This is a genomic window from Bifidobacterium pluvialisilvae (assembly GCF_019331695.1).
Classification (GTDB): Bacteria; Actinomycetota; Actinomycetes; order Actinomycetales; family Bifidobacteriaceae; genus Galliscardovia; species Galliscardovia pluvialisilvae.
The window spans coordinates 1-57,671 of sequence record NZ_JAHBBI010000013.1 but is presented as its reverse complement, the minus strand read 5'-3'; the positions used below and the strand labels follow the sequence as shown (position 1 = coordinate 57,671).

The window sequence follows — 57,671 nt, the reverse complement described above, 5'->3', positions numbered from 1 at the left end:
TCAACATCATCGAGGACGTCAAGCCCGACATCGTCGTGATCGTCGGCGCCGACCACGTGTATCGCATGGACTTCCAGCAGATGGTGCAGTCCCACATCGACTCCGGCGCCGAATTCACCGTGGCCGGCATCCGCCAGCCGATCAGCCAGTCCAACCAGTTCGGCGTCATCAACACCGACCCGAACCACCCCGGCGTCATCACGCACTTCGAGGAGAAGCCCGCCACCACCACCGGCCTGCCCGACGACCCGTCGATGATGCTCGCCTCGATGGGCAACTACGTGGCCAACACGGACGCCCTGTTCGACGCCCTGCGCAAGGACGAGAAGGCCAAGGACACGAAGCACGACATGGGCGGCGACATCGCCCCGTACTTCGCCTCTCGCGGCGAGGCCGGCGTATACGACTTCACCACCAACGACGTCCCCGGCTCCACGGAGAAGGACCACGCCTACTGGCGCGATGTGGGTACGATCAAGCAGTTCTACGACGCCCACATGGATCTCATCGCGTATGTGCCGGAATTCAACCTGTACAACACCGAATGGCCGATCTACACGTATTCGGGTTCGCTGCCGCCGGCCAAGTTCGTGCACGCCGGCCGTGACCGTCTCGGCCACGCCACCGACTCCATCGTCTCCCCCGGCGTCATCGTCTCCGGCGGCGAGGTGCACCATTCGGTCATCTCCCCGAACGTGCGCATCCACTCGTGGTCGCAGATCGTGGATTCGATCCTGTTCAACAACGTCGTCATCAACCGTCGTGCGCGCGTGTACAAGGCGATTCTCGACAAGAACGTCGTGCTCACCGAGAACGCGACCGTCGGCATCGACACCGAGCGCGATCTCGAACGCGGCTTCACGGTGACGGCGGACGGCATCACCGTCGTGCCGAAGGGCACCATCGTCACGGACTGACGCTCCGACGATACCGTTCCCGACGATACCGGCGAACAGAACCTATGACGAGAGAAGCTCCCTCCCCTATCGGGGATGGGAGCTTCTTTTGGTTTTCTATACGTTGATACGCGTTGTTACACCGTAATCGGCTTATGCGCCGTAGGTGGGCAGGTTATCGAAGTTGAAGCCGAGCGCGGCGAGCTGCGCCTGGCCTTCCGGCGTGATCTTCTCGATGCTCCACGGCGGGGTCCACGTCCAGTCGATGCGGAACTCCTCGACCAGACCGGCGAGCACGCTGGCGGTCTCATCCTCGATGAGGTCGGTGAGCGGGCACGCGGGCGTGGTGAGCGTCATCGTGATGATGGCACGGCCGAGTTCGTCGATTTCGATGCCGTAGACCAGACCGAGATCGACGACGTCGATGCCGAGTTCGGGGTCGATGACCTGATGCAGCGCCTCCTGCACGTCGCGCGCGGTCGCACGGCCGATGTCGTCGATGGCCTTGAGCGGGATATCCGGCTCGTCGCCGTCATCGGAGCAGCCGCAGGAGCCATGGTCGTTGCCGCAGCCGCAGGTATCCGTGGCGGTCTTGTCGTCGTTTTTGCCGATGGAACCGGCGAGATTCGGGTTCATCATGACCTTCTTGGCGTCCTCCTCATTGCCGAGGGCACGCTGTACGGACTGGTAGACCGAATCCTGCGGCTCGGGTACGAGATTGTCGTCTGCCAATTACGCCTCCTTTGTAGGTGTCTGTAAAAGTGCGGGTAAATGTCTTACGCCTGCTTGCCGGCGGCGTCGCCGGACATGTGGGCCAGTGCCTGCGCCATGGAGTCCTTCAGGCCCTCCCATCCCAGTAAAGCACACTTGATGCGCATCGGGTATCGTGAAACGCCTTGGAACACCACGGCGTCGCCGAGCGATTCCTCCAGCTGTTCGTCGTTCAGCCCGTTGCCGCGTGATTCCATGAGCTTGTGGAACGTATGGAACAGTTCCATGGCTTCGTCCACGGTCTTGCCGTCGACGAGATCGACCATGATGGACAGGCTCGCCTGGGAAATGGAACAGCCCTGGCCGTCCCAGACCAGCCGTTCGATGTGCTGCGGCTTGCCGTCGGACCCGTCGGAGACTTCGACGCGCACGGTGACCTCGTCGCCGCAGGTGGGGTTGAACTGGTGGGATTGGGCCGGCACGCAGTATTCGTGGCTGGCCTGCAGGGTGCTTTGCCCGGCGCTGAGACTGTCGACGCCTATCGTGTTCGACCCGTCGCCGGCGGCGAAATGGACCTTGCCATGGGGGTTCTTTGAAGCCTCCAGGATGACTTCCTGGTACATCTGCTCAAGTTCTTCGGAACTCATTCCGTAATCTGCCATGCCCTCTAACCTAGCGATGTGCTATGACGTCGGTGGCCCGTCATGCCGTAGGCGTACTGGCATGGCGGGCCACCATCGGTGTCGTCTGTCGTTCAGCGGTGCGATGCGACGGCACGGAGAATCGACGTTTATCCGGTCTATTCGGCGCGGAAGAAGGCACGGACCTTGCCGGCGGCCTCGACGAGCGCCCTGGCGTCGTCCACGGTGTTGTAGATGCCGCTGGAAGCACGGTTCGAAGCGAACAGGCCGAAGTGACGGTGCACCGGCTGGGCGCAGTGGTGGCCGACGCGGATGGCGATGCCCTGGGCGTCGATGAACTGGCCGACGTCGTGCGGGTGCACACCTTTGACATCAAAGGCCACGGTGCCGATGCGGTCCACGTTCTCGCGCGGTCCGAGGATGCGGATGCCGTCGATGTCGCCGAGCTTGAGCAGTTCGGCGGCGATGGTCTTCTCATGGGCCTCGAGGTTCTCCATGCCGATGTTCATGAGCCATTCGGCGGCGACACCGGCCGCGACGACCTGGGCGACGGGCTGGGTGCCGGCCTCGAAGCGGGCGGGCGGCTCCATGTACTGGGCGGGCTTGTCCATCCACGCGAGCTCGACCATGGATCCGCCGAAGCTGGCGGGCGGCAGGGCCTCGAGCAGCTCGCGCCGTCCGTACAGGAAGCCCACGCCGGTGGGACCGTACATCTTGTGGGCGCTCCATGCGGCGAAGTCCACGTCGAGGGCGTGGAAGTCCACCTTGAGGTGGGGCACGGACTGGCATGCGTCGAGGATGAAGATGGCGCCGACCTCGTGCGCACGCCTGATGATCGGCGCGATGTTCGTGATGGCGCCGGTGGTGTTGCCCACATGGGTGACGGCGACGACCTTGGTGCGTTCGGTGATGACCTCGTCAAGGTTGTCGGTGCGTACGCGGCCATCCTCGGTGAGTCCCAGCCACTTGAACGTGGCGCCGGTGCGGGCGGCGAGCTCCTGGAACGGCAGCAGCACGGAATGGTGCTCCGCCTCGGAGACCACGATCTCGTCGCCGGGCTTGATGGCGAAGCGTTTGGCCGCCTCTCCCCCGCGGCCGAGCGACGCGTTGCCGATGGCGGTGGCGAGCATGTTGAGCCCGGCGGTGGCGCCGCCGGTGACGACGATCTCCTCCTCGCCTTCGGCCGAGTCGGCGCCGACGAGACGGGCCACCTTGGCACGGGCCTGCTCGAATGCCTCGGTGCTCAATGCGGCGAGCTCGTGGGCGCCACGATGCACGCCGGCGTTGATGGTCCGGTAGAACTCGGACTCCGCGTCGATGACGCACTGCGGCTTCTGCGACGTGGCCGCCGAATCCAGATACACGAGCGGATGCCCGTGAATCTTCTGGTCGAGAATCGGGAACTGCGCCCGTATGGCCTCAAAATCCACCATGGCTTCTCCCCCGTCTCAGGCCAACGCCGATTCGGAGTCGGCGCCTTCGGGCAGGTACTGGTCGTAGCCGTTCTCCTCGAGCTCGTCGGCCAGCTCGGGGCCGCCGGTCTTCACGAAGTGGCCGTCGGCGAACACGTGCACGATGTCGGGCTTGATGTACTTGAGGATGCGCGTGTAGTGCGTGACCATGAGGATGCCGAAGTCGTTGGCGTCCTTGGCGCGGTTCACGCCCTCGGAGACGATGCGCAGGGCGTCGACGTCGAGGCCGGAGTCGGTCTCGTCGAGAATGGCGAACTTGGGCTTGAGCAGTTCGAGCTGGAGCACTTCGGCACGCTTCTTCTCGCCGCCGGAGAAGCCCTCGTTCACGGAGCGGGAGGCGAACTTCGGGTCCATGCGCAGACGCTTCATGGCCTCGCCGAGCTCCTTGGCCCACGTGCGGATGGCCGGGGCCTTGCCGTCGACCTCGGTCTTGGCGGTGCGCAGGAAGTTGGTCATGGAGACGCCGGGGACCTCGACCGGGTACTGCATGGCGAGGAACAAACCGGCCTTGGCGCGCTCGTCCGGGGTCATCTTGAGGATGTCCTCGCCGTCGAGCAGCACTTCGCCGGAATCGACCTCGTACTTGGGGTGGCCGGCCAGCGTGTAGGCGAGGGTGGACTTGCCGGAGCCGTTGGGGCCCATGATGGCGTGGGTCTCGCCGGAGTTGACGGTGAGGTTGACGCCCTTGAGGATCTGCTTGCGTCCGTCCTTGGTCTCCACGGAGGCGTAGAGGTCCTTGATTTCCAATGTTGACATTGTTGTTCTCCTAAAAATCTGTCGTTGGTGTCGTTACTTTTCCTCAAGGACCTCGGCCATGGCCGCGCTTTCGCCGCGGGCGAGACGACGGTCGATGACGCTCATGAGGTGTTCGGAGATGGATGGGATGCCGATCTCCTCGATCAGTTCGGCGAAGAAGCCGCGGACCACGAGCTTGCGGGCCTCGGTCTCCGGAATGCCACGGGACTGCAGGTAGAACAGCTCCTCGTCATCGAAGCGGCCGACGGAGCTGGCGTGGCCGGCGCCGATGATGTTGCCGTTCTCGATTTCGAGGTTCGGTTCGGAGTCGGCGATGGCGCCCGGGGTGAGCACGAGGTTGCGGTTGAGCTCGTAGGAGTCGGTGCCGGGCGCGGTCGGCTGGATGAGCGCGTTGCCCACCCATGTGGAGTGCGCGCCCTTGCCGTCGAGCGCGCCCTTGTAGACCACGCGGGACTTGCATTCGGGGTGGTTGTGCACCACCATCGTGCGGTTCTCGATGTGCTGGCCGGGGTCGACGAAGTAGATGCCGAGCATGTTGAGCTCGCTCTGGGCGCCGCCGAAGTCCTGGTCCATGCGCAGACGCACCACGTCGCCGCCGAGCGTGACGACGGAGTGGCGCAGGGACGCGCCCTCGCCCACGTGGATGCGGTGATTGCCCACGTGCTTGGATTCCGGATCCCATTCCTGAACGAACGTGGTGGAGACGTGGGAGTCCTTGCCGGTGACGATCTCCACGCCTTCGGCGAGACGGGCCTTGCCCTCGTGTTCCACGATCACGTCGCCGTGGGCCCTGTCGTCGGCCTTGATGACCAGATGGAGGGCGTCGAGGTCGAGTCCCGCGCCCTTCACCTTCACGAGCACCGGGGACTTGAGTTCGCCGGTGAGCTCCACGACGGTGGCGGTGGTGCCGGACTTCCATTCGACGGCGGCGGCGCGGTCGGTCGGCTTGGACACGGTGCCGGAGGGCTCCTCGTCGATGCGCGTCTGGTAGAGACGCACGTTGTCGGCGTCGAGTTCCGTCCCGTCGACGGCGCTGACCTCGACGGTGGTCTCGCCGCTGGGCTTGAACACGTCGAAGAACTCCTCGATGCGGTCGATCGGCGTGTAGCGCCAGTCGTCCTGCTTGCGCGTGGGGGCGGCGAAGTCGTCCGGGTCGAAGGAGCGCGGCGCCTTGTCGGCGCTGGACGGCATGAGGGCCGGCACGGCGTACGGGTCATTGAGGTCGGCCACGGGGATGTCGAGTTCCGCGGCCACCTGCGCGGCGGTCTGCTCGTTCGTGGTTTCGCTGTTCGTTGCGTCGGTCATATCAGCCCACCGATCCTTCCATCTGCAGTTCAACGAGTCGGTTCAGTTCGAGCGCGTATTCCATCGGCAGCTCGCGGCTGATCGGCTCCACGAATCCTCGTACGATCATGCCCATGGCCTCCTCTTCGGAGAGACCGCGGCTCATGAGATAGAAGAGCTGGTCTTCGGAGACCTTCGACACGGTGGCCTCGTGGGCCATGGAGACGTCGTCCTCGCGCACGTCCACATGCGGGTAGGTGTCGGAACGGCTGTAGTCGTCCACGAGCAGCGCGTCGCATACGGTGGAGTTGGAGGAGCCTTCGGCGCCCTTGACGATCTTGACGAGACCGCGGTAGGCGGATCGTCCGCCGCCTCGGGAGATGGACTTGGCCACGATGGTCGAGCTGGTGTGCGGGGCGAGATGAATCATCTTGGCGCCCGTGTCCTGGTACTGGCCCTTGCCGGCGAAGCCGAGCGACATGGTGCTGGCCTTGGCGTACGGTTCGGCGAGGATGCATGCCGGGTACTTCATGGTGGCCTTGGATCCGATGTTGCCGTCGACCCATTCCATGGTGCCGCCCTCACGCACATAGGCGCGCTGGGTGACGAGGTTGTACACGTTGTTCGACCAGTTCTGCACGGTGGTGTAGCGCACGCGGGCGTGCTTCTCCACGATGATCTCGACGATGGCGGCGTGCAGCGAGTCCTCGGACCAGATCGGGGCCGTGCAGCCTTCGACATAGTGCACGTAGGAGCCTTCGTCGGCGATGATGAGCGTACGTTCGAACTGGCCCATGGCCGGCGTGTTGATGCGGAAGTACGCCTGCAGCGGGATCTCCACGTGCACGCCCTTCGGCACGTAGACGAATGATCCGCCGGACCATGCGGCGGTGTTCAGGGCGCCGAACTTGTTGTCCTCCGGGGAGACGACGGTGCCGAAGTACTTGCGCACCAGGTCGGGGTATTCGCGTACGGCGGTGTCGGTGTCGACGAAGATCACGCCCTGCTTCCTGAGGTCCTCCTGGATGGAGTTGTAGATGACCTCGGACTCGTACTGGGCGGCGACGCCGGAGACCAGTCGGTTCTTCTCGGCCTCGGGGATGCCGAGTCGGTCGTAGGTGTTGCGGATGTCGTCGGGCAGTTCGTCCCAGGTCTTGGCCTGCTTGTCGATGGGCTTCACATAGTACTTGAAGTCGTCGGCGTTGAATCCGGAGAGGTCCACGCCCCAGTCGGGCATGGGCTTGTCGAGGAACGCCTTGAATCCGCGCAGACGCATGTCGAGCATCCATTCGGGCTCGTTCTTGTCGGCGGAGATGGCACGTACCACGCTTTCGTCGATGCCGCGTTTGGCGGCCTCGCCGGCGGCGTCGGAATCATGCCAACCATAGCTGTATTCGCCGAACTGCGAGATGATCTCGTCGTCCTTTTTGATTTTATCCTCGTTGACGCGGGAACGGTCGGCCACGTACTGGCTCATCTCCACGTCGGCCGCCGCGGCCCCCTTGTTCGGGGCCTCCTGCGGCGTCTTCTCATCCGTCACCTTGAGCTGCCTCCATTCGTCCGGCCAAAAGCGGCCGGACTCTTGACGAAAGTGCTGTTATCCGTAGCAAAGCTAACAGAATGCCGAGAACAACGCTAGTCGACATTCCGAATATTATCCATGAATGAACGTGAGAAAGATTACACCGCATCATGGTGATGGAACCGCATGTTGACTGGAACGTGCGACGGGCGTTCGCCTCCCGATATGCGAGAACCCGCCGAATGTCGTATTCGGCGGGTTCTCGCGTGACGGTCGGCTGGCCGGCTGGGGCCGGCTCAGCCGTCGTGCCGATCGTTGCGTCGGTCGGTTCAGCGGGCGGTCTGATGGTCGAGCGCGGCCTTGACCAGTCCGGCGAACAGCGGGTGCGGCTTGGTCGGGCGGCTCTTGAACTCCGGGTGGGCCTGCGTGGCCACGTAGAACGGGTGCACGTCCTGCGGCAGCTCGACGAACTCGGTGAGTTCGCCGTCGGGGCTCTGGCCGGAGATGCGCAGGCCGGCCTCGCGCAGACGGTCCTTGTAGGCCACGTTCACCTCGTAGCGGTGGCGGTGGCGTTCGGTGACGTGCGTGGTGCCGTACAGCTGGGCGACGAGCGAGCCCTCCTCGAGTTCGGCGGGGTAGCTGCCCAGTCGCATGGTGTGGCCCATGTCGCCCTTGCCGGCGACGATGTCCTTCTGCTCCTCCATGGTGGCGATGACCGGGTTCTCGCAGTCGGGCTCGAACTCGGAGGAGTTGGCGTCCTCGAGACCGAGGACGTGACGGGCGTATTCGATGACCATGGACTGGAGTCCGAGGCACAGGCCGAGGGCGGGCAGCTTGTGTTCGCGGGCGTACTTGAGGGCGCCGATCTTGCCGTCGATGCCGCGGATGCCGAAGCCGCCGGGAATGACGATGCCGTCGACGTCGGCCAGCGCCTTGGCGGCGCCGGATTCGGTCTCGCATTCGTCGGCGGCGATCCACTTGACGTTGACCTTGGCCCAGTTGGCGAAGCCGCCGGCCTTGATGGCCTCGGTGACGGACAGGTAGGCGTCGGGCAGGTCGATGTACTTGCCGACGATGGCGACGTTCACCTCGTGCTTCGGGTGGTGCACGCGGTCGAGCAGGTCGGACCATTCGGCCCAGTTGACGTCGTGGAACGGCAGGCCGAGCTCGCGCACCACGTAGGCGTCGAGACCCTCGTTGAACAGGGTCTTCGGCACGTCGTAGATGCTCGGGGCGTCCACGCAGTTGACCACGCCCTCCTCGTCGACGTCGCACATCAGGGAGATCTTGTCCTTGATGCCCTGGTTGAGCGGACGGTCGGAGCGCAGCACGAGCGCGTCGGGGGCGATGCCGAGCTGGCGCAGCATCATGACGGAGTGCTGGGTGGGCTTGGTCTTGAGCTCGTGGGCGGCGGCGATGTACGGCACGAGGGAGACGTGCACGAACATGCAGTTGTCGGAGCCGATGTCGCGACGCACCTCGCGGGCGGCCTCGAGGAACGGCTGGGATTCGATGTCGCCGACGGTGCCGCCGATCTCGGTGATGATCACGTCGACGTCGTCGGACGCCTGGGCGCGCATACGGGACTTGATCTCGTTGGTGATGTGCGGGATGACCTGCACGCACTGGCCGAGGTATTCGCCGGCGCGCTCCTTGCGCAGCACCTCCTGATACACCTGGCCGGTGGTGACGTTGGCCTTCTGGCTGAGGAACACGTCGAGGAAGCGCTCGTAGTGGCCGATGTCGAGATCGGTCTCGGCGCCGTCCTCGGTCACGTAGACCTCACCGTGCTGGAACGGGTTCATCGTGCCCGGATCGACGTTGATGTAGGGATCGAGCTTCTGCTGCAGGACGTGGATTCCACGGCTGCGAAGAAGACGGCCAAGGGACGAAGCCGTGAGTCCCTTGCCGAGCGAGGACACAACTCCGCCGGTGACGAAAATGTGCTTGGTGATGTGCTCTTGCGCGATGCCATGTTTTCTTCTAACCATGGAATTTCACTTTATCATCCGCATATGACCGCCCCGACAACGCGTGTTCCACTCCCCATTCCTTATCATCCTGAGCAAAAGGAACTGTTTTTGTCATTCCGAACGACGGGCCCCGTTTTTCTTGTCATTCTGAGCGAAGGGCGAAGCCCGAAGTCGAAGAATCTTGGGGAGAGGCGTGCGTTCTACTGGGTGATGACCTCGGCCTTCTCGTCGGCGGTGGAGCCGACGCCCCAGTAGTCCATGATCTTCTGGAAGGTGCCGTCGTCCATGAGCTTCTGCAATCCCTTCTGCATGGCCTCGCGGGTCTTGGCGTCACCCTTCTTGATGGCTGCGCCGACCTTGACGGTGTCGCGCACGGGTTCGAGCTGTTCGAGCGCGCCGTCGGACTGCTTGATGGCGTAACCGTTGGCGTCGGTACCGGTGTAGAACGCCTGCGCCTTGCCGGTCATGACCGAGGTGGTCACGTCGGTCTGCTGTTTGAACGAGAGGATGTCGACCGGGTCCTTGCCGGAGGCCTTGCACTGGTCGGACGACTTGTTGACGTCCTCCTCCTGCGTGCTGCCGGTCTGCACGGCGATCTTCATGCCGCACAGGTTGTCGGGGTCCACCTTGTCGGGGTTGCCCTTCTTGACCACGAACGCGGTGCCGACGGTCTGGTAGGTGACGAAGTCGACGGATTTCACGCGTTCGGGGCTGGGGATGAACGAGGAGATGCCCACATCGTATTTGGATCCGACGGAGGGGATGATGGAGTCGAACACAGCGGTGGTGGGCTCGGTCTTCAACCCGAAGATGTTGCCCAATGCCTTGGCCATGTCGACCTCGTAGCCGATGGGCGTCTTGCCGTCGGTGCTGATGAATTCGGCCGGCGCGTATGACGTGTCCATGCCGACGACGAACTTGCCGTCCTGCGTCACGGACTGCGGCAGCAGCGCGGCGATGGCGTCGTCCTTCTTCACACCGCTCACGTCGTATCCATCGGTCGGCTTGCCGCTGAGACTCTGGTCTCCTCCGGCGCTTGCGTTGGAATCCCCCGCGTCCGACGTGCCGCAGGCCGCGAACGACATGGTGGCGGCGATGACGGCAAACGCCGCCGCTGTTCTGACGATGAGCTTTGCAGGCATGACAATGGTCCTTTCACTCTCTCCATACCGTCCGCCACGAATACCGCGACGGACGACTGCCATGCCCGATGGTAGCGAGTTTGGCTGGCCTTAGTTCCCACCATCCAAATACCGGTCAAGACGGACGAGGCCCAAGGCGTACATGATGAAGGCGGCTTTGAGGTTGCGGATGGACACCCATTCGTCGACGCCATGCGCGGAGCCGGTGCCGGGGGCGATGCAGTCCGGCGGGTCCATGACGATGCCATCGACGGCGGGCACGTATTCGGCATGGAATTCGGGGCCGAAGTTCAATGCGTCGGTGATGAACCGTGCGTGGGTGCCGCCGCCCATGGCGACCGGCCCCGCCTTGGGCGTGCCGGGCGTCATGCCGTCGACGACGTCGTTGTATGCAGCGGTCAGCAGCTCGACGCGCGGGTCGTCGGCGGACACATAGTACGGATCATCGTTCAACACGTTGACCAGTCGTCCGCCGATCGGCTCCACATGGCGTCGGATCGCGGCGAGGATGTCCTCGGCGGTCTGGCCGACGGCGTAGCGGATGTCGAGATGCATGACGATTTCGTCGTCCCCCACGGCCTTGCCATCAGTACCGGCGGCGCCGAATTCGGGGCCGGGCACGATGACACCGAGGTTGGCGGTCGTCGGGCCGCTTTCCGCATTGTCGAACGCGAAGCCGAGCGTGCCGCCGTATGGGTCGCCGGCCCATCCTGCGATGGCGCCGGCCACGGTGGCGTCACGGCCTTCGAGCAGGCCGGACCTGATCAGAACGGACGTCAGCAACGCGATGGCGTTGATGGTGCCGTTGGGCTTGGACGCGTGACCGGAGATGCCGTGGGCGGTGACCGTCGCTCCCCTGTCGCCCGCACCGTCGGATGGCGTTATCGTGATGCGGCCACGTATATCGTCATCCAGACCGGCATGGTCAACGGCCCGACGAGCCTCGTCGACGTCCATGCCGGCAAGGTCGATGGAGGCGACGGCGGGGATGGTGTTGGCCGACGATCCGGCGTGCCAGCCGCGGAGTCGCCCTCCGGCCGGCAACGCCACGTCGACGTCGAGCAGGCCCTTCTGAATGGTGTTCACGGGGAATGGCCCATCGGTGACGATGGCCTGATGGGGTGCGCCGACGTTGGCTACGAACCATTTGATGTCGTTGAGCGCCGGCTCCTCGGAGCCGCCGAACAGCATACGGACACGATGCCGGAAACGATGCCCCCGCTCGTCGAAGAACCGCAGCAGACTGTAGTTCACCAGTGAGACGCCCTTGTCGTCCAAGGCGCCGCGGCCGATGACGACGTCGCCGTCGGCGACGACGCGGGGTTCGAAGGCGTCGTGCGTCCAGCCGGGGCCGGCGGGCACGACGTCGAGGTGGCCGACGAATGCGATGTCATCCGTCGTCTCGACGCTATCCTGCGGATAGGCGACCTCCAACACATGCCCGTCGTAGTCGTATGTGGGGAATCCGTCACGTTCGGCCTTGTTGATCATATGGTCGAACACGCGGCGTACCTCATGTCCGTACGGTTCCCCCGGCCTGGGCGACGGATTGGATTCGTCGGCGACGGAAGGATACCGGATGAGGTCGCACAGTTCGTCGATGAAACGCCTGCGGTTGGCGTCGAACCATGTGGTGGCCTCGTCGACGAGGCGACGTTCCGAAGCGGTGAGTGGCATCATGCATCCTTTGCGAACGACATCGGCCCCGCCAATCGGCGGGGCCATGGGATGGAACGTCAGTCGTTGAGCAGGTGGGCGACTGCTTCGAGGGCGAGTTTGTAGCCGTAGAAGCCCATGCCGGTGATGGTGCCGGTGGCCACGGGCGAGATGACGCTGTAGCGGCGGAAGGCGTCACGTGCGGCCGGGTTGGAGATGTGCACCTCCATGAGCGGCAGGCCGGCGTCGGTGACCATGTGCGCGGCGTCGGACAGACCGTAGCTGTAGTGCGTGAATGCGGCCGGGTTCATGACGACGGGCGTCCGCTCATCCACGGCGCGGTGCATCCAGCCGATGATCTCGGCCTCGTCGTCGGTCTGACGCACCTCGACCTCAAGGCCGAGTCCCCTGCCCCACTCGGTGCAGTCGCGACGCAGGGTCTCGAGGTCCTGATGACCGTAGACGTCGGGTTCACGCACGCCGAGACGACCGAGGTTCGGACCGTTGACGACGATGACTTTGGTGGGCATGTGATGGCTCCTTACTTCTGGATGCGGCGGAAGGCCTCTTCGACGGCGTCGGCCGGCGGGTTGTCGAGGTGGATGACGTGGCCGGGACGGTCGAGCACGACGAAGCGCAGCATCTTGCCACGGGCTTTCTTGTCCTTGTGCATGAGGGCGAGGACGTCGTCGAAGCTTCCCTCGTTCCAGCTGGTCGGCAGGCCGAGGGACCCGAGCAGCGAACGGTGGTAGTCGACGAGGTCGCGGTCGATGTAGCCGAGGATGTTCGCCAGTTCGGCGGCGTATACCATGCCGACGGCGACGGCGTTGCCGTGACGCCAGCGGAAATGTTCGAGCTTCTCGATGGCATGGCCCATGGTGTGGCCGTAGTTGAGGAACTCGCGCAGGCCCTTCTCCTTGAGGTCGGCGGAGACGTGATGCGCCTTGACCCTCACGGTGCGTTCGATGAGCTCGGCGATGACGGACTCCAGCTCCGGCGTGATGTCCGCCGGATCGAAGGTGCGCAGAGCCTCGGCGTTGTCCTCGAGGATGCGCAGAATCTCCGTGTCCATGATGAATCCGGATTTGGCGACCTCGCCCAGGCCTTCGACGAAGATGTCATTGGGCAGGGTGCCCAGTGTGGTCAGGTCGGCGAGCACGCCGGCCGGCGTGTAGAAACTGCCGACGAGGTTCTTGCCGGCCTCGGTGTTGATGCCGGTCTTGCCTCCGGTGGAGGCGTCGACCATGGCGAGCAATGACGTCGGACAGTTCACGTAGCGGATGCCACGCATCCACGTGGCCGCCACGAAGCCGGCCAGGTCGGTCGCGGCGCCGCCGCCCAGGCCCACGACCGCGTCGGAGCGGGTGAACCCCTCCTCGCCAAGCCGCTTCCAGATGCCGTTGGCGACCTCGATGGTCTTGCCGGCCTCGGCATCGGGGATGGTGATGTCGGAGACATCGTAGCCGGCGCGGCGCAGCAGCGTGCGCACACGGTCGGAATGACGCTGCACCGGAGTGGTGTGAATCATGGCGATCTTGACGGGCTTGTCGCCGAGCACGTCGGCGAGATGGTTGACCACGTGGGAGCCGATGCGCACGTCGTACGGCTCTGCGCCGTCGACGTGGACGACGCGTTCGTTGGCGGTGTCGGCGATGTTCTGTGCTGCCTGCATAGGAGTCTTTCCTTTCGTATGCACGATGAGATTCGCCAGATGTTCGAAGACGGGCCGGCGTTCCGCATACAGCCTCCGCCATTTTCTGGCGGCGCCGTCGGCGAGCAGCGGCCTGTTGCCGGAACGGGAGGCGCGGGCGATGGCCTCGTTTGGGTCGGCGTCGAGATAGGCGACGACGCCGCCTTCGTCGACGTAGCGTTCCAGGGCGTCGCACACGCTTTCGGTCATGGGTGCTCCGCCGCCGAGTGACAGCACGCCCTCGTAACCGTGCATGAATCCGAGAATCACGTCGCTTTCGATGGCGCGGAACTCCTTCTCGCCGCGCTCCTCGAAGATCCGTGGAATCCTCATGCGTTCACGCGCTTCGATCTCGGCGTCGGAATCCCTGAATTCCACGTTCAGCACCGAGGCGACGTCCTGCCCGATGCGGGTCTTGCCGGCTCCGGGCATACCGATGAGCACGGCCTTGGGAATGGCATTCGTCATTCGTATCTCCTGCCGTTTCTCCCGCTCAGCGCATGTGCTCGGGCCAGGAGGCGAGGTAGTTCTCGGCGTTGCGTCGGGTTTCTGCCACGCTGTCGCCGCCGAACTTCTCCAACGCGTACTTGGCGATGGTCAGACGCACCATGGCCTCGGCCACGACGGATGCGGCGGGCACGGCGGTGGTGTCGGAACGCTGGTTGATGGCCTGGGCGGCCTCGCCGTTGGCGACGTCCACGGTGCGCAGGGCACGCGGGATGGACGGGATGGGCTTCATCGCCGCGCGCACGCGGATGGGCTGACCGTTGGACATGCCGCCCTCGATGCCGCCGGCGCGGTTGGTGAGCCTGGTGATACGGCCGTCCTCGCCGGGGACCATCTCGTCGTGCGCGGCGGAACCGGGACGCACGGCCTCGAGGAAGCCGTCGCCGATCTCCACGCCCTTGATGGCCTGGATGCCCATGACCGCGGAGGCGAGGGCGGCGTCGAGACGACGATCGGATTCGACGTAGGTGCCGATGCCTGCGGGCACGCCGTAGGCGATGACCTCGATGACGCCGCCGACGGTGTCGGCATTGGCCTTGATCTCGTCGATGCGCCTGACCATGCGCTCCTCCGCGGCCTTGTCAAGCGTACGCACCGGGGAGGCGTCGAGCGCGGCGGCATCGTCCGGGGTGGGCAGTGCCGCGTTGTCGGCGTCTTCGACGCCGGCGCCGCCGATGGAGATCACGTGGGAGACGGTGCGGATGCCAAGCGTCTGCTCGAGGAACTTCGCGGCCACGGCACCAAGGGCCACACGGGACGCGGTCTCGCGGGCGCTGGAGCGTTCCAGCACCGGGCGCGCGTCGTCGAAGCCGTACTTGCGCATGCCGGTCAGGTCGGCATGACCGGGACGCGGCCGGCTCAGCGCCGCGTTGCGGCCGGTCTGCGGCAGATCGTGGTCGAGCGGGTCGGCGCTCATGACCTCGGTCCACTTCGGCCATTCGGTGTTGGCTATCTCGATGGCGATCGGGCCGCCGAGGGTGGAGCCGTGACGTACGCCGGTGAGCATACGGACCTTGTCCTCCTCGAACTTCATGCGCGCCCCGCGACCATATCCCAGCCGGCGCCGCGCCAGCGCGTCCTTGATGTCCTGTGATGTGATCCGGACGCCCGCGGGCAGTCCCTCGATCATGGCCACCAAAGCCTCGCCATGTGACTCCCCTGCCGTCTGCCAGCGCAACATCGCCCTTCTCCTTTTGTCATATCGAATCCGGCGGAACAACGTTCCCGCGTAATCGACCAGTTGTCGTTAACCTCGGTATATCTTACGTTCAATGGCATACCTTTTCCTTATTCCTAGCGCAATCGCGGGAATCATGATCGCTTATACCGATATGCGGACACGACGTGTGCCTCGGATCATCGTCGTCGTGGGCTCCGTATTGCAGCTGCTTGCCGTCGTCGCATGGTGCCTGTGGTCCCATTCGTGGATGCCGTTGGTCGGATCCGTGGGACTGGCGATGGCCTCCGCCCTTGTCCAGTTGGCGCTGGCGCTGGTCCGGCCGGGCGCGCTGGGATTCGGCGATGTGACGTGCACGCTGCTGATGGGGCTTGCGGTCGGATGCCTCGGCGTCGAGACGGTGGCCATGTGGTGGCTGTTCATGGGGCTGTTCGGTCTTGCCATGCTGGGAATACAACGAGGCCGGGGCAGGGATTCGATTCCCTTCGCCCCGGCCATCGTCCTTGCCGCATTCGCGGCGATTGCGCTCTCGGCCTTCTGATTCCAACCGATTCCAGACGTCCGGTACGCCTAGTTCTTGGCCTCCCAGGCCTCGTATTCCTTGGCGAATTTCTGGAATTCTGCCTGATTGTCGGTGAACTTGGTCTCGCCGGTGTCGAGGTTCACGGTGACGAAGTACAGCCAGTTGCCGCTCTCGGGGTTCATGGCCGCGTTGATGGCCGTATCTCCCGCCTGGCTGATCGGCGTGGGGGGAAGACCCTTCTGGATGCGCGAATTGTAGGGATTTCTCTTGTCGTTGAGCATCGACTGGGTCAACGCACGTGGAGCCACGTTGTTGCCATATGCGACCACGGAGTCCATGCCCAGCGGCATGTTCTTCGCCAGTCGGTTCTGGATCACGCGGGACACCTTGCCATAGTAGGAGCTCTGGTTCACCTCGCCTTCGATGATCGACGAGATGATGAGGATCTCCTCACGCTTCGAGCCCGTGGGCACATCCAGCGAGTCGAGATGCTCGATGCGCTTGTCGACCATCTCCTTGAGGATGGCCGACGCCGACTTGGCGCCTTTGACGTTGTAGTTGCCAGGCTGCAGCCAGCCTTCGAAGCTGCCTTTGGCCTCGGACGGCAGGATGCCCTTGCCCTTGTTCTTGACAATCTTGTCGAACTCGGACTTGTCGATGCCGGAAAGTTGTGCGGCCTGTTCGATGACGGTCGAAGAACGTTCGCCGGGGTTGACCACGAGGAAGCCCTTCGCCTTGGTGGAGTCGGTGAGGATCTTCACCACGTCGTCGGCGCTCATCCGGTAGCGCAGTTCGAACGTGCCCGGCTGCAGCTGGTCCTGCAGGCCGGAGTTCGTCACCGCCTGCTGGAACGCCACGCTGGATTTGACGATGCCCGCCTTGGTCAGGCTGTCGCCGATCTGCACGCTGTTCTGTCCGTTCTCCACGGTGAATTCGACGCTGCCGGTACCGGGACCCGGATAGTCCGGTGCCTGCGACCGGGTGATCTGCACCTTGTCGCGTGCGGCGGACATCTTGGAGTGGATGAACCATCCGCCGCCGATCACCGCAAGCAGCACGAAGATGGCCACGATGAGCTTCACCACACGGGAACGCTGCTTCTTGCGACGATGCTTACGGAGTTCCCGCCGCGAACGTGGAGGACGCGGCGGCATGGACGGATCAAGCTCCGTCTCCCCCGATGCACCCACCCAACGGGTCTGTTCGGCGAAGAAATCCTGCATATCATCGTCGTCGCTCATATAGCCTCCACATCAGTATCAGTATCCGCTTCCTGCCGGCCGGCTGCATCCAGGGCGGCCTGCAGCAGCACCACGGCGGATTGCTGGTCCACACTCGGCCTGTGGTCGCGCATGCCGATTCCCGCTTCGAGAAGCTGACGATGCGCGCTGACCGTGGTCATTCGTTCATCCAGGAGTTGCACCGTTGCCGCTAGCTCCTCGTTGGCAAGACGCCGCTGGAGGTTCTTCGCCCAGCGACGGGCCTTCTTGGCGCTTGCTCCCTCTGTTCCATTTAACAGCAACGGGTAGCCGACGACCACGTGGGATACATGATTGTCTTCGATGACATCCAGAACATCGTACAGGGCCTGGAAATAGTCTCCCCGTACCTGGATGTTGCCAATGGGATGGGCAAGGGTCAGCTCCGGGTCGGACAATGCGAGTCCGACCCGGGCGTTGCCGAGATCGATGCCCAGCCAGCATGACTTGCCGGTCGTCATATGCAGCCGATCGGTCGTGTTCAGCGGCCCGCCACCTGGGCCTTGAGCGAGGCGAGGGCGTCGTCAATCTTCGACGCGTCCTGGCCGCCGCCCTGGGCGAAGTCGGGCTTGCCGCCGCCACCGCCGCCAAGGACCTTGGACGCGGTGCGAACGAGGTCGCCGGCCTTCACGCCCTTGTCGCGGGCCGTACCGTTCGTGGCGACGATGATGACGGGGTTGCCGTTCTCACCTTCGCCGCACAGTGCCACCACCAGGGGCTTGCTTTCGCCGATCCGTCCGCGAATGTCCATCACGGTCTTGCGCAGGGCGTCGACCGAACCGAACCGGCCCACGTTCTTCGCCGCCACGACGATGTCGTCAGTGCTGTCCTTCGCGTTCTCGACGAGCTGCGGCACCTGGCCGGCGAGGTTGCTCTCATACATGGATGCCAGACGACGGTCGGATTCCTTGAGCTTGGCGAGCAGGGCGTTGACGCGTTCGGCCAGTTCGTCGGGACGGGCATTGAGCTTGTCGGAGAGCTGGGATACGAGGGCGTGCTCGCGGGCGTTGTACTCGTAGGCGCCCTGACCCACCACGGCGTCGACGCGGCGTACGCCGGTGCCGACGGATGCCTCGGACATGATGGACACGGCGCCGATCTTGCCGACGTGGTCCACGTGGGTGCCGCCGCACAGCTCACGGCTCCAGCCGTCCTCGCCGATGGAGACGACGCGCACGATGTCGCCGTACTTCTCGCCGAACAGGTGCATGGCACCGAGGGCGATGGCGTCGTCGAACTTCATCTCCTGGGTGGTGACGGCGAGGTTGTCGCGCAGACGGTCGTTCACGCGGGCCTCGACGGCGCTCATGACGCCCTTGCTCGGGGCCTTGCCCCACTGGAAGTCGAAGCGCAGACGGTTCGGCGCATCCTCGGAGCCACGCTGGGTGGCCTGCGGGCCGAGCTCCTCGCGCAGCGCCTTGTGCACCATGTGCGTGGCGGTGTGGGAGCGGGCGATGGCGCCTCGACGCTCCTGGTCGATGGTCGCCGTCACCTTGGCGCCGCGCACCAGCGTGCCTTCGGTCAGACGGCACTGGTGCACGGTCAGGCCCTTGATGGGGTGCTGCACGTCGTCGACCTCGAGCACCGCGCCGTCGTCGGTGAGGATCTCACCCTGATCGGCGAGCTGGCCTCCGGCCTCCGCGTAGAACGGCGTGCGGTCAAGCACGACCTCCACGGTGGCGGGGGCGGTGACGGCCGGGACCGAGCCCTTGCCCTCCTGGATGATGCCGAGCACGTTGGAGCGGCTGGAGAATTCGGTGTACCCGAGGAACTCGAGAGGCGCCTCGAGCGTCTTCTTGAAGTCGTCGTATACGGAGAGGTCCACGTTGTGGCGCTTCTTCAGCGCGTCGGCGCGCGCACGGGACTTCTGCTCGTTCATGAGCTCGCGGAACTTGGCTTCGTCCACCTTCACGCCCTGCTCGGCGGCCATCTCGAGGGTCAGCTCGATCGGGAAGCCGTAGGTGTCGTGCAGCGTGAACGCGTCCTTGCCGGAGACGGTGGGCTCGGAGCCGGACTCCTTGGCGCGGTTCACGGCCACGTCGAGGATGGAGGTGCCCTTGTCGAGGGTGCGGCGGAAGGCGTCCTCCTCGTCGTAGGCGGATTCGGAGACCTCATGGAACGTGTCGTTGAGCTCCGGGTAGCTGGGGGCCATGGCGTCCTTGGAGACGGGGAACAGGTGCGGCAGCACCTCGTCGGTCACGCCGAGCATGCGCATGGAGCGCACGGTGCGGCGCAGCAGGCGGCGCAGCACGTAGCCACGGCCCACGTTGCTCGGGCGCACGCCGTCGCTCATGATCATGAGCGCGGAACGCACGTGGTCGGCGACGACGCGGAAGCGCACGTCGGCCTCCTCGTTCTCGCCGTACTTGAGCCCGGAGAGGCGTTCGGCCTCCTCGATGACCGGGTAGACCTCGTCGGTCTCGTAGATGTTCTCCTTGCCCTGCATGAGGTAGGCGAGGCGTTCGAGTCCGGCGCCGGTATCGATGTTCTTGTTCTCCAGCTCGCCCACGATATGCAGGTCGGTCTTGGACTTGACGTTGTCGACCTCGTAGTTCTCGAACACGAGGTCCCAGATCTCGATGAAACGGGTCTCGTCGGCGGCGGGGCCGCCGTCCTTGCCGTACTGCGGTCCGCGGTCGACGTAGATCTCCGAGCAGGGGCCACCGGGGCCGGGGCCGCCGGTCGTCCAGAAGTTGTCCTCCATGCCGAAGATCTGCATGTGCTCGGGGTCGAATCCCTCGTTCTTCCAGAGGGAGCGGGCCTCCTCGTCGTCGGTGTATGTGGTGACCCACAGCTTCTCGGGGTCGAAGCCGTAGCCGCCCTTGTCCTGCGGCGTGGTCAGCAGCGTCCACGCATAGTGGATGGCCTCCTCCTTGAAGTAGTCGCCGAAGGAGAAGTTGCCGAGCATCTGGAAGAACGTGCCGTGGCGGGTGGTCTTGCCGACCTCGTCGATGTCGAGGGTGCGCACGCACTTCTGGTTGCTGGCCATGCGCTTGTGAGGCGGGGTCTGCTCACCGAGCAGGTACGGGATGAACGGCACCATGCCGGCGATGGTGAACAGGGTGGTCGGGTTCGGCGAGATGAGCGACGCCGAGGGGACGACCATATGGTCTTGCTTCGCGAAATAGTCCAGGTATCGTTTCGCGATTTCCGATGTGCGCATGGATGTGCGACTCCTTTATTGGTTTGTTGTGAGGTCGGACGGCAGAGCAGACGTCCTGATGGCAAGTATGAATCTGGGGTTCGGCGCAATCAGACCGCGCCCGTAGGCGCGGATGCGGGGGTTCAGTGTGCCGACTTGTCGATGAACTGCCGGTTGAGCTCCTCCTCGCGTGCACGACGATGCGTCTGGAAGTCGTCGAACAGGGACTGCACGGTCTGGAGCGTGATGGGAGGCTGGTCCTGGTCGGGGCCGAACACGAACTGGCGGGCCGGCGCGGGCGTATGCGCCTTGACGTAGGCCTGCGCCTTGGTGACGGCCATTACGCCGACGCCGACGCCGATGGTGATCCATAGCAGGCGTTTGAACATGTCACTCCCCCTTGGCGGTGCCGTTGTGCCCCGTCGTCGGCGCGGCCGCTCCGGCAGCGCGCTTGTTCAGGAAATCCTGGGCGGTGGCCTTGACGGCCCAGACGGCGGACGCGGCCTTGATGACCGGCTTGCCGAGGAACGAGCCGTAGAGATCCGTCAGTGCGCCCACGTTCGTGGCGGAGCGCTGCGCGGCGTCGGAGATGGCGTTGACGTCGTCGAGGGAACGGTTCACCTTCTGCACGGTGGATACGCCCTCGTCCAGCGCGGGTACGGCATGATCGCCGGTGTCCTTGACGGTCTGGGCGATCTGATCGAACAGCTTGCCCAGACGGATGAGCGGATAGATCATGAATCCCGCCAGTATGGCGAACGCGATGGCGGCGATCAACCCGGCGATCTGACCGATGTCCATGCCGATACCTCATTTCCTGACAATTCTGTGCGCCGTGGACGCAATACAGCATAACAGGCTATCACCTGATGCGAACACCGTCGTCACTGGTTGTAGGAGACGATGGTGATGCCGCCCTCGTCCAGAGGCTTCGACGGGTCGTAGTCCAGCACGGTCACGCTGCCGTTCGCGGGCCGCTCGCTGAGATCGTATCCCTCCGGCGCGAAGCGGTGCATGAGGCTCAGCAACGTGTTGCCGTGCGATATGACCAGCACGTCGTCGCCGTCGCGCAGGCCGGGATTGCCTGCGATGATGTCGAAGCCCCCTTCGATGCGACTCCAGTATTCGGCTTCGCTTTCGGCGTCATGGAAGGGATCGGCCTCCTTGAGGAAGTCCTTCGTGGCCGCCAGACCATACCGTTCCACGATGGCGTTGTAGGTCTTCACCCCGTGTGGCGCACCGGCCGCATACCAGGCCATGGCCATGTCGAGGCCCTCGTAGTACCCATAGAACTGCTCACGGAAGTGCATGTCCACGGTCAACGCCGGACGGACATGGCCGGCGGCCTCGTTGATGTCGAGGATGGATCGCGCAGTCAGTTCGGCGCGTGTGGTGTCGGAGCAGTATGCGGCGGCGAAGTCGAGGTCCTCGAGCTTATGCCCGGCCTTGGCGGCGTCGGCGACGCCGGATTCGGTCAACGGCGAGTTCGACCACCCCTGCAGCCGGTTGTATCGGTTGAAATACGTCTGTCCGTGACGGACCAGATGCAGATGAAACGTCATTATTCCTCGTATCCCATCGTTGTCGGTTATGCGATTACCTACTGTATCAGGGGCTTCCACTCGGTCATCGACTCATGGCGAAGCTCCGCGGGACCGTTCTCCCAGTCGATCAGGCCGGCTATCTGGGGGCCGGTATTGAACTCGTCCAGCGACCAGGTGCGGTTGCCTCCGGGACGTGAACCGGGTGTGAGCCGTGACCAGAAGGCGTTGCGCATCGCTCCAAGGTTGTTCAGCCCGTCCGGATTCATGCCGACGAGCGTCTCGACGGTCGCCACGATCCACGATCCGTGGCTGACCACCACCAGCGTGGTCTCCTCGGGATCGTTCGCGTATGAGGTCACGATGGCGTTCAGCGCATCGGCGCCGCGCCGGCCGCAGTCCACGCGGCTTTCGACGCCGTAGCGCAGCTCACCGCCCGTATGCGCGCGCCACGAACGGTAGGCCGCATCGTCGATCTGGCGAATCTCCGGACGGGTCAGTCCCTCCCAGCGTCCGAAGCTGCGCTCCCTGAACCGTGCGTCGAGCGTCACCGGCAGCCCGAGCAGGTCGGCGAACGCATGCGCCGTCTGCTGTGCGCGGAACAGGTCGGACGACATGACGATCAGAGAGCGGCGGGCCGCGGGCGCACTGCGGTATTCGTCGATGTCGCTGCGTTCCGCGGCGTCCGGGCCGGGCTGGGCGAGCAGTTCGGGATGCCGGGCTATGCGGGAGACCTTCGCCCAGTAGAACCGCCGGGCGAGCTCGTAGCCGGTCTGGTCGGCCTGCCATTGCCCGACGATGTCGAGGGGCACGTCGATCTGTCCCTGCAGTCGGTGTGCGAGATTATATGAGGTTCGTCCATGCCGTACCAGCATTACTTCGGTGATCATCGTATTCCGTCCCGTCTGACATGCCCGTAGGCCCTACGGTTCATATCATAGGTGGATATAGGGAGCTGGCGTCACCGCATGCCGGTCGGAGGACGCGACGTTCTCCTCCGCTGGTCCTATCCTTGGTGACATATTTCGGATGATCGGCCATGTGCCGGACGGGGAGCTGTGTCATGGATATTCTGTTGGCGGCCGGCGGCTTCGCGCTGCGCAACGCGCTGGCGACGGCGCTGGCCGGAGCCCATCACAGGGTCATCGCCCTCCCCCTTGCGAAGGACGAGGTTCTTCCCGACGTCATCCGCGTCGATCTGGTCATCGTCGACGACGCCTTCCCCGTCGCTAGGCATCCGGACCAGTGGGACGTCGTCCTCCGCCATGCACAGACCTCGGCGACCATGCTGCTGGAGTCTCCGTCACTGGGACGGAGCAACGGGACGGGTGCGAAGAAAACGGATGCTGCTGCATCCATCCGCCCCAACCTCGTCCTGGACAAGCCGTTCTCCGACGCGCAGCTGCTCGCCTATGTGCGGATGGCCGTCAGCCAAGCCCATGCGGGAAAGGACAATCCACTGCTCTCCCGCGGAGGTCTTGTCCTCGACACTGAATCCCGTCAGGCGTTCTATGGCGATTCGAGCATGCCAATCGCCCTCTCCCCTAGGGAATACGGTGCGCTGGAGGCGCTGCTGGAGGCCGATGGCAGGTACCTGTCGTTCGACGAGCTGCTCGAACGGGTCTGCGGCAATGGAACCGTCTTCGAACAGCGTGACATCATGACGACGGTGATGTACCGGCTCATGGGGAAGATGCGCCGTGCGGGATTGTTCATCACGAAGCACGGCGACCGGTATCGAATCGGATAGCCGGACGAGGCTCCGCCCGTCTCGTCAGGCGCGGCGCATCACGGTGGCGCCGAACGGCATCAGCGCCAGCTTGGCCATCTTGAACGATTGGAGCCCGAACGGGATCCCGATGACGGTGATGCAGTTGACGAGTCCGGCGGCGACGTACCCGAGTGCCATCCACAGGCCGGCCAGCAGCAGCCACACGATGTTGAGCATCGTGGATCCGAGTCCTCCCCCGTAGATGATCTCTTTGCCGAACGGCGTCAGCGTGAGCTGTGCCATTTTGAACGCCTGCAGTCCCAGGGGGATGCCGATGACGGTGATGCACAGCACCAGTCCGATGAGCGCCCAGCCGATGGCAAGGAACAGCCCTCCGAGGACCAGCCAGATGATGTTGCCGATGAGTCTCATGCATGCCCTCTCTCTTCTTGGAATCGTTGCTGGTTTCCATTATCGAGGATCCGGGTCTGCATGGCCATGCGGGTTTACCCTGATTCTTCCCTGAATCCGGGGGCGGTTCCATACGAGACGAAGTCGGGAAATACGAAAAAAGCCCTGCGGCCTTTCGGCACGCAGGGCGAAGATCGAAGACGATCAGCGAGCGTAGAACTCGACCACGTACTGGATGTTCACCTGCACCGGAATCTCCTCGGCGAGGGGCTTGCGGGTCAGGGTGGCCTTCAGCTGGGCGAGATCGACTTCCAGGTAGCCCGGGACGGCGGGCAGCACGTCGCGGTGCACGCCTTCAGCGGCGATCTGGAACGGGACCATGGTCTGGCTCTTCGGACGGACCTGGATGGTCTGGCCGGGCTTGACCTTGTAGCTCGGGCGATCGACCTTGTTGCCGTCGACCATGATGTGGCCGTGCACGACGAACTGGCGGGCCTGGGCGGTGGTGCGGGCGAAGCCTGCACGCAGCACGAGGGCGTCAAGACGGGACTCGAGATCCTGCAGCATGGCGTTGCCGGTCTGGCCGGCTTCGTGGGTGCCCTTCTCGTAGGCGGCGCGGAGCTGCTTCTCGGAGATGCCGTACTGGGCGCGCAGACGCTGCTTCTCGCGCAGACGGACGGCGTAATCGGACTCGGTGCGACGACGGGTGCGGCCGTGCTCGCCGGGGGCGTACGGACGCTTCTCGAAGATTCGCTGGGCCTTCGGGGTCAGGGCGATGCCGAGGGCGCGGGAAAGACGCACCTGACGGCGGGAGCGCTGAACGTTAGTCATATCAGACTCATCCTTTGTGTTTCTGTCGTTATCTGAACGGAACGTGCGACTGGTCACACGCTGAGTCGGCCTCTCCAATGCTTCACCGCGTCTTGATGACACGCGAACGGCGCCTTCCGGTACCGCCGACCCATTGACGGGCTAAGACTCCAGATAGGTCCTGCCGGTTGGCAGACACCAAGATGGAAATCCTACACCATCATGCCGATTCGGTCAATTTACCGGCGTCCATGGCCAGAATGCGGTCGGCGTACGGCAGCGCATCGGCGTCATGGGTGACCATGAGCACGGCGGTGCCGCCATCGGCCACGGAACGCAGCAGTCGCATGACGACGGCGGTCGATTCGGCGTCAAGGTCACCGGTGGGCTCATCCGCGATAAGCAGACGGGGGCCGTTCATCAACGCACGGGCGATGGAGGCGCGACGCATCTCCCCTCCCGACAGTTCCCTGGGATGGCTGCCGGCAAGGTCGGCGATGCCGAGGTCGGCAAGCAACGCCATGACGCGTTTCTCGTATCCGTCCGGGGAACGGTCCTGCCCAACCGGTTCGACGCGCATCGGCGCGATGACGTCGGGCATGTCGGGGTCGACGACGTCCATGTCCCCGGTATCGGACGTCTTTCCCGCGGTCATCCCATCCCCGGCGACGGCGTCGTCGGACGCATCATCATTGGACGACATGATGTCCAATGGTTCCTTGGGGAACATCACCGCCGGCAGCATCACATTGTCCATGACGGTGAGGTTCGGCAGTAACGTCTGGCTCTGCGTGACGAATCCCACGACACGGTTGCGCAGCAGGGAAAGCTCGCGATCGTCAAGCTCCGCCACGTTCCGTCCGTCGACGAGGACGGTGCCGGAACTGGGCCTGAGCAAACCGCAGACCATGTTCAGCAGCGTGCTCTTGCCGTTTCCCGAACGGCCGACGATGGCGACGAAATCGCCGCCGTCGATCTTCAGGTCGACATGGTCGACGGCGGCGAACGTTCTGCCGCGACGGGAGAACTCACGGGTCAGTCCCCGGGCTTCCAACAACATGTCACTCCCCTTCCCTGAGCGTGAGGTACGCTTCCGGACGGCCCAGACGGAACGCCGAGGCCAACGATGCCAGAGCCCCCGTGACGACGGCGAACGCCAGCGAGCCGGCGATCAGCAGCAGGCACGGCACGACCCCCGCCTGAAGATACGGCAGCTCAAGCTCCTTGCCGATGGCCCCGCTGAACGGGAACACGACCAACGACGCCGACGCGATGCCGACGACGCCGCCGATCAGCCCGATCAGCGCGGACTCGCCCAGCACGATTCGGGTGAGCATCCCACGGGTGGCGCCCATGATGCACAAGCTGGCGAACTCCTTCTTGCGCTCGTTGACCGATGAGGAGAACACGGCGAGCATCACGATCAGCGCGAGCACCCAGAACACGACGAGGAACACGGCCACATAGGCGAGCATGGTGTTCAGGCTCGACTTGGTGGTGCTGGTCACGCCGCCCGGGTAGACGAAGCCGACGCCCTTGAGATCGGATTTCGCGATTTCGCCGGCCACCTGTTCGGCGGTATATCCAGGCCGGAGCCTGACGAGGACGGAGGACACGGCCCTGTCCGCATATTCGGCGGGAATGGTGCCCCGGGTCGTCACCTTGTTCGCATAGGAGACCATGTCGGGGACGGTGCCGTCGCTGACGAACACCGAGCTGTCCAGGCCGGTGGCAGTGCGGGCGAGCTGCGCCTTCACCGGGAACACGTGATTGTACAGCTTGATGGTGTTGTCGGCGGAGACGTTGATGCCGCTGCCGACGATGACCTCACCCTCGCCCAGCGTGCCATCGTACTGCGAGGCGATCCATGGTTCGATGACGAAGTCGGTCCGGGGATTGAACCCGACTATCTGGACCTTCTCATCACAGCATTCGGCGGCCAATGACGCGATGTACGTCTGCTCGGTGGCCTGTTCGACCCCGTCGAAGTCCGATACGCGTTCGCCGATGTCGTTGGTGAAGTAGAACGTGTTCGGATTGCCGTTGGTCAGCAGTGCCTCCGCCTTGCCCTGGCTGCCGGAGGGCACCACCATGAGGTCGGCGCCGAGACGTGCCTCCATGCTTTGCAGCCCCTTGTTGAGGTTCAGCGCCAGGATGGAGCCGCCGAAAAAGGACGCGGCGAGAATCGCGACGACGACGATGAGCGATGCGGTGCGGAACGGCTTGCGCCGAAGGTTTTCCAGCGGAAGCCGTCCGAGGGTGATGTGCGGTATGGCGGCCATGGCTCAGGCCCGCTTCGCGGTTCGTGAATCGAGCAGCACCGCGATGACGGCGAACACGATGGTCAGCACGCCGAGCACGATGAGCGTCGGCCGGGCGACCATATGGCAGTGCATCATCGCTCCGGGGCATACGCCGATGAGCACGGTGGGCACGGCGATGGCCAAGGCGCCGGCCAATGCGACGGCGATGCCCAGGCCGATGCGGACCTTCGTCTCGGCGAACAGGGCGATGAGGCCGAGCACGACGATCATCGCTCCGACGCCGATCTCCGCCCGTGCGGTCCAATGGCATTTCATCGCCATTTCGGTGACTTTGCACACGTGGGCGAACGTATGCGGAGCGACGGCGATCAGTACGCCGAGCACGATGGGCGGGATGGAGGCGAACAGCCTGTTCTTCACAATCTTCTCCTACTGCTGTCGTACTGCTGGCAGAACTCGAGCGATTGTTCCGAACCCGTGCCGGAAAGTCAACTCTTGACTTATCGGCACGGCGCTGCTACGTGCGTCAGAGCTTTTCGATTGGCGCCACGCGCAGCAGGAGGCGTTTGACGCCATCGGAGCCGAAGTCGACGGTGATCACCGAATTGCGGCCCTTGTCCTCCACGGCGACGACCTTGCCCAAGCCATACTGGTCGTGGGAGATCCTGTCGCCTTCGTGGAAGTCCGCCACGTTGAGCCGGCTCGGCTGGGACGTCGCCGCGGCCTTGGCCGACGCAGCGGACTTCGCCTTCGTCAGCGAGTCCAACAGGTCCTTCTTCATGCGGCGCGTGGTCACCCTGCCCGACTGGCCCGACGACGAGCCACGGCTTGATGACGAGCCGTACGAAGAGCCATATGACGAACCGCCGTAGGACGAACCGCCTCGTGCACCGTACTTCGACCCGTACGAGCCGCCGCCGTATCCACGGTCGCGGGAGGACGAGGAGCCGTACGACCCGTAGGATCCGTACGACGACCGTCCGGAGGTCGCCCGTTTCGCCGCGGACCCCCAACGGGGACGCGACCCGTATGATGACGACTCCGAAGAATAACCGCCTTCGAATCCGCCGAATTCGTCGTCGGAGCCGTTGGAGCCCCATCCGCCACGTAGGGCGTCCACGCCGGTCTCACGGCGCTTCCATTCGATGAGGTTCTCGGGGATGTCGTCGAGGAACTGGCTGGGCAGCATCTCGGCCGCCTGCCCCCACTGGGCGCGCACGGCGGCGCGCGTGACGTACAGTATCTGCCGCGCGCGCGTGATGCCCACGTAGGCGAGGCGACGCTCCTCCTCGAGCTCGCTTTCGTTCTCCATGGCGCGGGAGTGCGGGAACGTGCCCTGCTCCATGCCGGTGAGGAACACCACGGGGTATTCGAGTCCCTTGGCGGTGTGCAGGGTCATGAGGGTGACCTTGCCGGTGTCTTCGTCCTCGTCGGGCAGCTGGTCGCTGTCGGCCACCAGGGCCGTGGTCTCGAGGAACCCGTTGAGCGTGGCGTCGGGCGTGTTCTGCTCGAATTCCGCCGCGGTGGATTGCAGCTGGGAGAGGTTGTCGACGCGCGTCATGTCCTGGGGGTCGGTGGATTTCTTCAGCTCGGCCAGCAGACCGGATTTCTCCAGCACCTCGGCGACGATCTCACTGGGCTTGCCGTCGTTTTCGGCGGCGAACGCCTGCAGACCGCGCATGAGGTCGCGGAACTGCGCCAGCAGCTTCGCGGTGCGGGTGGGCACGTTCGGCATGGCGTCAAGCGAGTCGAGGGCCGACCATACGTTGGTCTGGTGTTCGGCGGCGAACGTGGTGAGCAGGGCCTCGGCACGCGCGCCCAGACCGCGCTTCGGCACGTTGAGGATGCGGCGCAGGTTCACGTCGTCGGCGGGGTTGGCAATCGCCTGCAGGTAGGCCATCGCATCCTTGACCTCCTTGCGCTCGTAGAATTTCGTGCCGCCGACCAGCTGGTACGGGAGCCGGGCGTTGATGAGCGCCTCCTCCAGGGAACGCGACTGGGCGTTGGCTCGGTACATGAGCGCGATGTCGGAGTACCGGAAGCCCTCCTCGCGGACGAGCCGCGCGATTTCGCCGGCGATCCACTGCCCCTCCTGCTGGGCGTTGTCGGCGGCGTATCCGATGATCTTCGACCCGTCGCCGAGCGCGGTCCACAGTTTCTTGGGCTTGCGTCCGGGGTTGAGGGCGATGACCGCGTTGGCGGCGTTGAGGATGGTCTGGGTGGAACGGTAGTTCTGCTCCAGCAAGATGGTGCGCGCGTTCGGGAAGTCCTTCTCGAACTCCTGGATGTTGCGGATGTCGGCGCCACGGAACGCGTAGATGGACTGGTCGGAGTCGCCGACCACGGTGATCCATGCCGGTCCCATCCTGCCGGCGCCCCTCGCTCCGGGTTCGCGCTGCTGGCCGCAGTCGACGCCGCCGAGCTCGCGCACGAGCACGTACTGGGCATGGTTGGTGTCCTGGTATTCGTCGACGAGGATGTAGCGGAACTTGCGGCGGTAGTATTCGGCCGTCACGGGGTCGGTGCGCAACAGCTCCACGGTGCGCATGATAAGGTCGTCGAAATCGACGGCGTTGGCGGTGGCCAGACGGTACTGGTATTCGGCGTAGACGCAGGCGTAGAGCACCTCCACATCGCCGAAGCTGCCGATCTGCGAGCCACGGACGCCCGGCTTGAACTGCGGGGCGTATTGCTTGAGCCGCTCCTGCCAGCCGATGAGGCTGTTCTTGTAGTCGGAGATGCGGGCGAGGATGGAACGCGGCGTATAGCGTTTGACGTCGATGTTGAGTTCCGTGCAGATGATCTTCACCAGTCGCTGCGAGTCGGCGGTGTCGTAGATGGAGAACCCGGATTTGAGGCCGATCTTCCCGCCGTCGCGGCGCAGGATGCGTACACACGCCGAATGGAAGGTGGAGACCCACATGCGCTGCGCCACCGGCCCGATGAGCGTGGTGAGACGCTCCTTCATCTCGGCGGCGGCCTTGTTGGTGAACGTGATGGCGAGGATCTGGCTGGGCCATGCTCCCGTCTGGCTGAGCAGCCATGCGATGCGGCGGGTGAGCACGCGGGTCTTGCCCGAGCCGGCGCCTGCGGCGATCAGCAGCGCCGGACCGTCGTACTGCACGGCCTCGGCCTGCTGCTCGTTGAGGCCCCCCAGCAGTTCCCCGGCACTGCGGGCGATGACTTCCGGCTGTTCGTTCATCTGCATTCGCTTGTCCCCTTACGACGATGGCGGATGGTGGTTCCGCACTCGAAAACCGAGTACAAGAATCTACCATCCGCCACGGTCAAACGCACGGCCGATCAGGACCGGCCACGGCCCGACGTCTCACTCCTTCACAGCCACGGCATGTTCCTCGAGCAGCTCGCCGACGTTGGTGTCGTCGTCCATGTAGTGGTCGAACACGTCGGTGATGGCCTTGGACGGCGCCTCGGTCGCAAGGGAGACCACGACGATGGCCAGCGCGGAGATGATGAACGCCGGCAGCAGCTCATAGATGCCGAAGATTCCTCCCAGGGGCTTGACGAGGATGTGCCACACGAACACGGTCACGGTGCCGGCGACCATGCCGGCGACGGCGCCCTTGGCGTTGGTGCGCCGCCAGTAGAGGCTGAACAGCATGAGCGGCCCGAAGGACGCGCCAAGGCCCGCCCATGCGTAGGAGACGACCTGGAATATGGACGAGTTCTGGTCGGAGGCGATGACGCAGCCGAAAACGAACACCACGAGGATGGTGATGCGCGCCACCCACATGACCTGCCGGTCGGAGGCATTGCGCTTGAAAATGCCGTGGAAGATGTTCTCGGCCACCGCGGAGCCGGCGATGATCATGTAGCTTGAGGAGGAGCTCATCGAGGCGGCGAAGATGCCGGACACGACCACGCCGCACACGAAGCTCGGCAGCAGCATCTGGCTGAGCACGATGAACACGCTTTCGGCCGCGGCCTGGGTGCCGAACCGCGTGGGCAACATGGCACGCCCGAGCATGCCGATGGCGATGGCGCAGCTGAGCGAGATGACCACCCACACGGTGGCGATGATGCGGGAATGCCTGATCTCCTCGGCGTCTCGCACGGAGAGGAAACGCACGAGCACCTGAGGCATCCCGAAGTATCCAAGACCCCAGGCCATCAGCGAGACGATGGTGATGACGTCGAAGTCGGCGGGCGCCCCGAACACGGGGTTGCCTCCCTGCGTCAGCTGCGAGCCGGCCGCGTCGAGCACCGGGGTCGCGGTGTGGTTGGCGCTCAGATAGCCCGGGATGTCGCTGAGGAAGGCGGCCACGTGGTCGATGCCGCCGGCGCTGGCGACCGTGCCGACGCAGACGACGGCGAGCGCGAAGAACATGAGCATGCCTTGGATGAAGTCGGTGACGACGACGGAGAGGTAGCCGCCGATGACGGTGTAGAGGAAGACGACGATGGCTCCGACGATCATCATGAGGTGGTAGTCGAGGCCGAAGAGGGTGTCGAAGAGTTTGCCGACGGTGACGAAGCAGCTGCCGACGTAGACGGCGAAGAAGACGATGATGATGACGGCGGCGATGGTGGAGAGGATGTTCCTGGTGTCGCCGAATCGTTTGGAGAAGTAGTCGGGGATGGTTATGGCGTTGCCGGCGGCGACGGAGTATCGGCGGAGGCGTTTGGCGACGATCTTCCAGTTGAGGTAGGTGCCGATGGCGAGGCCGGCGGCGGTCCAGCCGGCGTCGGCGATGCCGGTGAAGTAGGCGAGGCCGGGCAGTCCCATGAGGAGCCATCCGGACATGTCGGATGCTTCGGCGGATAGGGCGGTGAGCCAGGGGCCGACGCCGCGGCCGCCTGCGAAGTATTGTGATGCGGATGAATTCGACCGTCGTGAGTAGAAGAATCCTACGGATAGCATGGCCACGAAGTAGAGGACCATGGCGAGGAACACCCAGATGTCACTTGTTTTCACGAACCGCTCCCAACGTTTTCTCTTGTGGTGGCGTGCCGGTCTTGCGGCACGGAGACCTTACTATAGCGGGCTTGGGTCTTCTCCCCCGATGTGTCTCACATGGTAAAGTCCAAACCCGGGTTTGTACCGTAGTCCATTTATGTGAACTCTTTTTGCATGACGCCGGGGCGTGGGGTGCGGTCATCTCCGCCGCGTATGCTACGTACCACCCTTGTTTTCCTGTTCGATGATTGTTTTGCGAGGTGATTATGAAGGAGCTTGAGGATCGTATTCGCGAGGAGGGCACCGTCAGGCCGGGCAATGTGCTCAAGGTGGATGCCTTTCTGAATCATCAGTGCGATGTGGCGCTGTATGATGCGATGGGTGCGGCATGGGCGGAGCATTTCGCCGGCCGGACCATCACCAAGATTCTTACCATCGAGGCGTCGGGCATCGGCATCGCATGCGTGGCGGCGCGTCATTTCGGCAATGTTCCGGTGATTTTCGCGAAGAAGGCGCAGTCGATCAATCTTGATGGCGACCAGTATGTGTCCACGGTGTATTCGTTCACGAAGCAGCGTGAGTTTCCGGTCATCGTGTCGCGCAAGTATCTTGGCCCGGACGATCATGTGCTGCTGATCGATGATTTTCTTGCCAATGGCAAGGCGCTGCATGGGCTTATCGATATCTGCGGTCATGCCGGAGCGACGGTCGAGGGCATCGGCATCGCGATTGAGAAGGGTTTCCAGGGTGGTGGCGATGAATTGCGTTCCCTTGGGTATGACGTGGATTCGTTGGCCATCGTCGAGTCGATGAATCCCGAGGACGGTTCCATCGAGTTCCGTCGATGATGCGTCATGTGACGTCGATGTGTCATTGATTTCGTCGTCCGTCACTGTTGTGTGTCACGATGTGTTCCGGCGGTCGTTCGACCGTCGGTTTCTTTTTTGCGGGCCCGCTGCCGCGCGCCTGTTGTTGTATGAGAGGAAACGACATTGAGTACGAAAGAGAAGAGCAAGCCCGGGATTTCGGTGGAGGCGTTGACGTCGCTTGATGCGCCGGTCTCGTTCTGGAGGGGTATTCCGTTCGGCCTGCAGCATGTGATGGCGATGTTCGTGGCGAATCTCGCCCCGATCTTCATCGTCGCGAATGCGGCGAAGATGACGCCGGAGCAGTCGGCGGCGGTGATCCAGGCCGGTCTGCTGGTGGCCGGTCTTGGCACGTGCCTGCAGCTGTATGGCGCGTGGCTGATCGGCTCGCGTCTGCCGATGGTCACGGGCATCTCGTTCACGTATGTGGCGGCGGCGACCGCCATCTGCGCGGACAAGGGCTATGGCGCCGTGGTGGGTGCGGTGCTGGTCGGCGGCCTGCTGGAGCTGGCGCTGGGTCTGACCGCGAAGTACTGGCGGCGGTTCGTGCCGCCGATCGTGTCGGCGATCGTGGTGACGTCCATCGGATTCTCGCTGCTGACGGTTGGTGCGACGAGCTTCGGCGGCGGCGATGCGACGTCCGCCGACTTCGGCTCGTGGCGCAACCTCACGCTCGGCCTCATCTCCCTGGTGGCGTGTCTGGCGTTCCAGCTGCTGATGAAGGGCACGGCGAAGCAGCTTTCCGTGCTGTTCGGTCTGGTGGTCGGCTATGTGGTGGCGATCTGCATGGGCATGGTCGATTTCTCCGGCTTCCAGCATCTTTCCGTGGTGTCCCTCCCCCAGTTCATGCCGTTCAGGCCCGAATTCGACTGGGGTTCGATCATCTCCATCGGCCTGTTGTACGTCGTCTCCTCCGTCGAGGTGCTGGGCGATACGGCGGCATTGGCCAAGGTGGGTCTCAACCGTCAGCCCACCGAGCGCGAGACCGCGGGCGCCATCGCCGGCGACGGCCTGATCTCCTCGGTGTCCGGCCTGTTCGGCTGCCTGCCGCTGACGAGCTTCGCGCAGAACATCGGCCTGGTGGCCATGACGAAGGTCGTCAACCGCAAGGTGATCCTCTCCGGCGGCGTGATTCTCATCCTCGCAAGCTTCGTACCGGCGATCGCCGAGGTGTTCAACTCCCTGCCGCAGGCGGTGCTCGGCGGATGCACCATCATGATGTTCGGCAACATCATTCTTTCCGGCTTCCAGATGATCTCGGAGGCCGGCTACTCGCAGCGCAACATCACCATCGCCGCGTTGAGCCTGACGGTCGGCATCGGATTCACGCAGGTGAACCACATCTTCGTGCATTTCCCCGCCCTGTTCCAGCAGATCTTCGCGTCGAACTGCATCGCGGTCGCGTTCGTCGTGGCCATCGTGCTCAATCTTGTGCTGCCCGGCGAGGAACGCTTCCTCGCGGCGGCCGCGCAATCCACAAACACGGATGACGACACGGACAAAGAGGACGCTTCGGACGACGTGAGGAACGCCGACCGATCGTAATCCTGCCGAATGGCAATAAACGCAAATAATCATTAAGGCCGGTCTCCTTACGGAGCCGGCCTTGTTCATGCGTTGCGTCTGAACGGGATCAGTATCCTTGGGCGATCCAGTCCCTGATGGCCTGCTGGATGGCCTGCGGATAGATGTCGCCGCCGGCGCCTTCCTTCGGATGCACGCCGTCGCTGTACAGCAGGTCGAGATGCCGGGAGATGGCCGCATCCCAGTCCACGTACACGGTGTTCTCCGGATGCGCCTGCGCCCATGCGCGTATGACGTCGTTGGATTGGGGGATCCAGCTGTCCGGTCCGTGGCCGTTGACCAGCACCATGACGGTGGCCGGACCGACCTGCGCACGAATCTGGTCGAGTTCGTCGGCGGTGACGATGGAGTTCGTCACCAGCCCGAGGACGAGCCAGGGACGCATACGACCCTCGGCCTGGAACTGGCTGATCATCGGTCCGGCCTCCGTGATGGCGCGGTTGGTCTTGGCATCGACGAGAATGCCCGGGAACCGGTTCTCGATCTCGGGGGTGGACATGTCCATCACCGAGTCTCCGATGGCGACCATCTGGTCTCCCGTGGGGAACGTGTGTGCCGCCCTCTTGGGTTTCGGCACCGGGCGTCGGGCGATCTCGCCGTTCATGCGGGCATGCTGCGCGCTCATGCGTTCCATACGTTCAAGCGCGATCTGCGTGCTGGTCTTCGCCGGGGCGTTCCGCCATGCGAAGGCGCCGCCGGCGAGCGCCATGACGACGACGGTCAGGGAGGCGATGCATCGGATGATGCCGCGGGTGGTGAACGGTGCCTGTGGGAGGAATCCGGAGAGCCCGTTTCGTGCGATGGGTTGTTCGATGATGAGATGGGATATGGCGGTTGTGAGTGCGGTGATGGTCAGGGCGGCCGCGGCCACGAGGAGGGGCCGGTTCATGCCCCATGCGCGCATCTGCACGCCGGCCAACAGCCATAGGGGCCAGTGCCATAGGTAGATGCCGTAGGAGTATCGGCCGATGGAGGCGATGGGGTGCATGGCGAACAGTCCCTGCATCCATGAGTCGCCGGTGATGGTGCCGGCTATGAGCAATACGGCAAGGACCGATGCCGTGGCGATGCCCCCTTGGAAGGCGAACGCGTCCTGTTTGAGCCGGACGGCAAGGATGATGAGGGCGAGCATGGCGATGAATCCGGTGTATGCGGCGATGTGTCGCCAGCCGCGTATGAGCGTCGAGACGATGGTATTGTGCGAGCGTCCGGTATCGGTGTGGTTGCGGTAGGCGCAGATGCTCCATGCGAGCGCCATGCCGAGGAGGAATCCTCCGGCGTGGGTGTCGGTGCCTTCGTAGACGCGGGTGACGTCATCGGGGTTGTAGAGGTGTCCCATCCAGATGAAGCTTGCGGCGGACAGCGCCGTGAGCGCGAGGACGGCGATGGCGGGGTGCCGGGTCTTCCAGAGCAGTCGGGTGAGGATGGGGGCGGCTATGTAGAGTTGGGCGAGCAGGGCGATGAACCACAGGTGTTTGAGCATCTGCGGGTTCATGGTGTCGAAGTAGCTGGCGCCGGAGGTTATGGTGGTCCAGTTGTAGATGAAGGTGAGTGCGGCCGTGGCCTGTTTGCGTATGCCGACGAGGAGGTCGGTCTGGATGAATGCCGCGGCGGCCGTGACTGCGGGGACCATGACGACGAGGGCCGGGTAGAGTCGGCGCAGCCTGTGGGTGCAGTAGTCAACCCAGCCGATGCGGCCGTCGGCGTATAGCCGTTTGAGCATGCTGAGCGTGATGAGGAATCCGCTGACGGTGAGGAACACGTCCACGCCCACGAATCCCCCGGACAGCATCAGGGAGTTGTAGTGGTAGACGACGATTGCCAGAAGGGCGAGGCCCTTGATGCCGTCTATTCCAGGGAAACGCCAACGCGTGGCAGCCTGCTTTCGGGGGGTGTCTTGAGTCACCCGCCCACTTTTAGTACGAATCTCAGACAACTTCCAGCGCACGCCCATAATCCGGATGACGGCGTCCGACGTGACCATGCATGAATTTTCGATGAACGGGGGAAGAAGACGTGGCCCATGTCGCCGTCCGTGACGCATGATGGTGACAAGGAGGCCATGCCATGGTTGACGCCTACACCGCCAAGATGACCGAGCTGATAGAGCTGATGCGTCTGATCGGCAATGATACGCAGCAGTGCGAGGTCAAGGAATGCAAACGCAAGATCTCCTCCAGGATCACCGATACGCTTTCCGCGTTCTCCAACGGTTCGGGCGGCTGGATAATCCTCGGCCTTTCGGAACGTAACGGATTCACTCCCGTGGAGGGGTTCAACGCCCGCTCCATGCAGGAGTCGTTGAGCCAGGCGTGTGAGAAGATGACGCCGGTGGTGCGTCCGACGATTGTGACGTGCCCGTTCGAGGGCAGCAATCTGGTGTTCGCGCGGGTGGATGAGATGCTGCCCCGCGACAAGCCGTGCTTCATCTCGGCGATCGGCGCGCATGGCGGATCGTTCATCCGCACCGGGGACGGGGACCGGCGCATGACCTCGTACGAGGTGGACCGGCTCATCGAGGAGCATCTGCAGCCGACCTATGACCTGGACATCGTTCCCGGCGCGACGCGCGACGACCTGGACCCCGCCCTGGTCGGGGGGCTCATCGCGCGGGTGCGCGAGCAACACCCGCATGTCTTCGGCGGCCGCGGCGACATCGACACGTTGCTTGACCTGCAGGCGCTGCGGCATGACGACTCCGACCGCCGTCATGTGGGCGGGGTTCTGCGTCCGACGTTGGCGGGCCTGCTGGCGTTGGGACGCTACCCGCAGAAGTTCTTTCCCCGGCTGGGGGTGTCGATCGCCGTTTTCCCCGGCACGAGCCGCGACGACGTGTTCCGGGGCGACGAGCGTCTCATCGCATCGCAGACCGTCGTGGGCTCGATTCCCATGATGATCGACGACACCGTCGAATCGCTGATGAAATGGATCGGGGCGCGCAAACCCGACTATCCTCCGGCGGTTCTGCGCGAGGCCATCGCGAACGCGCTGACGCATCGTGACTACTCCCCCGACGCGCGCGGCACCCAGGTGCATGTGAGCGTGTTCACCGACCGCATCGAAATCAGCAATCCGGGAGGCCTGTATGGCACGGTGACGCATGACGTGCTTGCCAATCCGCATCCGGTGGCGGGCACGGCGTTCTCGTCGACGCGCAACCAGTTCCTGTTCACGCTGCTGGAGTCCACGCCGTATCCGGGAGGCGGGTTCGTGAACCCCGAGGGCGGCGACGGCTACCAGCGCATTGCGGCGAGCCTGAGGGAGGCCGGCATCGAGCCGGCGACCACGTGCAATGACATCAACACCTTCACCATGACGATCACGCGGCATCGCACCGTGAAGCACAGCTCCCCCACCGACGTGTCGAAGGAGATCATGACGCTGCTGGAACGGCATTCGGCGATGAGCGTCAAGGAGATCGTGCGGGAGCTTCGTCTGACGCCGTTGGCCGCAACGTCCGGCCTGCGCGAGCTGGTCAGGGAGGGGCGCGTGGCCCGCGTGCGGTTCCAGGACGATCCGACGCAACGGTACCGTCTCAAGACCAGCTGACGCGCCTTCCGGTCCACGCCTGTGCCGGCCGGGCCGGACGGGCGGACGGGAACCGGATATGAGAAACGGGGACATGACGCGATGGTCATGTCCCCGTATGGTGCAGTCAGCCGGAATCAGCGGCGGGACCGGGACGTCGTCACTGGGCGGTGACGGCGGTCAGGGCCACGGTGTTGATGATGTCCTCGACGTTGGCGCCGCGGGACAGGTCGTTCACCGGCTTGTTGAGGCCCTGCAGCACCGGGCCGATGGCGAGGGCGCCGGAGGAGCGCTGGACCGCCTTGTAGCCGATGTTGCCGGCGCACAGGTCCGGGAACACGAACACGTTGACGTGACCGGCGACGTCGTTGCCCTTGGCCTTGGTGGCCGCAACGACCGGGGACCAGGCGGCGTCGAACTGGATGGAACCGACCACGGGCAGATCCGGGGCCTGCTGCTTGACGATGCTGGTGGCCTCCTCGACCAGATCCACATCCGGGCCCTTGCCGGAGCCGAGGGTGGAGTAGGAGAGCATGCCGACCTTCGGGTCGATGCCGAACGCCTTGGCGGTCTCGGCGGACTGGATGGCGATCTCGGCGAGCTGCTCGGCGTTCGGGTTGAGGTTGATGGCGCAGTCGGCGAACACGGCCACGTGGTCCTTGAAGCACATGAGGAACGCGCCGGAGACGAGCTTCTGGCCGGGCTTGGTCTTGATGACCTGCAGGGCCGGGCGCACGGTGTTGGCAGTGGAGTTGATGGAGCCGGAGACGAGGCCGTCCGCCTTGCCGAGCACCACGAGCATGGTGCCGAAGTAGCTGGCGTCGGTCAGCTGCTTGCGGGCCTGCTCCGGGGTCATGCCCTTCTTGGCGCGAAGCTCGCACAGCTTCTCGGTCATCGGGGCGAGGACCTCTTCGTCGTTCATGGACTGGTAGGAGGCCTTGTCGAGGTTGTTCAGGCCAAGCTCCTTGCCACGGGCGAGGATCTGGTCCTTCTCGCCGACGATGATGAGGTTGACGATGTCGCGCTCAAGCAGATAGTCGGCGGCCTTGATGATGCGGTCCTCTTCGCCCTCGGGCAGGACGATGGTCTTCTTGGCGGCCTTGGCCTTGTTCAGCAGATCGGACTGGAAGGCGTACGGCGTGGTGGGCTGGGCGAAGTCCTGGTTCAGGGCGGCCAGGATCTGGGCGGCCGGGGCGTGGGACTCGAAGTCGGCGAGGGCGGCCTTGGCCTCGTCCTCGGTGCCGCAGTCGTGGGCCGGGACGGTCCAGACGGGTGCGGAGAAGTCGGCGAGGGCGTCCTTGACGTCGGCGGCCTTGTCGTCGGCGCAGCCGGTGACGAACACGCCGGCGACGGTCTGGGCGGCGGCTTCGATGCTCTTGGCGCAGGCTGCGACGGTGGCCTTGACCTGCTTGGCGTCACGGTTCAGACCGCAGACGGCGAGGAACACGGGAGCCTTGAGGTCGGCGGCCACGGAGGCGTTGAAGTCGAAGGCCGCGGGGTCGAACACATCGCTCTTGTCGGTGCCGACGATGACCACGGCTTCCGGATCGGCGGCCGCGACGGCGGCGGAGTAGGCGCGGACGATGTCGCCGCGGGCGCCTTCCTTGTCCTCGCGGGCGGCACACGGGCACACACCCACGGACTGCTCACGGGTCTGTCCGGCGGTGGCTGCGCCGAGCAGCACGTCGGTGAAGGTCTCCTTCTTGCATGCGGCAGGACGGAACACGGCGGTCTTGTACTGGCCGGCGAGGGCGGAGACGACTCCGTAGGCGACGACGTTGCGGCCGTTCGCGGCCTCGGGGCTGGCGATGTACACACTGGTAAGACTCACGGTCAAACTCCTTTTGCAATTGTTCAACCCGCTGTCGGGTTGAGGTGCGGGCAACACTGCTTTGCAACCGCAACCATTGTAAGTATAAACGTTGACCGGTAACTATGCATCGTCCCAAATTGCACGGGTTTGCACGAAATCCGCCCTACATCGCATGCCGAAGACGGCCGAAGACGCGGAATGGGCCCCTCCGGGAATTCCCGGAGGGGCCCATTCGCTATAGGACCGTTGCTATCGGAGCTTCAGCGTCACTCGTTGTCACCGGCGGTGGCGGCGGTGGCGGAGATGGCACCCGGCAGGTTGGTCTTGACGCCCGGCCACACCCAGTCGGTGTAGTCCGGGTGGTCGTAGCCGTTGTCGACGGCGAACTGGAAGGCCTCGAGGCGGAAGTCCTCGAGCTTCTTGATCTCGTCGGCGTACTTGTCGGCGTCGACCATGCGCAGGGCCTCGGCGGTCAGCTCGTAGCGGTCGATGTTGTTCACGCGGACCATGTCGAACGGCGTGGTGGTGGAGCCCTGCTCCTCGTAGCCGTGGACGTTGAAGTTGTCGTGGTTCGGGCGATCGTAGATCAGGCCACGCACGTCGTGGGCGTAGGAGTGGTAGGCGAACAGCACCGGCTTGTCGGCGGTGAACAGATCGGCGAACTCGTCGTCGGTCAGGGCCTCGTCGTTCTCCTTGGCGGACTGCAGCTTGAGCAGATCCACGACGTTGACGACCTTGTACTTCACACCGAGCTTGTTCAGCTTGTCGGCGGCGGCCATGGTCTCCTGGGTCGGGACGTCGCCGGCGGCGGCGAGCACGACCTGGACCTCGTCGTTGGAGGAGGCGTTGGAAGCCCACTTCCACTCGGCGGCACCCTTCTCGAGCTCGGCGCGGGCCTCGTCGAGGGTCAGCCAGGTGGCGGCCGGCTGCTTGCCGGCGATGATCGCGTTGATCATGTTGGTGGACTTGTAGACCTTCTCGCCAATGGCCAGCAGCATGTTGGCGTCGGCGGCGAAGTAGATGCCGATCACGTGGTCGTTGTTGTAGCACTTGTTCAGCAGCAGGGAGGTCACGCCCGGATCCTGGTGGGAGAAGCCGTTGTGGTCCTGACGCCACACGTGGGAGGTGACGAGCAGGTTCATGGAGGCGATCGGCTTGCGCCACGGAATCTCGCGGACGGTGGCCTCAAGCCACTTGGCGTGCTGGTTCAGCATGGAGTCGATCACGTGCACGAAGGACTCGTAGGAGCTCCAGATGCCGTGACGGCCGGTGAGCAGGTAGCCCTCGAGGAAGCCTTCCATCTGGTGCTCGGAAAGCTGCTCGACGACCTGGCCGGTGACGTTCATGTGCTCGTCGACGAGGTCGGACAGGTAGCCGGCGTCCCACTGCTTGTTGGTGACCTCGTAGGAGGCCTGCAGACGGTTGGAGGCGGTCTCGTCAGGTCCGAAGATGCGGAACGAATCCGGGTTGTTCTTGATGACGTCGCGGGTGTAGACGCCGAGACGACGGGTGGCCTCGAGCTGACCCCAGCCGTGGCCGAACTCCTTGACTTCCTTGACCTCGTAGTCCTCGAGCTTCGGGAGCTTGAGGTCCTCGCGGATGCGGCCGCCGTTGGCGTTCGGGTTCTCGCCGATGCGCAGCTCGCCCTGCGGCATGAACTTGGTGACCTCGGGACGGATGGCGCCCTTGTCGTCGAACAGCTCCTCCGGCTTGTAGGACTGCAGCCACTTCTTGAGCACGTTGAAGTGCTCCTCGGTGTCGCGGGCGGAGGCCAGCGGCACCTGGTGGGCGCGCCAGGAGCCCTCGGTCTTCTTGCCGTCGATGAACTTCGGGCAGGTCCAGCCCTTCGGCGTGCGGAAGATGATCATCGGGTAGAACGGACGGTGCTTGTCGTCGGTCTGGGCCGCGGCCTTGATGTCGCAGATCTCGTCGAAGACGTTCTCGAACAGCTCGGCGAAGCGGCGGTGGATGGACAGGTGGTCCTCATCGTCGAAGCCGGCGACGAACTCGTAGGGTTCGTAGCCCATGCCATGGAAGAACTCGTGGAGCTCCTCGTCGGAGATGCGGGAAAGGATGGTCGGGTTGGCGATCTTGTAGCCGTTGAGGTGCAGGATCGGCAGCACGATGCCGTCGGTGCGCGGGTTCACGAGCTTGTTGGACTGCCAGCCGGTGGCCAGCGGGCCGGTCTCGGCCTCGCCGTCGCCGACGATGGCCGGCACGAACAGGCTCGGGTTGTCCATCACGGCGCCGTAGGCGTGGGACAGGGCGTAGCCCAGCTCGCCACCCTCGTGGATGGAGCCCGGGGTCTCCGGGGCGTAGTGGGACGGGATGCCGCCCGGGTAAGAGAACTGGCGGAAGAACTTCTGGAGGCCAGCCTCGTCCTTGGTGATGTTCGGGAAGTACTCGGTGTAGGTGCCGTCGACGTAGGACTGCGAGGTGCCCGCGGGGCCGCCGTGGCCAGGTCCCATGATGATCACGGTGTTCTGCTGGTGGTCGGCGATGAGACGGTTGATGTGGCCGATGAGGAAGTTCAGGCCCGGGGTGGTGCCCCAGTGACCGACCAGGCGGTGCTTCACGTCCTCACGGGTGAAGGGCTCCTTCATCAGCGGGTTGCTGCGGAGGTAGATCTGACCGATGGAAAGGTAGTTGGTCACGCGCCAGTACTTGTCGACGGCCTCGAGGGTTTCGTCGGAGACCGGAGCGTTCAGCTTCTTCCAGGGGGTGCCAATAACAGGACTCGTCATGTGTACTCCTGTACTTCTGCACATAATGTGCGATCGGTTATTTTCTCGGGAACCGCCAGCCCTTGCGCCCATTGAGTTGGAACGTGCAATGACCGGTTTTCCCAATCGCTTTTCATCGTAGGTGAACTCGCGGACTTTCATCATCCGGACGCGAAAGCTTTTGTACGAAATTGTTCGAAAAGTTTTCAAAGTGGAGAGGTATTTGTGAACTTCGGCGCCGGCGCCGACCGGCTCGGCGGATTGATAAACCAAGGGTTTCCGTTGCCTAAGTTTGCCTTGTTTTTTTAAAAAACTACCACGCGTCATGTAGCGGGCGTTGTTAAATCCCAAGGGCGTGTCGCCGGCGCCCGACGACGCCGACGCGCCGTCGCGGCCGAGCACGCCCCGCACGAGCGCAACGCTCCGTTCACCCGCGCGTACGCGAACGTTCAACGGACGGGAAGTTGTAACCGTTTTGTTATGTCGCAATCACGGGACATAATCGACACATCCGCAATCCCCCAGACAACCGTTTACATAGGAGGCATTCATGGCCAAAGGACCGGTCCTGGTCGTCGACTTCGGAGCCCAGTACGCGCAGCTCATCGCACGCCGCGTGCGCGAGGCCCACCTCTATTCCGAACTCGTGCCGCACTCCATGCCCGTGGACGACATCCTCGCCAAGGATCCCCAGGCGATCATCCTCTCCGGCGGCCCCGCCTCGGTGTTCGAGCCCGGCGCCCCCGGCATCGACAGGAAGATCTTCGACGCCGGCGTGCCCGTTCTCGGCATCTGCTACGGCTTCCAGGTCATGGCCCACGAGCTCGGCGGCGACGTCGACAAGGCCGCCCTCGGCGAATACGGCAAGACGCCCGCCGCCATCACCGACGCCGAAGGCATCCTCGAAGGCTCGCCCGCGGAGCAGACCACATGGATGAGCCACGGCGTCGCCGTCAACACCGCCCCCGAGGGATTCAAGGTGCTCGCCCACACCGAGGGCGCGCCCGTCGCCGCCATGGCCGACGAATCCCGCAGGCTCTACGGCGTGCAGTGGCACCCCGAGGTGAAGCACACCCCGCTCGGGCAGGACCTCATCGAGAACTTCCTCCACAAGTGCGCCGGGCTCGAGGACAACTGGTCCTCCGCCGGCATCATCGAGGACCAGGTCGCCAAGATCCGCGAGAAGGTCGGCGACGCCGAGGTCATCTGCGGCCTGTCCGGCGGCGTCGACTCCGCAGTCGCCGCGGCCCTCGTGCACAAAGCCATCGGCGACCAGCTCACCTGCGTGTTCGTCGACCACGGCCTGCTCAGGAAGGGCGAGGTCGAACAGGTCAAGCACGACTTCGTCAAAGCCACCGGCATCCGCCTCATCACCGTCGACGCCGCCGACGACTTCCTCGACGCGCTCAAGGGCGTCTCCGAGCCCGAACGCAAGCGCAAGATCATCGGCGAGAAGTTCATCCGCACCTTCGAGAAGGCCCAGCTGCAGGTCCTCGAGGAGGCCGGCGCCCGCGGCAAGGAGGTCAAGTTCCTCGTGCAGGGCACCCTCTACCCCGACGTCGTCGAGTCCGGCGGCGGCGACGGCGCGGCCAACATCAAGAGCCACCACAACGTCGGCGGCCTGCCCAAGGACATCAAGTTCCAGCTCATCGAACCGCTGCGCACCCTGTTCAAGGACGAGGTGCGCGCCATCGGCACCGAGCTCGGGCTTCCCGACGAAATCGTCTGGCGCCAGCCGTTCCCCGGCCCGGGCCTCGGCATCCGCATCGTCGGAGAGATCACCCGCGAACGCCTCGAGGTGCTGCGCGAGGCCGACGCCATCGCCCGCGAGGAGCTCACCAAGGCCGGCCTCGACCGCGACATCTGGCAGTGCCCCGTGGTGCTCCTGGCCGACGTCCACTCCGTCGGCGTCCAGGGCGACGAGCGCACCTACGGCTCCCCCATCGTCCTGCGCCCCGTCAGCTCCGAAGACGCCATGACCGCCGACTGGTCGCGCGTCCCCTACGACGTGCTTGCCGCGATCTCCACACGCATCACCAACGAATGCCGGCAGATCAACCGCGTCGTACTGGATTGCACCTCGAAGCCCCCGGCCACCATCGAATGGGAGTGAGTGGTGATGACGGAGCGCCTTCCGCGTTGCGGCGGATTCGACGTACCTTTGTACGCCTTCACCCGCCGCGCCTTGAAGTCGCACGCGTCATCATCACTCACTACGTGGGGAAGCTTTCGTGCCCTGCGTCTTGCTACCGCACTCATTGTGCGGTCACTCATGATGTGACGTTCCTCACACAACCGTTCCGTCCCCTTGTGGACGGAACGGTTTTTTATGGAACACATGGGCGGATACGTAGCGCAATGTAGCCACCAACGAGTAATCTCAATCAAGGAAGTGGAGCATGAAGCTCACCAGACACAACAATGGAGGAAGCCCACAATGGCGAAAACCGTCCTTGTCATCAATTCCGGTTCCAGCTCGATCAAGTACCAGCTGGTTGACCTCGAAACCGGCGAAGGCATCGCGTCCGGCCTGGTCGAGAAGATCGGCGAGCCGATCGACGGCAATTACAAGCACGAGTACAACGGTGAGAAGCACAAGCTCACCGAGCCCATCCACGACCACGAACAGGGTCTGAAGCGCGTCCTCGGCTTCTTCAAGGAGTACGGCCCCGACCTGTCCGAGTCCGGCATCGTCGCCGTCGGCCACCGCGTCGTGCAGGGCGGCTCCATCTTCCCGCGCCCGGCCCTCGTCAACGACAAGACCATCGGCAAGGTCAAGGACCTCGCCGTGCTCGCCCCGCTGCACAACGGCCCCGAGGCCACCGGCGCCGAAGTCATGCGCTCCCTGCTGCCCGACGTGCCGCAGGTCTTCGTGTTTGACTCCTCCTTCTTCTTCCAGCTGCCGAAGGAGGCCAGCACCTACGCCCTGAACAAGGACATCGCCGACCGCTACCACATCCGCCGCTACGGCGCCCACGGCACCTCCCACGAGTTCGTCGGTTCCGTGGTGCCCGGCCTCATCGGCAAGCCCGCCGAAGGCCTCAAGCAGATCGTGCTGCACATCGGCAACGGCGCCTCCGCCTCCGCCCAGATCTCCGGCAAGCCCGTCGACACCTCCATGGGCCTCACCCCGCTCGAGGGTCTGGTCATGGGCGGCCGCACCGGCGACATCGACCCGGCCGTCGTGTTCCACCTGATCCGCAACGCCCACATGAACGTGGACGAGCTGGACACGCTCTTCAACAAGAAGTCCGGCCTGACCGGCATGACCGGCTACGGCGACATGCGTGAGGTCATGCGTCTGGCAGACGAGGGCAACGCGGACGCCAAGCTCGCGCTCGACGTCTACGTGCACCGTATCGTCGCCTACATCGGCAACTACACCGCCCAGATGGGCGGCGTCGACGTCATCACCTTCACCGCCGGCGTCGGCGAGAACGCCTCCCCCATCCGCAAGATGGTCATCGACCGCCTCGCCCCGTTCGGCGTCAAGCTCGACGAGGAGAAGAACAACGTGCACACCTCCGAGCCGCGCATCATCTCCACCCCGGACAGCTCCGTCATCGTGGCCGTCTACCCGACGAACGAGGAGCTTGCCATCGCCCGCAAGTCCGCCGCCATCGCCGCCGAAGGCAAGGACTCCTACGGCAACGTGTTCGAGCCCGCCGACTACAGCGAGTGATCCATCCGGTTGTGAACGCCGATACCACGACGTTCACAACCATCACATGATGTATCGATGAGGCCTCTTTGGATTCGGTAAGGAATCCAAAGAGGCCTCATCATATCTAGGCGATTATCATCGAATATCAGCCAAGCATCGACGTCCACAGCCCGACGAAATCGGGGATGGTCTTGCGTGTGGTCTCCACATCCACCACGTCGATGCCATCGATGCGCAATCCCAGCATCGCGGCGAACGTGGCCATGCGATGGTCGGCGTACGTCTCCATCACCGCGCCATGCAGCGCATCCGGGGCGACCGGACGGATCGCTATGCCGTCGGGCAGCTCCTCGGCGTCTCCCCCGACGCGGCGAATCTCGGTGACCAACGCCTCCAGACGGTTCGTCTCATGGCCACGGAGATGCCCTATGCCGACAAGCGAGGTCGGGGCGTCGGCAAACACCAGCAGCGCGGCCAATGAGGGGGCGATCTCCCCGGCCGCGGACAGGTCGAAGTCGCCGAGTCCGTGAATCGTCCCGTCGGACGTCACCGCAAGCGTGCGCGGCCCGTCGGCGGGCTCCGTCACGGTGACGGTGGCGCCCATGCGTTCCAAGTATTCGGGAAGCAGCCCTCCCGGCTGGGTCGTGCTCCGGGGCCAGTTCGGCACACGGACCGTTCCCCCGGCGATCAGCGCCGCACCAAGGAACGGGGCCGCATTGGACAGGTCGGGCTCGACGACCACCCGCTCGGGCAGCTGCACCGAACCGTGCCGCACCGTCCACGTATGCGCGTCCATGCGCACGTCCACCCCGGCGGCGCCCAGATCCGCCATGGTCATGCGGATGTGCGGCAGGCTCGGCAGATGCTCCCCGGTGTGCGTCAGCGTCAATCCCTGTTCGAGCTTCGGGGCGGCGAGCAGCAGGCCGGAGATGAACTGGCTCGACGACGACGAATCGATGGCCACACTGCCGCCGAGGGCCTTCCGGGGAGGGGTGAGCGTGAACGGCAGACGTCCCTTCTCCCCTTCGTAGTCGATTCGCGCGCCGAGCTGCTCCAGTCCGTCGAGGATCGGCCCCATGGGACGATGGTATGCCTGCTCGTCGCCGTCGAACCGGACGGGTCCGTCCGCGTACAGCGCGAGGGCGGGGACGAAGCGCATCACCGTTCCGGCCAGCCCGCAGAACACGGAGGAGCGTCCGGTGAACACCCCGCTCTTGGGCGGCGTGACCACCACGGTGGTCCCGTCGTCGGGATCGGGGGTGCAGGAGACGCCCAGCGCCTCCAACGCACCCATCATGAGCTCGGTGTCGCGGGAGCGCAGCAGCCCGACGAGTGTGACGGGCCTCGTGCCCATGGCCGCGAGAATCAGGTAGCGGTTGGACAGCGACTTGCTGCCGGGCACGGTGACGGTGGCATTCAGCGGTTCGGCGGCGAACGGTGCACGCCATGGCGATGGTTTCGTTTCGGTCATGCCTGCCATGGTATCGCCTTCCGTGACGTTCGTCCCGGTTTTGTTCGGGAACGCCGTCGCCTGCGGATATGGAACGGCCCCGAAGCGGGAAGGGCTTCGGGGCCGCCATCCGGGGAGGACGGTGGGTCACAGGGCGTTTTCGAAACCGTCCTGGAGCGCGTCGCGCAACGCCTTGTACTGGTCATCCGCCATGGCCTTGTCCTGCTCCTCCTTGAGCGCATCGGAGAAGTTCGTGACGACGTCCGAACTGCTGCGGGAGGAATAGAACTGTTCGGACAGCTTGTCGTACTTGTCGTAAGCAGGCGTGCCGTACTTGATCTTGGTGGGGTCGCCCAAGGCGCCGAGCTGCTTGACGATCTCGCCGGTCTTGGTCATCTGGTCCTTCATATCGGTGGCGTACTTGGCGACCGCCTTGTCGGGCGCCTTGCTCAGCGTGTCGAGCTTGGCGGTGCAGTCGTTGATGTACTTGGTGTAGTTCGTGGCGAAGGAGGCGGAGTATGTGCCGTCCTTCGGCGCATTGTCGCACACCTGCGTGGTATCGGACAGCGTCTTGCCCGATTCGGCGAGATTGTTGGCGTAGGTGACGTAGGCGTCCGCCGTCTTCACGTAGGCGTCGTACTTCTCCTTGACCTTGCTGTCCTTCATGGACTTGTCGTTCTTGATGGAGTCCACCTCGGCCCGGTATGCCGAGGCCTTCTCCTTGACCTTGGCCACGTCATCGTCGTCGAAGGTGCTGCCGCCCTTGTAGGTGGCGGAATACACTTCGGTGAGCTTCGACTGCACGTCGCCCTGCTTCGTCTGGAATTGGGATATCTCCGTCAGCGTGTTGTTGTAGTCCTGCGCCTTCGGCTTGCCTCCCTGGATGACGAAGAACGCGACCAATGCGATGATGACGACGAGGACGATGACGCCGCCGCCGATGCCCAGACCGATGAACAGCTTCCTGTTGCCGGCCTTGCCCTTGGGCTTGCCGTCTTCAGGGGCCGCCGGCTGCTGGCCGTAGGCGCCGTACGGGGGACGGCCAGCCGGCGGACGTCCGTTGGCGTTCGGCGGAAGGGGGCCGTTGGTGGGATACCCCTGCGGGGCGGTGCCGCGCATCGCCGGAGGCTGGTTCGGGTTCCCGTACTGCGGCGGAACGCCCGGACGTCCCATGGGGTTGTATGGCGGCGCCTGCAGGTTGGGGCCGCCGACGGGCGTTCCGGCCGGGCCGGACGCACGATATCCCGGAGCGGGGAACTGCCGTGTCGGCTGCGTCGGCTGCTGGGAGGCGCCTCCGGCCGGCACCGCACCATACGAGGGCATGGGGCGTTCGGTTCCATGCGCTTCCGCGGGGCTCTCCGGCACGGAGCCGGCATCGCCGTCCGTCCACTCTCCGTTCGCGCTGACCTTGTCTTCATCCGCCATGGGAAAAACTCCTTCGTCTCTGTGAGGGTAAGGCCAGTCTATACCGCGAGGGGGCCTTCGCCGTGGAATCCAGCGGACAAAACCCTATATCCGTCAGTGATTTACCATGGGTTAACCATGGCGGCGCCGATTATGGGCAGGGACGATGCGATACTGGAGGTATGCAGATCAGACCAGGCTCAATGTACCCGTTGGGGGCTCGCTATGACGGCGCAGGGGTCAACTTCGCCCTGTTCTCGGAAGCGGCCGAAAAGGTGGAGCTCTGTCTCTTCGATGCGGACGACAACGAAACCCGCATCGAAATGACCGAGCAGAACTCATACGTGTGGCACAACTACATACCGGGGCTCCAGCCCGGGCAGCGGTACGGCTATCGCGTCTACGGTCCGTTCGACCCGCCGAACGGCCACCGCTGCAATCCGTCCAAGCTGCTGCTCGACCCGTACGCCCAGGCCATCCAGGGCCACACGGACGGCGATGAGAGCCTCTACTCCTACAAGTTCAGCGACCCGGACAACGAATACGATCTCAATACGATGGATTCGGCGGCCCACACCATGAAGTCGGTCGTCGTCAACCCGTTCTTCGACTGGGGCAACGACAAGCATCCTCGCATCCCCTACCATGACTCGGTGATCTACGAGGCCCATGTGCGCGGCATGACGAACCTGCGCAAGGACGTGCCCGCCGAAATCCGCGGCACCTACGCCGGCCTCGCTTACCCCACCGTGGTCAGTTATCTCAAGGAGCTCGGCGTCACGGCGCTGGAGCTCATGCCGATCCACCAGTTCGTCAACGACTCCTTCCTCACCGAGAAGGGCCTGAGCAACTACTGGGGCTACAACACCATCGGATTCTTCGCCCCGCACAACGCCTACTCCAGCTCAGGCGAATACGGCGAGCAGGTCAACGAGTTCAAGTCGATGGTCAAGGCGTACCACGAGGCCGGCATCGAGGTCATCCTCGACGTGGTGTACAACCACACCGCCGAAGGCAACCACCGTGGCCCGACCCTGAGCTTCCGCGGCATCGACAACCGCAACTACTACCGTCTCGTCGGCGGCGACTTCGCCCACTACTTCGACACCACCGGAACCGGCAACTCGCTGCTCATGCGCTCGCCGCACGCGCTGCAGCTCATCACCGATTCGCTGCGCTACTGGGTCACCGAGATGCATGTGGACGGCTTCCGATTCGATCTGGCCGCCACGCTCGCCCGCCAGTTCCAGGAGGTCGACAAGCTCTCCGCCTTCTTCGACATCGTCGAACAGGATCCGGTGCTCTCCCACATCAAGCTCATCGCCGAACCGTGGGACCTCGGCTCCGGCGGCTACCAGGTGGGCGGCTTCCCCTCCAGCTGGTCCGAATGGAACGGCCGCTACCGCGACTGCGTGCGCGACTTCTGGCGCTCGCAGCCCTCCACGCTGCCCGAGTTCGCCAGCCGCCTCATGGGCAGCTCCGACCTGTATCAGGCCAACGGCCGCCGCCCCGTCGCCTCCGTGAACTTCATCACCGCGCACGACGGCTTCACGCTCAACGACCTCGTCACCTACAACGACAAGCACAACGAGGCGAACGGCGAGGACAACCGCGACGGCGAATCGCACAACCGTTCGTGGAACTGCGGCGTCGAAGGCCCCACCGACATCCAGGACGTCAACTGCCTGCGCCAGCGTCAGCGCCGGAACTTCATCGCCTCGCTCATGGTCAGCCAGGGCATTCCGATGATCTGCGGCGGCGACGAGGTGGGACGTACCCAGAAGGGCAACAACAACGCCTACTGCCAGGACAACGAGATCTCATGGACCGACTGGGAGCTCGACCAGGACCGCCGCGACCTGCTCGAGTTCACCAAGAAGCTCATCCACCTGCGTCTCAACCATCCGGTGCTGCACCGCCGCCGCTTCTTCACGGGACGCGCCGCCGGCGACACGTCGGACCGCATCCCGCAGGCGGAGTGGTTCGACCACACCGGCGAGATCATGGACCGCGAGGATTGGAGCAACACGCACGCGCTGTCGGTGATGGTGTTCCTCAACGGCAAGGACATCCCGGAGACCGACTGGTACGGCTCCCCCATGACCGACAACAGCTTCCTGCTCATCTTCAACGCGCACTATGAGCCCATCGTGTTCAAGCTGCCGGATGAGAAGTACGGCTCCACGTGGACCCTCGTGGTCGATACGTTCAGCCCCAAGGGCCCGGAGCTCACCTATGAGGCCGGGTTCGTCATCACCGCGCAGCCGCGCAGCTTCCTGCTGCTCATGAGCGCGAAACGCTCCCGCCGCGTCATGGAGTGACGTCCGGAACCTGCGGGCATACGAGAAAGCGGCCGGTCCGATATGACATCATGCATATCGGACCGGCCGCTTCGCATGTCCAGCGAATCCAAGAGGACGGCCGGGAGGCGGCCCCTTACGTCACCGTCCCAGACGGGTGAGCTTCAACGGGTCGAGCACGTCGTCGAGGATCTCCTTGCGCACCACGCCCTCGTCCATGGCCACGTCGTGCACGCTGCGGCCTTCGGCCAGCGCCTTCTTTGCGAGGCGCACGGCCTCCTCGTAGCCGACGTAGCCGTTGAGCGACGTGGCCAGCGAGGCGCTGTTGGTGGCGCGGGCGAGCCCGACCTGCTCGTTGACGGTGATGCCTTCGACGCAGTTGGTGCGCAGGGTGTCCATGGCGTGGGCGAGGATGCGCATGCCGTCGAGCAGGGAGTGGGCGATGACGGGTTCGAAGGCGTTGAGCTGGAGCTGGCCGGCTTCGGCGGCGCAGCTGACGGTGGTGTCCATGCCCATGACGGTGAAGACGCTCTGGTTCACGCATTCGGGGATGACGGGGTTGATCTTGCCGGGCATGATGGAGGATCCGGCCTGCCGTGCGGGGATGTGGATCTCCACGAGGCCGGCCTGGGGTCCGCTGGTGAGCAGTCGGATGTCGTTGGCGATCTTGCCGAGGTGCACGGCGAGTCGTTTGATGTTCGATGAGGTGTCGACGAAGTCGGCCATGTCGCTGGTGGCGGCGATGGGGTCTTCGGCGGCGCTGACGGAGACGCCGGAGACGCTGCGCAGCTCCTTGGTCACAAGGCCGCGGAATCGGGCGTCGGCGCAGATGCCGGTGCCGATGGCGGTGCCGCCGAGGTTGACGACGGCGAGTCTGGCGATTTCGTCGTTGAGTTTGCGCGAGTCGTTGGCGAGCACGGTGTGGAAGGCGCCGAATTCCTGGCCGAAGGTCATGGGGACGGCGTCCTGGAGCTGGGTGCGGCCGAGTTTGACGATGTCCTCGGTGCGGTGGGAGAGGGCGAGGAACGACATGGCGAGGGCGTCGCAGCTGCGGATGAGGGTGCGCAGCGCGAAGATCAGGGAGAGGCGTACGGCGGCCGGGTAGGTGTCGTTCGTGGACTGGGATTTGTTCACGGTGTCGTTGGGGTGTATGAAGGCGTAGTCGCCTTTCTTGTGGCCGCCGATTTCGAGGGCCCTGTTGGCGACGACCTCGTTCATGTTCATGTTGGTGCTGGTGCCTGCGCCGCCCTGGAGCACGTCGACGGGGAACTGGTCGTTGAATCCGCCGTTGTAGATGTCGCGGCAGGCGGCGTCGATGAGGCGGCCCTGCGTGGTGGTGATGCCGCCGAGTTTCACGTTGGCGCGGGCGCATGCCTGCTTGACGAGCGCGTATGCCTGGATGAGTTCGGGGTGGCGGCTTACGGGGACGCCGGAGACGGGGAAGTTCTCGATGGCACGCTGCGTGTGGATGCCCCAGTACGCGTTCAGCGGGACCTGCAGCTCGCCGATGCAGTCGTGCTCGGTTCGCGTGGCTTCGGTCTTGGATGCGGTGGCGTGTACTGACGTCAGAATCGCAGCGGTCATGATGATGCTCCCTAATGGTCCGGTCGTGTCAGACCCGTTTGGCCTGTGTAGTCTGATGTTGTGTCGTTGCCGTCGTTGTGGCTGCAACAGTTCATGACCATACGCATCGCGTTGCTATCGTACAAGAGCACTACTTCCTTGAATTAACATAGGAAAAACCTATGTCGTTTATCATGGCGCCCATGAAAACGTTGAAAACACAGCACAATAAGGAAAACGACGCATCGCACGTTCCCGTCTTCAACGGCCGGAACGGTAACATGACCGTTACACAACTGCAGGCGTTCTACTATGCGGCGACGTTGGAATCGTTCACCGCGGCGGCCGATTATCTCGGCATGACCCAGCCGACGGTTTCGGAACTCGTCCGCAAGATCGAATCGACGTATGGCCTGCCGTTGTTCGTTCGCGGCGGACGACGTCTCGTGCTTACGACCGCCGGCAGGACGCTGCTGCCCTGGGCCAAACGTCTGTTGGACGGCATGTTGGGCGCCGAGACGGCCATGAACTCGCTGCTGACCGGCGATGGCGGCACGGTGTCGTTCGGCATCCTGAGGAATGCCGGATATTACGGGCTTTCCGGATTGGCCGCGGTGTTCTGCAAGGCCCACCCGAACGTCCATCTGCGGCTTGTCGGCCAGAATTCGTTCGAGGTGGCCGACGCCGTGCGCGATGGCGAGCTCGAAGGAGGCCTGCTGTGCCTGCCCGTCCCCTCGGACGGATTGGAGATTGTGCCGCTCATGCGCCAGCAGATCGTGTGGGCGAGCGCCAAACCGGAACGGTGCGCACGACCGATGCGCGTGGAGGACATTCCCAAGGAGCCGCTGATCCTCTACGACGCCCATCATGGCTGGCATGACCCCTCGCGGCGGCAGCTGGCGCAGCAGGCGCAGATGAAGGGTGTGACGTTGGAGCCGATCATCGAGATCGAGACCGTGGGTGCGGCCGTCGACCTCGTGGCCCATGGGCTCGGCGACACGATTCTGCCTCGGGCCGTGACCATGGACGCGGACTTCCCCTCATCGGTGCATACCACGTCGTTCGAGCATCCCATCTACGACACGTTCGCCCTGGTGACGCGCAAGGGATGGGAGCTCTCCCCCATGGCGAGCTACATCGCCGACCTTGCGGTGGCCATGCTGTTGTCGACCGCCGTGACGAAGGACGAGATCCTTTACGACGGCCCCGTCGTTCCGTTGTCGGCGCAGCAAAACGGATGACGTCGGGCCGACGCCCGATGGAACGACGCACACGGTCGGCGGTCAGTTCCTCGGCGATATGCGCGAGTCGTGCGGCACCGTGCTCACCGGACGCGCGGCGGTGAGCTGCGCGGTCACGCGGTCGGCCTCGATTGCGGCTATCTGGCGTGAGAACACGATGAACCAGCCCATGAACAGGATGCAGGCCAGCGCCTCCACGTTCGTCAGCGTGGTGCCGCCCTGCAGCCATTGCACGCCCGCCGCCGCAATCGCCACGATGATGAGGTCCGACACCACGTACATGGCTTTCGACAGCTGCGGGGCCAGCCATGGCAGGAACACCATCAGCAGGCTCATCGGCAGGCTTAGTCCTCGGGCGAACACGTTATGCATAATCGGATGCGGCGTGTAGCGGAATAGTCCCACGCCGGCGAAGCAGATGCCGGCGAGCGTCAGCAGTATCGTCAGGCATACGATGCGCGCGGGGAAATGCGGGATGTCGGACACTGTGAGGGTCGCATCTCCCCCATCGTCGGCGGAACCGACGCCTGTCCTCCACTTCATGCGCATCCGCTGTGTGGTGATGAGTTCCGAGACGGCGAAGTAGCTGAGGATGACCACGCAGACCCCGGCCAGTATCAGTGTGGAGTTGAACATGCGTGCGGCGAATGTGGTGCGGTCCCCCAGTTGGGAGAAGTTGTTCCGCCACCAGTTCGGGTCGTCGGAGGTGAATCCGGCCGTGGAGACGCCGGACACCACGAACAGCGGCAGCAGCGAAGCGATGGTCTTCGCGTTGAGCGAGTCCGCCTGTACGAACACCAGATAGCCCGTGACCGCGGCGAACAATGCGACGACGGCGGGGACATACGGAGTGAACGATCCGACGCCCATCGCCCCGTTGATGACGCCGAGGAGCGCGTATACGCTGAGGAAGATCGTGGAACCGTATACGACGGACAGTGATAATGTCTCGAACGCGCGGCGAACGGGGACGAGCCATCCGCGTCTGAGGTTCCATGAATGGGACCGTCGGGAATAGCCGACGACGAAGGAGACGACGCCGCATGCGGCCACCATGCCGGCGCATACCGCGAACAGTCGGCCGGACACCAGCCAGATCGCCGGGGCGTTGTTGCGGTAGAGGTCCATGGCCACGCCGGCGCACACCGCGCAGATGAGCGATGCGACGAGACCGAACGTCTCCGCCTGCTGATGCCTTCCCATGATCGCGACTCCTCCACCCAGATTTTCCACGTCCGTCGCACGTGGATTGCACGGCGCCCCTGCGCCCATGATTGCATTCCCACTGTAGGCGAATGCCGCGAGGTGGCAAAACGGCCCGTGGATATGTTGCGTTCATACGAACATATGGTTTATACTACTGATTTGTGTTCACGCGGACCTGATGCCGCACGGAGCATGACGGGCCATAGCGCAGTTTGGTAGCGCGCCTGCTTTGGGAGCAGAATGACACCAAACCGAGCCGACTATGACCGCCGCTGAGGCCTACTCCCGCTTAGGGTTTCGGGTCTCGGGAAAAACTGAAGAATGAAGTCCAGTAACACTCAGTAACAATGACCGCAGACCTCCGACTTCTCGGCCGTCTTCTGAGCCAAGGATTTCGGCGTTCGGAAGCACATCGTGTCCCTCACGGTGCGTATAATTGAAAAGTTATGCCTTAAGGCATGAAAACGGGCTGTGGCGCAGTTTGGTAGCGCGCTTGCTTTGGGAGCAAGACGTCGCAGGTTCAAATCCTGTCAGCCCGACAGATAAGCCCTACTCCCGCTTGGGATGTAGGGCTTCTTCTTTTTCAGATGACGGCTCCAGTAACAAAAATCCAGTGTTACTGGGATTGCCCGTTCCAGTAACATTTTTTGTTACTGGCGATTATTGCCTGTCATCCCTGTGATTCCAAGGGTTTCGGGTACGATGGGGACATGTCCACCACGATTGACGTATATCCGACGACGGATTACATGCCCTTGGTCGAAGAGACGCGCAGTCGCACCCAAGAGCTGTATCAGCAGCTGCTCGACCGGTACGGGATCCGCAGCACCGTGGAGGTGAAAACGTTCTACTCCCGCAGACCCGGCGAAGAGCTACGGTCTGTGGATCCGGCTACGCGATGGGAGGTCGAGATGGATCTCGTCTTCGCGTATCTGATTAACGGCGAATGGAGGGCGAGCTCATGGCCGTCGCTGTGGGAGCGCTCGCGAATCGACCAGCCGTGGGTCGATGACTACGTGCGGTCAGGCGGGAAGGAAGGCTATCCGCCGTCGATGCTGGGCGAATGCTGGCCTATCAAGGCCGACGAGTTTGAAGTGCCATTGTCCGATGAGGTTATGAAGCTCCTGAACGCGCAACCTCATTTCTGGCACGACATACGGAATGCCGCCGGCCCGGCCGTCTCCTCGACCGGCTACGGATTCGTCGCAGCGGCCCTGGCCGAGGAGACAAACGGTCGGCTGGCGTCCTTCGATTGCGCTTTTATCAGCGACGGGCACAACGGCGAGACGGCCGAACAGTTCCTCTCATGGTGGGGCGACGAACAGATGGCCTTCTACGGGAAGGAACCTTTCCAGTGACGCGCAAGGATTGCCGGTAGGCAGATACCCGCCCCGTACACTCAGCACTCAGTTCAGCTGCAGTTCCTCTGACTTCGTTGACAAGCAGACGGGACAGCGGTCGTCGGTCAGCCATAGCACGGCGGCTCACCCATCCGTCGCACCCACACATTCGCCATACCGCTCGTCCGGGTCTCTCCCCACATCACGTCACGCTGCCCCAGTACAGACACACCAATAGCCATCGCTCAGATGTTCGCACTCGCTGTCGACCCAAATGATGTTGCGCTTCGTTGTCTTGTCCTGCAGCAGGCTTTCCAGCACCTTCTTCGGATAATGTTGCAGGAATGCGCCAATGAAGTCCTTGGGGCAGACCTAGCACTTCCGATGTTTTCGAGAGCGTCCGTGGCATCCTCCTCTCGTAGCCGCGTAGCGGGTATGTCAGTCAGAATCATTGGCATGCTGGACGATCCTGCCTTTCGGTTGGCCACGGCTCACCCCTTCGTGCTCGCGCAGTTGAAATCGCAAGTTTTCTCAGTTATACCCAGAAACCGCAATATCAAGCGGAAACGACCCACGAACCGGTATCATGAAAAATAAACGATTGGACACGAGAACAGACAGAACAACTCATGACCCTAATCTCGCATTCACCCTATGACCCCAAATGGATAGCCCTGCAGAGAGAAGCTAGTATGTCCGGCCGCATGTTCTCTCTTGGTCTAAGCGCGCTTCGCAACGCGGACTTTGAACATCAGGAATTGTATTATACTGGCTTCTTTAATATCACAATAGCGCTTGAGCGTATCTACAAACTCATTCTGGAGTCACATGAATACAGTACTCATGGCAGTTTTCTGGGCTAAGGGTCAAAACGTGGGTCTTATTCGCGCGTGTTGTTGGCGTGTTGGTAGGTTAGTGTGAGCGTCCGGCCCAGCCGGTTCTGATGCCGAACCCGCTTTCGTAGGCGTCGACGCCGGTGGCGG

Annotated in this window: 44 protein-coding genes and 1 tRNA gene (1 of these 45 running past the window's edge); 12 read left to right on the top strand and 33 right to left on the bottom strand. The window is 63.9% G+C overall.

What is annotated here, in order from left to right:
- Positions 1-917: the 3' portion of a glucose-1-phosphate adenylyltransferase gene (glgC, locus tag KIH77_RS09625; protein WP_219101344.1), read on the top strand. Its footprint begins 328 nt before the window's first position; 917 of the gene's 1,245 nt are visible here — the last part of the coding sequence; its start codon lies off the left edge, out of view; the stop codon is at positions 915-917.
- A gap of 132 nt (positions 918-1,049) precedes the next feature.
- On the opposite strand, the gene KIH77_RS09620 is transcribed toward glgC, so the two are convergent.
- The 12 genes from KIH77_RS09620 to aroC form a co-directional block, all read right to left on the bottom strand.
- Positions 1,050-1,628, bottom strand: a complete 579-nt coding sequence (locus tag KIH77_RS09620) for a metal-sulfur cluster assembly factor (RefSeq protein WP_219101342.1) — start codon at positions 1,626-1,628, stop codon at positions 1,050-1,052.
- A 44-nt stretch (positions 1,629-1,672) separates the two neighbouring features.
- Positions 1,673-2,269, bottom strand: a complete 597-nt coding sequence (sufU, locus tag KIH77_RS09615; RefSeq protein WP_219101340.1) for a Fe-S cluster assembly sulfur transfer protein SufU — start codon at positions 2,267-2,269, stop codon at positions 1,673-1,675.
- A 137-nt stretch (positions 2,270-2,406) separates the two neighbouring features.
- Positions 2,407-3,681 carry a cysteine desulfurase gene (locus KIH77_RS09610; protein ID WP_219101338.1) on the bottom strand — a complete coding sequence of 425 codons (1,275 nt, stop codon included), beginning with the start codon at positions 3,679-3,681 and terminating at the stop codon, positions 2,407-2,409.
- 15 nt (positions 3,682-3,696) lie between these two features.
- A complete protein-coding gene (gene sufC / locus KIH77_RS09605; protein WP_219101336.1) occupies positions 3,697-4,476 on the bottom strand; it encodes a Fe-S cluster assembly ATPase SufC in 780 nt (259 codons plus the stop codon).
- Between the two features lie 33 nt (positions 4,477-4,509).
- On the bottom strand, positions 4,510-5,781 hold the full coding sequence (gene sufD, locus KIH77_RS09600) for a Fe-S cluster assembly protein SufD (protein WP_219101334.1): 1,272 nt from the start codon (positions 5,779-5,781) through the stop codon (positions 4,510-4,512).
- A 1-nt stretch (position 5,782) separates the two neighbouring features.
- Positions 5,783-7,237 (bottom strand): Fe-S cluster assembly protein SufB, encoded by a 1,455-nt coding sequence (gene sufB / locus KIH77_RS09595; RefSeq protein ID WP_219101356.1) that lies wholly within the window; start codon positions 7,235-7,237, stop codon positions 5,783-5,785.
- Positions 7,238-7,611: 374 nt separating this feature from the next.
- Positions 7,612-9,273 (bottom strand): CTP synthase, encoded by a 1,662-nt coding sequence (gene pyrG / locus KIH77_RS09590; RefSeq protein ID WP_219101332.1) that lies wholly within the window; start codon positions 9,271-9,273, stop codon positions 7,612-7,614.
- A gap of 182 nt (positions 9,274-9,455) precedes the next feature.
- Positions 9,456-10,397 (bottom strand): ABC transporter substrate-binding protein, encoded by a 942-nt coding sequence (locus KIH77_RS09585; protein ID WP_219101330.1) that lies wholly within the window; start codon positions 10,395-10,397, stop codon positions 9,456-9,458.
- A gap of 90 nt (positions 10,398-10,487) precedes the next feature.
- On the bottom strand, positions 10,488-12,077 hold the full coding sequence (locus KIH77_RS09580; protein ID WP_236024612.1) for a Sapep family Mn(2+)-dependent dipeptidase: 1,590 nt from the start codon (positions 12,075-12,077) through the stop codon (positions 10,488-10,490).
- Positions 12,078-12,133: 56 nt separating this feature from the next.
- Positions 12,134-12,583: a type II 3-dehydroquinate dehydratase gene (locus KIH77_RS09575; protein ID WP_219101328.1), complete on the bottom strand. Its 450-nt coding sequence runs from the start codon at positions 12,581-12,583 to the stop codon at positions 12,134-12,136.
- Between the two features lie 11 nt (positions 12,584-12,594).
- Positions 12,595-14,211: a bifunctional shikimate kinase/3-dehydroquinate synthase gene (locus KIH77_RS09570; protein ID WP_219101326.1), complete on the bottom strand. Its 1,617-nt coding sequence runs from the start codon at positions 14,209-14,211 to the stop codon at positions 12,595-12,597.
- Between the two features lie 25 nt (positions 14,212-14,236).
- Positions 14,237-15,430 carry a chorismate synthase gene (gene aroC, locus KIH77_RS09565; RefSeq protein WP_219101324.1) on the bottom strand — a complete coding sequence of 398 codons (1,194 nt, stop codon included), beginning with the start codon at positions 15,428-15,430 and terminating at the stop codon, positions 14,237-14,239.
- Between the two features lie 91 nt (positions 15,431-15,521).
- Here aroC and KIH77_RS09560 point away from each other — a divergent pair, with 91 nt between their 5' ends.
- The gene (locus tag KIH77_RS09560) at positions 15,522-15,968 is read left to right on the top strand and encodes a prepilin peptidase (protein ID WP_308283351.1); all 447 of its coding nucleotides are present in this window, start codon (positions 15,522-15,524) and stop codon (positions 15,966-15,968) included.
- 29 nt (positions 15,969-15,997) lie between these two features.
- On the opposite strand, the gene mltG is transcribed toward KIH77_RS09560, so the two are convergent.
- The 7 genes from mltG to KIH77_RS09525 all read right to left on the bottom strand — a co-directional run bounded on the left by mltG (position 15,998) and on the right by KIH77_RS09525 (position 22,782).
- Positions 15,998-17,191: an endolytic transglycosylase MltG gene (mltG, locus tag KIH77_RS09555; RefSeq protein ID WP_219101320.1), complete on the bottom strand. Its 1,194-nt coding sequence runs from the start codon at positions 17,189-17,191 to the stop codon at positions 15,998-16,000.
- Positions 17,188-17,670: a Holliday junction resolvase RuvX gene (ruvX, locus tag KIH77_RS09550; protein WP_219101318.1), complete on the bottom strand. Its 483-nt coding sequence runs from the start codon at positions 17,668-17,670 to the stop codon at positions 17,188-17,190. Before ruvX ends, mltG begins: the two co-directional genes overlap by 4 nt.
- Positions 17,671-17,690: 20 nt before the next feature.
- Positions 17,691-20,372 (bottom strand): alanine--tRNA ligase, encoded by a 2,682-nt coding sequence (gene alaS, locus KIH77_RS09545; protein ID WP_219101316.1) that lies wholly within the window; start codon positions 20,370-20,372, stop codon positions 17,691-17,693.
- A 122-nt stretch (positions 20,373-20,494) separates the two neighbouring features.
- On the bottom strand, positions 20,495-20,740 hold the full coding sequence (locus KIH77_RS09540; RefSeq protein WP_219101314.1) for a hypothetical protein: 246 nt from the start codon (positions 20,738-20,740) through the stop codon (positions 20,495-20,497).
- A gap of 1 nt (position 20,741) precedes the next feature.
- On the bottom strand, positions 20,742-21,152 hold the full coding sequence (locus KIH77_RS09535) for a DUF948 domain-containing protein (protein ID WP_219101312.1): 411 nt from the start codon (positions 21,150-21,152) through the stop codon (positions 20,742-20,744).
- An 83-nt stretch (positions 21,153-21,235) separates the two neighbouring features.
- Positions 21,236-21,913, bottom strand: coding sequence for a histidine phosphatase family protein (locus tag KIH77_RS09530; RefSeq protein ID WP_219101310.1), 678 nt, complete (start codon positions 21,911-21,913; stop codon positions 21,236-21,238).
- A 38-nt stretch (positions 21,914-21,951) separates the two neighbouring features.
- Entirely contained in the window at positions 21,952-22,782 is an 831-nt protein-coding gene (locus KIH77_RS09525) for a histidine phosphatase family protein (protein WP_219101308.1), read from the bottom strand.
- 173 nt (positions 22,783-22,955) lie between these two features.
- Here KIH77_RS09525 and KIH77_RS09520 point away from each other — a divergent pair, with 173 nt between their 5' ends.
- Positions 22,956-23,642, top strand: coding sequence for a winged helix family transcriptional regulator (locus KIH77_RS09520; protein ID WP_219101306.1), 687 nt, complete (start codon positions 22,956-22,958; stop codon positions 23,640-23,642).
- A 24-nt stretch (positions 23,643-23,666) separates the two neighbouring features.
- Here KIH77_RS09520 and KIH77_RS09515 read toward each other — a convergent pair whose 3' ends face one another.
- From KIH77_RS09515 to KIH77_RS09485, 7 genes are all read right to left on the bottom strand, one after another.
- Complete coding sequence (locus KIH77_RS09515; protein ID WP_219101304.1) at positions 23,667-24,035, bottom strand: YccF domain-containing protein; 369 nt, start codon at positions 24,033-24,035, stop codon at positions 23,667-23,669.
- Between the two features lie 183 nt (positions 24,036-24,218).
- Positions 24,219-24,845: a 30S ribosomal protein S4 gene (gene rpsD / locus KIH77_RS09510; protein ID WP_219101302.1), complete on the bottom strand. Its 627-nt coding sequence runs from the start codon at positions 24,843-24,845 to the stop codon at positions 24,219-24,221.
- A gap of 199 nt (positions 24,846-25,044) precedes the next feature.
- Complete coding sequence (locus KIH77_RS09505; RefSeq protein WP_219101300.1) at positions 25,045-25,884, bottom strand: ABC transporter ATP-binding protein; 840 nt, start codon at positions 25,882-25,884, stop codon at positions 25,045-25,047.
- Position 25,885: 1 nt separating this feature from the next.
- Positions 25,886-27,106, bottom strand: coding sequence for an ABC transporter permease (locus KIH77_RS09500; protein WP_236024611.1), 1,221 nt, complete (start codon positions 27,104-27,106; stop codon positions 25,886-25,888).
- A gap of 3 nt (positions 27,107-27,109) precedes the next feature.
- The gene (locus tag KIH77_RS09495) at positions 27,110-27,508 is read right to left on the bottom strand and encodes a DUF4418 family protein (RefSeq protein ID WP_219101298.1); all 399 of its coding nucleotides are present in this window, start codon (positions 27,506-27,508) and stop codon (positions 27,110-27,112) included.
- Positions 27,509-27,614: 106 nt separating this feature from the next.
- A complete protein-coding gene (locus KIH77_RS09490) occupies positions 27,615-30,290 on the bottom strand; it encodes a UvrD-helicase domain-containing protein (RefSeq protein ID WP_219101350.1) in 2,676 nt (891 codons plus the stop codon).
- A gap of 126 nt (positions 30,291-30,416) precedes the next feature.
- A complete protein-coding gene (locus KIH77_RS09485; RefSeq protein ID WP_219101348.1) occupies positions 30,417-31,991 on the bottom strand; it encodes a sodium/proline symporter in 1,575 nt (524 codons plus the stop codon).
- Between the two features lie 281 nt (positions 31,992-32,272).
- On the opposite strand from KIH77_RS09485, the gene KIH77_RS09480 reads away from it, so the two are divergent.
- Together KIH77_RS09480 and KIH77_RS09475 are read left to right on the top strand one after the other, a co-directional pair.
- Positions 32,273-32,854: a xanthine phosphoribosyltransferase gene (locus KIH77_RS09480; protein ID WP_219101296.1), complete on the top strand. Its 582-nt coding sequence runs from the start codon at positions 32,273-32,275 to the stop codon at positions 32,852-32,854.
- Between the two features lie 144 nt (positions 32,855-32,998).
- A complete protein-coding gene (locus KIH77_RS09475; protein WP_219101294.1) occupies positions 32,999-34,417 on the top strand; it encodes a nucleobase:cation symporter-2 family protein in 1,419 nt (472 codons plus the stop codon).
- A gap of 88 nt (positions 34,418-34,505) precedes the next feature.
- Here KIH77_RS09475 and KIH77_RS09470 read toward each other — a convergent pair whose 3' ends face one another.
- Positions 34,506-36,362: an acyltransferase family protein gene (locus KIH77_RS09470; RefSeq protein ID WP_219101291.1), complete on the bottom strand. Its 1,857-nt coding sequence runs from the start codon at positions 36,360-36,362 to the stop codon at positions 34,506-34,508.
- A 161-nt stretch (positions 36,363-36,523) separates the two neighbouring features.
- Between KIH77_RS09470 and KIH77_RS09465 the strand changes: the two genes are divergently transcribed.
- On the top strand, positions 36,524-38,005 hold the full coding sequence (locus KIH77_RS09465) for an ATP-binding protein (RefSeq protein ID WP_219101290.1): 1,482 nt from the start codon (positions 36,524-36,526) through the stop codon (positions 38,003-38,005).
- 139 nt (positions 38,006-38,144) lie between these two features.
- Here the strand turns inward: KIH77_RS09465 and pta are convergent, their stop codons facing one another.
- The gene (gene pta / locus KIH77_RS09460; protein ID WP_219101288.1) at positions 38,145-39,815 is read right to left on the bottom strand and encodes a phosphate acetyltransferase; all 1,671 of its coding nucleotides are present in this window, start codon (positions 39,813-39,815) and stop codon (positions 38,145-38,147) included.
- Positions 39,816-40,063: 248 nt separating this feature from the next.
- A complete protein-coding gene (locus tag KIH77_RS09455) occupies positions 40,064-42,541 on the bottom strand; it encodes a phosphoketolase (RefSeq protein ID WP_219101286.1) in 2,478 nt (825 codons plus the stop codon).
- 529 nt (positions 42,542-43,070) lie between these two features.
- Between KIH77_RS09455 and guaA the strand changes: the two genes are divergently transcribed.
- Positions 43,071-44,633: a glutamine-hydrolyzing GMP synthase gene (gene guaA / locus KIH77_RS09450; protein ID WP_219101284.1), complete on the top strand. Its 1,563-nt coding sequence runs from the start codon at positions 43,071-43,073 to the stop codon at positions 44,631-44,633.
- Positions 44,634-44,957: 324 nt separating this feature from the next.
- A complete protein-coding gene (locus tag KIH77_RS09445; protein WP_219101282.1) occupies positions 44,958-46,202 on the top strand; it encodes an acetate/propionate family kinase in 1,245 nt (414 codons plus the stop codon).
- Between the two features lie 127 nt (positions 46,203-46,329).
- Here KIH77_RS09445 and aroA read toward each other — a convergent pair whose 3' ends face one another.
- Both aroA and KIH77_RS09435 read right to left on the bottom strand, forming a co-directional pair.
- The gene (gene aroA, locus KIH77_RS09440; RefSeq protein WP_219101280.1) at positions 46,330-47,655 is read right to left on the bottom strand and encodes a 3-phosphoshikimate 1-carboxyvinyltransferase; all 1,326 of its coding nucleotides are present in this window, start codon (positions 47,653-47,655) and stop codon (positions 46,330-46,332) included.
- A gap of 126 nt (positions 47,656-47,781) precedes the next feature.
- On the bottom strand, positions 47,782-49,059 hold the full coding sequence (locus tag KIH77_RS09435) for a hypothetical protein (RefSeq protein ID WP_219101278.1): 1,278 nt from the start codon (positions 49,057-49,059) through the stop codon (positions 47,782-47,784).
- Between the two features lie 161 nt (positions 49,060-49,220).
- Here KIH77_RS09435 and glgX point away from each other — a divergent pair, with 161 nt between their 5' ends.
- Positions 49,221-51,359, top strand: coding sequence for a glycogen debranching protein GlgX (glgX, locus tag KIH77_RS09430; RefSeq protein ID WP_219101276.1), 2,139 nt, complete (start codon positions 49,221-49,223; stop codon positions 51,357-51,359).
- A gap of 120 nt (positions 51,360-51,479) precedes the next feature.
- Here the strand turns inward: glgX and KIH77_RS09425 are convergent, their stop codons facing one another.
- Entirely contained in the window at positions 51,480-52,922 is a 1,443-nt protein-coding gene (locus tag KIH77_RS09425) for an aspartate ammonia-lyase (protein WP_219101274.1), read from the bottom strand.
- Between the two features lie 260 nt (positions 52,923-53,182).
- On the opposite strand from KIH77_RS09425, the gene KIH77_RS09420 reads away from it, so the two are divergent.
- Positions 53,183-54,142: a LysR family transcriptional regulator gene (locus tag KIH77_RS09420; RefSeq protein ID WP_219101273.1), complete on the top strand. Its 960-nt coding sequence runs from the start codon at positions 53,183-53,185 to the stop codon at positions 54,140-54,142.
- A 42-nt stretch (positions 54,143-54,184) separates the two neighbouring features.
- On the opposite strand, the gene KIH77_RS09415 is transcribed toward KIH77_RS09420, so the two are convergent.
- The gene (locus tag KIH77_RS09415) at positions 54,185-55,345 is read right to left on the bottom strand and encodes an ABC transporter permease (protein ID WP_219101271.1); all 1,161 of its coding nucleotides are present in this window, start codon (positions 55,343-55,345) and stop codon (positions 54,185-54,187) included.
- A gap of 468 nt (positions 55,346-55,813) precedes the next feature.
- On the opposite strand from KIH77_RS09415, the gene KIH77_RS09410 reads away from it, so the two are divergent.
- A tRNA-Pro gene (locus KIH77_RS09410) sits at positions 55,814-55,887 on the top strand.
- A 171-nt stretch (positions 55,888-56,058) separates the two neighbouring features.
- A complete protein-coding gene (locus KIH77_RS09405; protein WP_219101268.1) occupies positions 56,059-56,706 on the top strand; it encodes a hypothetical protein in 648 nt (215 codons plus the stop codon).
- Positions 56,707-57,671 lie beyond the last annotated feature (965 nt).

What these genes read in the sequence shown, in the direction of transcription:
- sufU (WP_219101340.1), bottom strand. Translation starts at nt 2,269, where the DNA reads ATGGCAGATTACGGAATGAGTTCCGAAGAACTTGAGCAGATGTACCAG.
- KIH77_RS09610 (WP_219101338.1), bottom strand. Translation starts at nt 3,681, where the DNA reads ATGGTGGATTTTGAGGCCATACGGGCGCAGTTCCCGATTCTCGACCAG.
- sufC (WP_219101336.1), bottom strand. Translation starts at nt 4,476, where the DNA reads ATGTCAACATTGGAAATCAAGGACCTCTACGCCTCCGTGGAGACCAAG.
- sufD (WP_219101334.1), bottom strand. Translation starts at nt 5,781, where the DNA reads ATGACCGACGCAACGAACAGCGAAACCACGAACGAGCAGACCGCCGCG.
- sufB (WP_219101356.1), bottom strand. Translation starts at nt 7,237, where the DNA reads ATGAGCCAGTACGTGGCCGACCGTTCCCGCGTCAACGAGGATAAAATC.
- pyrG (WP_219101332.1), bottom strand. Translation starts at nt 9,273, where the DNA reads ATGGTTAGAAGAAAACATGGCATCGCGCAAGAGCACATCACCAAGCAC.
- KIH77_RS09585 (WP_219101330.1), bottom strand. Translation starts at nt 10,397, where the DNA reads ATGCCTGCAAAGCTCATCGTCAGAACAGCGGCGGCGTTTGCCGTCATC.
- KIH77_RS09580 (WP_236024612.1), bottom strand. Translation starts at nt 12,077, where the DNA reads ATGATGCCACTCACCGCTTCGGAACGTCGCCTCGTCGACGAGGCCACC.
- KIH77_RS09575 (WP_219101328.1), bottom strand. Translation starts at nt 12,583, where the DNA reads ATGCCCACCAAAGTCATCGTCGTCAACGGTCCGAACCTCGGTCGTCTC.
- KIH77_RS09570 (WP_219101326.1), bottom strand. Translation starts at nt 14,211, where the DNA reads ATGACGAATGCCATTCCCAAGGCCGTGCTCATCGGTATGCCCGGAGCC.
- aroC (WP_219101324.1), bottom strand. Translation starts at nt 15,430, where the DNA reads ATGTTGCGCTGGCAGACGGCAGGGGAGTCACATGGCGAGGCTTTGGTG.
- KIH77_RS09560 (WP_308283351.1), top strand. Translation starts at nt 15,522, where the DNA reads ATGGCATACCTTTTCCTTATTCCTAGCGCAATCGCGGGAATCATGATC.
- mltG (WP_219101320.1), bottom strand. Translation starts at nt 17,191, where the DNA reads ATGAGCGACGACGATGATATGCAGGATTTCTTCGCCGAACAGACCCGT.
- ruvX (WP_219101318.1), bottom strand. Translation starts at nt 17,670, where the DNA reads ATGACGACCGGCAAGTCATGCTGGCTGGGCATCGATCTCGGCAACGCC.
- alaS (WP_219101316.1), bottom strand. Translation starts at nt 20,372, where the DNA reads ATGCGCACATCGGAAATCGCGAAACGATACCTGGACTATTTCGCGAAG.
- KIH77_RS09540 (WP_219101314.1), bottom strand. Translation starts at nt 20,740, where the DNA reads ATGTTCAAACGCCTGCTATGGATCACCATCGGCGTCGGCGTCGGCGTA.
- KIH77_RS09535 (WP_219101312.1), bottom strand. Translation starts at nt 21,152, where the DNA reads ATGGACATCGGTCAGATCGCCGGGTTGATCGCCGCCATCGCGTTCGCC.
- KIH77_RS09530 (WP_219101310.1), bottom strand. Translation starts at nt 21,913, where the DNA reads ATGACGTTTCATCTGCATCTGGTCCGTCACGGACAGACGTATTTCAAC.
- KIH77_RS09525 (WP_219101308.1), bottom strand. Translation starts at nt 22,782, where the DNA reads ATGATCACCGAAGTAATGCTGGTACGGCATGGACGAACCTCATATAAT.
- KIH77_RS09520 (WP_219101306.1), top strand. Translation starts at nt 22,956, where the DNA reads ATGGATATTCTGTTGGCGGCCGGCGGCTTCGCGCTGCGCAACGCGCTG.
- KIH77_RS09515 (WP_219101304.1), bottom strand. Translation starts at nt 24,035, where the DNA reads ATGAGACTCATCGGCAACATCATCTGGCTGGTCCTCGGAGGGCTGTTC.
- rpsD (WP_219101302.1), bottom strand. Translation starts at nt 24,845, where the DNA reads ATGACTAACGTTCAGCGCTCCCGCCGTCAGGTGCGTCTTTCCCGCGCC.
- KIH77_RS09505 (WP_219101300.1), bottom strand. Translation starts at nt 25,884, where the DNA reads ATGTTGTTGGAAGCCCGGGGACTGACCCGTGAGTTCTCCCGTCGCGGC.
- KIH77_RS09500 (WP_236024611.1), bottom strand. Translation starts at nt 27,106, where the DNA reads ATGGCCGCCATACCGCACATCACCCTCGGACGGCTTCCGCTGGAAAAC.
- KIH77_RS09490 (WP_219101350.1), bottom strand. Translation starts at nt 30,290, where the DNA reads ATGAACGAACAGCCGGAAGTCATCGCCCGCAGTGCCGGGGAACTGCTG.
- KIH77_RS09485 (WP_219101348.1), bottom strand. Translation starts at nt 31,991, where the DNA reads ATGGTCCTCTACTTCGTGGCCATGCTATCCGTAGGATTCTTCTACTCA.
- KIH77_RS09480 (WP_219101296.1), top strand. Translation starts at nt 32,273, where the DNA reads ATGAAGGAGCTTGAGGATCGTATTCGCGAGGAGGGCACCGTCAGGCCG.
- KIH77_RS09465 (WP_219101290.1), top strand. Translation starts at nt 36,524, where the DNA reads ATGGTTGACGCCTACACCGCCAAGATGACCGAGCTGATAGAGCTGATG.
- KIH77_RS09455 (WP_219101286.1), bottom strand. Translation starts at nt 42,541, where the DNA reads ATGACGAGTCCTGTTATTGGCACCCCCTGGAAGAAGCTGAACGCTCCG.
- guaA (WP_219101284.1), top strand. Translation starts at nt 43,071, where the DNA reads ATGGCCAAAGGACCGGTCCTGGTCGTCGACTTCGGAGCCCAGTACGCG.
- KIH77_RS09445 (WP_219101282.1), top strand. Translation starts at nt 44,958, where the DNA reads ATGGCGAAAACCGTCCTTGTCATCAATTCCGGTTCCAGCTCGATCAAG.
- aroA (WP_219101280.1), bottom strand. Translation starts at nt 47,655, where the DNA reads ATGACCGAAACGAAACCATCGCCATGGCGTGCACCGTTCGCCGCCGAA.
- KIH77_RS09435 (WP_219101278.1), bottom strand. Translation starts at nt 49,059, where the DNA reads ATGGCGGATGAAGACAAGGTCAGCGCGAACGGAGAGTGGACGGACGGC.
- glgX (WP_219101276.1), top strand. Translation starts at nt 49,221, where the DNA reads ATGCAGATCAGACCAGGCTCAATGTACCCGTTGGGGGCTCGCTATGAC.
- KIH77_RS09425 (WP_219101274.1), bottom strand. Translation starts at nt 52,922, where the DNA reads ATGACCGCTGCGATTCTGACGTCAGTACACGCCACCGCATCCAAGACC.
- KIH77_RS09420 (WP_219101273.1), top strand. Translation starts at nt 53,183, where the DNA reads ATGACCGTTACACAACTGCAGGCGTTCTACTATGCGGCGACGTTGGAA.
- KIH77_RS09415 (WP_219101271.1), bottom strand. Translation starts at nt 55,345, where the DNA reads ATGGGAAGGCATCAGCAGGCGGAGACGTTCGGTCTCGTCGCATCGCTC.
- KIH77_RS09405 (WP_219101268.1), top strand. Translation starts at nt 56,059, where the DNA reads ATGTCCACCACGATTGACGTATATCCGACGACGGATTACATGCCCTTG.